This is a genomic window from Mycobacterium saskatchewanense, from assembly GCF_010729105.1.
GTDB classification, from domain to species: domain Bacteria; phylum Actinomycetota; class Actinomycetes; order Mycobacteriales; family Mycobacteriaceae; genus Mycobacterium; species Mycobacterium saskatchewanense.
The window spans coordinates 341,011-396,395 of the sequence record NZ_AP022573.1 but is presented as its reverse complement, the minus strand read 5'-3'; the positions used below and the strand labels follow the sequence as shown (position 1 = coordinate 396,395).

Below are 55,385 nucleotides of genomic sequence, written 5' to 3'. Positions count from 1 at the left end.
AGTCGGGCACCTTGTCGGTGAGGATGAGGATCGCGTCGACGATGCTCCAGACGAGACCGAATCCGCAGGTGAGCCAGCCGACCAGCAGCTGCGCGACACCGATGCCGATGTCACCGATGTAGAACCGGCCGATCCCGCCGATGCCGATCAGGCTCAGCAGCTGGAGCAGGCCCGCGATCGTCTTCGACTTGTCCGAATACGGCTGACCGGTCACGGGGTGACGGCCGAATGGGGCGGACGGGTCGTAGTAGCCGCCCGGAACCGGATACTGCGGATAGGGCGGCGGGTAGCCGGCGTGATAACCCGGCGGCGGGGGCGGCGGGGCGCCGAAACTCGCGGGGTCGGGCGACGACGGTTCGGTCACCGTGCCAGCATGACAGATCGGCCGCCGCGCGCCCTAAAAGATTTTCGACGCCCCGCTATCGGTTTCGGCGCAGGCTCCAGCGCCCGCGGGGCGCCTCGCCGTCGCCGGCGGCATCCGCTGCGCTTTCGCCGGGTTCGGGGTCGGCGCTGGTGGGCGACTCGGCCTCGCCCGCCTCGGGCGCTACTTCGGCTTCGGGCTCTCCGGCTTCGGGCTCTTCGGGCTCGGCGGCCGCGGCATCCGCGTCCGGCGACTCGGGCACATCTGCGGCGACCACCGGCTCCGGTTCCGGCGACACCTCGACGACGCCTTCGTTGCCACGCAGGCTCTCGGGATCCTCCCGACCCTTCGGCGCGACGATGAAATACACCACCGCCCCGATGAACACGAAAGTCGAGGTGAACGAGTTGATCCGGATGCCGGCAATGTGGGTCGCGGTGTCGTCGCGCAGCAGCTCGACACCGAAGCGCCCGATGCAGTAGCCGGCCACGTAGAGGGCGAACAGCCGCCCGTGTCCCAGCGTGAACCGCCGGTCCAAGTAGATCAGTGCGGCGAAAACCAGCACGTTCCAGATCAGTTCGTAGAGGAACGTGGGCTGCACGACGAGCGCCACCTGCCCCGTCGAGACGCCGTCGAGCGAATGCGGGTCGACGTAACCCGATGGGTCGCGGCGGTAGAAGATCTCCAGCCCCCACGGCAGCGTGGTCTCGCGGCCGTAGAGCTCCTGGTTGAAGTAGTTGCCCAGCCGCCCGATCGCCTGAGCCAGCACGATTCCCGGGGCGATCGCGTCGCCGAAGGCGGGCAACGGGATTCCCCGACGCCGGCAGGCGATCCACGCGCCCACGCCGCCGAGCGCCACCGCGCCCCAGATGCCCAGGCCGCCGTCCCAGATCCGCAGCGCCGCGCCGAACCCCGCGCCGCCGGGTCCCCAGTAGGTTCGCCAGTCGGTGGCCAGGTGGTAGAGCCGGCCGCCGATCAACCCGAACGGCACGGCCCACAGCGCCACGTCGTAGATCACGCCGCGCTGGCCGCCGCGGGCCTCCCAGCGCCGGTCACCGATGATGAGCGCGACCACGATGCCGGTGATGATGAACAGCGCGTAGGCGCGGATCGGCAACGGCCCGAGGTGCCACACGCCCTGCGGCGGGCTCGGGAAGTAGGTGGGCGCCAACGTCATGAGGCGGCGACCCCGTCGCGCACGCCGTGAGCGAGTTCCTCGGTCAGCGCCCGCAAGGCGGGCAGGCCACCGTCGCCCAGCGCCGACACCAACGCGGAGCCGACGATGACCCCGTCGGCGTAGCCGGCGATCTGCGCGGCCTGCTCGCGAGAACGCACCCCCAGGCCCACCCCGACGGGTATGTCAGACACCTCCCGCACCCGGGCCACCAGATCCGGCGCCGCCTGCGACACCGCGTCACGCGCCCCGGTCACTCCCATCGTGGAGGCAGCGTAGACGAACCCGCGCGAGGCCTCGACTGTCATCGCCAGCCGTTGCGGCGTCGACGACGGCGCTACGAGGAAGATGCGATCCAACCGATGCTCGTCGGATGCCGCCAGCCACCGGTCGGCCTCGTCCGGGATGAGATCGGGGGTGATCAGGCCCCGTCCGCCCGCCGCCGCGAGGTCGCGCGCGAAGGCGTCGACGCCGTACCGCAGCACCGGATTCCAGTACGTCATCACCACGGCGTCCCCACCGGCCGAACTGATGGCCTCGACGGCGGCGAGGGTGTCCCGCACCCGCACTCCCCCGTGCAGGGCGGCCTCGGTGGCCCTGGCGATGGTCGGGCCGTCCATCCCGGGGTCCGAATACGGCACCCCGACCTCGATGATGTCGCAGCCGGATTGGACGAGGGCGGTCATCGCGTCCATCGACGTGGCGACGTCGGGGTAGCCCGTCGGCAAGTACCCGATCAGCGCCGCACGGCCCTCCTTGCGGCACGACTCGAAGACCGGGGCCAGCCTGCTCGCCTGGCTTTGCTCCACCGTCATCGCCGGCCCGCATCGTCGGTGGGCGACATCAGCCCGAACCATTTGGCGGCCGTCTCGACGTCCTTGTCGCCGCGACCCGACAGGTTCACCACAATGATTGCGCCCCGGCCCAATTCGACGCCCAGCTGGAGAGCGCCGGCCACCGCGTGCGCGGATTCGATCGCCGGGATGATGCCTTCCGTGCGGCACAGCAGCCGGAACGCGTCCATCGCCTCGGTGTCGGTGATCGGCCGGTAGTCGGCGCGGCCGGTCTCCTTGAGGTAGGCGTGTTCGGGACCCACTCCCGGGTAATCCAAACCGGCCGAGATCGAATGGGATTCGATGGTTTGGCCGTCTTCGTCCTGCAGCAGGTAGGAGAACGAGCCCTGGAACGCCCCGGGGGAACCGCCCGCGAACGTCGCCGCATGCCGGCCCGTCTCGACGCCGTCGCCGGCCGCTTCGAACCCCACCAGCCGCACGTCGGGGTCGTCGATGAAGGCGTGGAAGATGCCGATGGCATTGGATCCGCCGCCCACGCAGGCGGTTACGGCGTCGGGCAACCGGCCCGCCTGCCGCTGGATCTGCACTCGGGCCTCCAGGCCGATGATGCGCTGGAAGTCCCGGACCATGGTCGGGAAGGGATGCGGACCCGCCGCCGTGCCGAAGCAGTAGTACGTGTTGTGCGCGTTGGTCACCCAGTCGCGGAACGCCTCGTTGATGGCGTCCTTCAGCGTCTGCGAGCCGGACTCGACGGAGACGACCTCGGCCCCCAGCAGCCGCATCCGCGCCACGTTGAGCGCCTGGCGCGCGGTGTCCACGGCGCCCATGTAGATCACACAGTCGAGGCCGAGCAGCGCGCACGCCGTGGCGGTTGCCACGCCGTGCTGGCCGGCCCCGGTCTCGGCGATCACCCGGGTCTTGCCCATCCTGCGGGCCAGCAACGCCTGGCCGAGGACGTTGTTGATCTTGTGAGAACCGGTGTGGTTCAGGTCTTCTCGTTTGAGGAAGATGCGCGCCCCGCCGGCGTGGTCACTGAGCCGGGTCGCCTCGTACAGCGGCGACGGCCTACCGGTGTAGTGGGTCTGCAAGTCATCCAGGATGTCGAGGAAATCCTGATTGACACGTTCCTTCTCGTAGGCGGTCGTGACCTCTTCGATCACCGCCATCAACGCCTCGGCGACGTAGCGACCACCCCAACCACCGGGGCCGCCGAAATGGCCGCCCGCGTCGGGGTCGTGGCTGGTGGGTTCGGCGATGGCCGCACTGGAACGCGGAAGATCCGAACCGGTCAGGTCGTCCATCACCAAGGCTCAACGCGGGGGCGGCTCATCGGATTCAACGTCTCAGTGCGCAACAACGTTCAGCGAGCCGGTTTCGGACAGGACGGGTGGGTGCCGGCGGTGACCAGATCGGCCACCGCGGCGCGTGGGTCACCGCTCTTGACCAGACCTTCACCGACCAGGACGGCGTCGGCGCCCGCACCGGCGTACGCCAACAGGTCTGCGGTGCCGCGCACGCCGGACTCGGCGATGCGGATCACGTTGCTGGGCAAGCCGGGTGCGATGCGCGCGAAGCAATCTCGGTCCACCGCCAGCGTCGTCAGGTCGCGGGCGTTGACGCCGATGACGTTGGCCCCGGCCTTGAGCGCGCGGTCGGCCTCCTCTTCGGTGTGCACCTCGACCAGTGCCGTCATGCCCAGCGATTCGGTGCGATCCAGCATCGACACCAGCGCCGATTGCTCGAGCGCGGCGACGATGAGCAACAGCATGTCCGCGCCGTGCGCTCGGGCCTCGTGGATCTGATACGGCTGGACCACAAAGTCCTTGCGCAGCACGGGGATCGACACCGCCGCACGCACCGCGTCGAGGTCATCGAGCGACCCGCGGAAGCGTCGCTCCTCGGTCAGCACGCTGATGATGCGGGCGCCGCCGTCCTCGTAGGCGCGGGACAGCTTCGCCGGGTCGGCGATGGTCGCCAGGGAACCCGCCGACGGGCTGGCGCGCTTGACTTCGGCGATGACGCCGATGCCGGGCTCACGCAAGGCGGCCATCACGTCGAGCGGCGGCGGCGCGGCCGCGGCCAACGCCTTGATCTCGGACAGGCTGACCAGGGCCTCGCGCGCGGAAACGTCGGCCCTGACTCCTTCGAGGATGGAGTCAAGCACGGATGCCGGACTCATGCCTTTCGGTTTCCTTCCGCCGTGCCCACGGTCACCCCGCCGTCGCCGCCTTCTGGACGATGTGAAGAAGGGTAGCGGCCTTTGGCTCGCGGCCCGTCACCGACCCTCGGTGTCGGCCTCACCGGGGCGCTCGGTCAGGTCCCGACCCTCATCAAGCGCATCCCAGATCATCCGTTCGGACATCTTCGGCTTCTCCGGCTCCTCAAGCATCACCCCATTTGCGCTTTCGCGCAGGGCTTTCGACCGACGGGTCGCCGGAGCCGCATATTTGGCGACGTCCGAGCCGTCCGAGCCGAGGATCGACGCCGAGCGCATCAACAACACGGCGGCGATCACGCTGCACCCGGCGGCGGCCACCGCGATGCCGGCTCCCCAACGGTGCCGCTCGCTGCCCACCAGCGTCATCAACGGAATGCGCGCCAGCTCGGCACCGCGCACGGCCACATCGGGGAGCACCCAGAGGCTGATGCCCAGATACCCGGCCGCGAGGCCGGCCACCGCCACCAGCACCGCCAGCACGCGCAGCGGCCAACCGCGCACGGCCAGGGCGGCCGCGGCCGCCGCGGCCAGGAGCAGGGCCAACGGGAGCAGGGCCGTGGACCACGCGGCGCCGGACAGCGTCACCGCCTTCGGCGGCCCCAGCCCGTCGAAGGACCGGACCACAACCCATGGCAGCCGCGACGCCGCCCACAACGCCCCCGCGGCGACCACCAGCAGGAACTGGGCCGGCACGATCGTGAACCGGCCCGGGCGGCGGTCAGCCATCGCGACCCGGCCGCGGGGCGGTCAGCGTCTCGGCCGCGGCGATCGCGTTGAGCACCGCGCGCGCCTTATTGGACGCCTCGGTGTATTCGTACGGGCCGTTGGAGTCGGCGACCACGCCGCCACCGGCCTGAACGTACGCGGTGCCGTCGCGCATCAGCGCGGTGCGGATGGCGATCGCGAAGTCGGCGTTGCCGGCGAAATCCAGGTAGCCGACCACGCCGCCGTAGAGGCCGCGGCGCGTCTTTTCGACCTCTTCGATGAGCTCCATGGCCCGCACCTTGGGGGCGCCCGACAGCGTTCCCGCCGGGAAGCATGCGGTCACCGCGTCCAGGGCGGTGCGGCCCTCACCGAGCATCCCGGTGACGGTCGACACCAGGTGCATCACGTGGCTGTAGCGCTCGATGTGGCTGTAGTCCTCGACGCGCACGCTGCCCGGCGTGCAGACCCGGCCCAGGTCGTTGCGGCCGAGGTCGACCAGCATCAGGTGCTCGGCGCGCTCCTTGGCGTCGGCCAGCAGGTCTTTTTCCAGCTGCTGGTCCTCTTCCTCGGTCTTGCCGCGCCACCGCGTTCCGGCGATCGGGTGCGTCGTCGCCCAGCCGTCGGCGACGGTGACCAACGCCTCCGGGCTGGATCCGACGATCGAGAAGTCCGTCGCGCCTTGCCCGTTCGGCACGTGCAGCAGGTACATGTAGGGGCTCGGGTTGGTCGCCCGCAGCATCCGGTACACGTCGATGGGGTCGACCGCGGTGTCCATCTCGAAGCGCTGCGAAGGCACCACCTGGAAGGCCTCGCCGGCCGCGATCTGCTCGACGAGGTAGTCGACGATCTTGGTGTACTCCTCGACCGTGCGCTGCGCGCGCTGCCGGGGCTCGGGGCGGCTGAACGTCGCGACCGTCGACGGCAGCGCCTGGCCCAGCGCCGTCGTCATCACGTCCAGCCGGGCGACGGCGTCGTCGTAGGCCTCGTCGACGCGCTCGTCGGTGCCGTTCCAGTTGACGGCGTTGGCGATCAGGGTGATGGTCCCCTCGTGATGGTCGACCGCCGCCAGGTCCGTCGCCAGCAGCAACAACATGTCCGGGAGGCGCAGGTCGTCGACAGCCAAGTCCGGCAGGCGTTCCAGGCGCCGCACCAGGTCGTAGGCGAAGAATCCGACCATCCCGCCCGACAGCGGGGGCAGGCCGGGCAGCGCGGCCGTGGCCAGCAGCTCGAGGGTGGCGCGCAGCGCCAGCAGGGGGTCCCCCCCGGTCGGGGCGTCCTGCGGCACGGCGCCCAGCCACACCGCTTCGCCGTCGCGCACCGTCAGCGCCGAGGGCGCGCCCGCGCCGATGAACGACCAACGCGACCAGGACCGGCCGTTCTCGGCGGACTCGAGCAGGAATGTGCCCGGGCGGTTGGCGGCCAGTTTGCGGTACGCCGACAGCGGCGTCTCGCTGTCGGCCAGCACCTTGCGGGTCACCGGCACCACGCGGTGCTCCGCCGCCAGCCGGCGGAAGTGCTCCCGTGAGGTGGTAGCGGCGAGGTGGTCGTGCACCGAACCATCCTCGCAGATCCACGCCCGGGGGCTCGCTGCCTGGGCGTAGCGTGACCGCCATGAAACCTGGTGACACCGTCGCGGACTTCGAACTTCCCGATCAGGCGGGCACGCCCCGCACGCTCAGCGGCCTGCTCGCCGACGGGCCCGTCGTCCTGTTCTTCTACCCCGCCGCGATGACGCCCGGCTGCACCAAGGAGGCCTGCCACTTCCGTGACCTCGCGGCCGAATTCGCCGCGGTGGGCGCCAGCCGGGTCGGCATCAGCACCGATCCCGTGCAGAAGCAGGCCAAGTTCGCCGAGACCCAGCACTTCGACTACCCGTTGCTGTCGGACGCCGACGGCGCGGTGGCCAAGCAGTTCGGGGTCAAGCGCGGCCTGCTCGGCAAGGTCATGCCGGTCAAGCGCACCACCTTTGTCATCGGCACCGACCGCAAGGTGCTCGACGTGATCGCCAGCGAATTCAGCATGGACACCCATGCCGACAAGGCGCTCGAGACCCTGCGCGCCCTGCCTACGGGTTGACCGCGAGAAAGATGTACGCGGCGAGCAGCACCAGGTGCAATTCGCCCTGCAGCCGGGTGGCCCGCCCCGGCACCACCGTCAGCATGCTGATCACGACGGTCAGCGCGAGCAGCACCAGCTGGACCGGACCGAGGCCGAGCACCAGCGGCCCCCTCAGCCAGATGCTTGCCAGCGCGATCGCCGGAATGGTCAGGCCGATGCTGGCCAGCGCCGAGCCGTAGGCCAGGTTCAGGCTGATCTGGATCCGGCCCCGTCGCGCCGCGCGTAGCGCCGCCAGGGTCTCCGGCAGCAGGACCAACGCCGCGATCACCACGCCGACGAACGTCTGCGGGAATCCGGCCGCGGTCACCGCCCGCTCGACCGCCGGCGACTCCTGCTCGGCGAGGCCCACCACGGCGAACAGCGCGACGACCAGCAGCGTGAGGCTGGTCAGCGCCGACCGGACGCTCGGCGGCTCGGCGTGGCTCTCATCCTCGAAGAGGCGCTTCTGGCCCCGCTGCGCGACCGGCAGGAAAAAGTCGCGATGCCGGAAGGTTTGGGTGAACACGAACAGCAGATACAGGCCCAGCGAGGCGACGGCGGCGAAGGCCAGCTGGCCGGGCGAAAATTCCCGGCCCACATGGCTTGTCGTGAACGCGGGCAGTACCAGGCTCAACGTCGCCAGCGTCGTGATCGTCGCCAGTGCCGCCCCGCTTCCCTCGGCGTTGAACAGCGTCACGCCGTACCGCCGCGACCCCATCAGCAGCGACAATCCGGCGATCCCGTTCGTGGTGATGATGACCGCGGCGAACACCGTGTCCCGGGCCAGCGTCGCGGTTTCGCTGCCGCCGGACGCCATCAGCTCGACGATCAGCGCAACCTCGATCACGGTGACGGCGGCGGCCAGGACCAGCGAGCCAAACGGTTCGCCCACCCGGGCCGCGACCACCTCGGCGTGATGGACCGCGGCCAGCACCGCGCCGACCAGGAGGGCGGCCGCCAGCGCGACGAGCAGCGGGCCGAGCTGAGTCCCCCAGATCAGTGCCAACACGACGAGGGCGAGCAGGGGCATGACCGCGGTCCACGTCACCGGTTTGATCATCGCCCGCCATTCTCACGGAAGGCCGGCGGCGGTGCGCCCTGAGGGGCGCCATCCAGGCGAATCACGGTTGCCGTGCGCACGGCCTCAGTAGCATGCTCACATGCCGCGAGTGGAAGGCCTCACCGAAGGGGAGGTGTTCGCCGGGTACACGATCGTGCGGCGCCTGGGCGCCGGCGGAATGGGCGAGATGTACCTGGCGCAGCACCCGCGGCTGCCCCGCACGGACGCCCTGAAGATCCTCCCCGCGACCTGACCGCGGACGACGAGTTCCGCCAGCGCTTCCTACGCGAAGCCGACCTCGCGGCCAGCCTCTACCAAATTGCCGCAGTGGGCGCGACCCGCGCCAAACCACCACCCACACCGCAATCTCGGTGGGGCGCCGGAGCTAACCTTCGGGCTCCAGGAGCACGTCGGCGTCGAAACAGCTGTGGTCGCCGGTGTGGCAGGCGCCGCCGACCTGGTCGACGGTCAGCAGCACCGCGTCGCCGTCGCAGTCGAGCCGCACCGAGTGGACGCGCTGCGTGTGGCCAGACGTCGCCCCCTTCACCCACTGCTCGCCACGCGACCGCGAATAGTACGTCCCCTCACGGGTTTCCAATGTCCGGGCCAGCGCGTCGTCGTCCATCCACGCGACCATCAGCACGTCGCCGCTGTCCCGCTCCTGCACGACGGCGGCGAACAGCCCGTCGGCATTGCGCTTGAGCCGCGCCGCGATCCGTGGGTCGAGCGTCATCGCACGGTGATCCCTTCGGCGGCCATGGCGGCCTTCACCTGGCCGATGGTCAGCTCGCGGAAGTGAAAGACGCTGGCCGCCAACACCGCATCGGCGCCGGCGGCGACGGCGGGCGCGAAGTGCGCCGCCGCTCCGGCACCCCCGCTGGCGATCACGGGCACCGTGACCGCGGCGCGGACCGCCCGCAGCATCGCCAGGTCGAACCCGGCCTTCGTGCCGTCGGCGTCCATCGAGTTGAGCAGGATCTCCCCCACCCCGAGCTCGGCGCCGCGCACCGCCCACTCGACGGCGTCGATCCCTGTGCCGCGCCGGCCGCCGTGGGTGGTGACCTCCCAGCCCGACGGGGTCGGGGCCGAGCCGGCCGGGACCGTGCGGGCGTCGACGGACAAGACGATGCACTGCGACCCGAACTGCCGCGCCATCTCGGCCAGCAAGTCGGGGCGCGCGATCGCGGCGGTGTTGACCGACACCTTGTCGGCCCCCGCGCGCAGCAGGACGTCGACGTCGGCCACCGTGCGCACTCCCCCGCCCACGGTCAGCGGGATGAACACCTGCTCGGCGGTGCGCCGCACGACGTCGAGCATGGTGCCGCGTTCCGACGACGAGGCGGTGACGTCGAGGAACGTCAGCTCGTCCGCCCCCTCGGCGTCGTAGGCGGCGGCCAGCTCGACGGGATCTCCCGCGTCGCGGAGGTTTTCGAAGTTGACGCCCTTGACCACCCGGCCGGCGTCGACGTCCAGGCAGGGAATCACCCGCACCGCGAGGCCGTTACTCGCGCACATCGTCAGTAGTCTCCCGGTTCGCCCGTGCTGCGCAGGATTTCGAGGATCTCGTCGTGCGCGCCCGGCGCCGCGGCGAGCGCGGACTCCGAATCGGGCGTCCACGCTTCGCCTGCCAGGTTCGTGACGACGCCACCCGCGGCCCGCACCAGCGCGACGCCCGCGGCATGGTCCCACACGTGTCCGCCGAAACTTATTGAGGCCGCCAGGATTCCGTCGGCAACATACGCCAGGTCCAGCCCCGTGGAGCCGTGCATGCGCAGCCGCGACGACACCCGGCTCAGGTTCTCCAGCAGCGCGACCCGATAGCGGCCGGGGAATCTGCCCCGGGCGTCCGCGCTGAACGAGCCGGCGCCGATGAGGGCGTCGGCCAGCTCGACCCGGCCCAGCGGTGGCTGGGGCTTACCGTTTTTCACCAAGGGCCCGCCGACGGTCGCGGTGTAACGCTGGCCGGTGAAGGGCAACCAGGTCAGTCCGACGACCGGCTCGCCGTCATGCAGCAACCCGAGCAGGATGCCGGCCATCGGCGAACCCGCCGCGTAGTTGAACGTGCCGTCTACGGGGTCGAGCACCCACACCCACTCCGCGTCGACGTCTTCGCCGCCGTATTCCTCGCCGTGCACACCGATTCCGGTGGTCTCGGTGAGGGCGGCGACGACCTGCCGCTCGATCGCCAGGTCGACGTCGGTGGCGAAGTCGTTGCCCTTCTTCTGCACGGCCGACTCGGCCCGGTGGCCGGCGAGAAAGGGCTCGGTCGCGTCGTCGAGGATCGCCGACGCCGTCTCGACCAGCGCGTCCAAGTCCATCGCGTCGCTCACCCCTGCACCGCGGCCAGGGCCTGCGGCAGGGTGAACCGCCCGGCGTAGAGGGCCTTGCCCACGATGGCCCCCTCGACCCCGCGGTCGGTGAGCGTGGCGATCGCACGCAGGTCGTCCAGGCTGGACACGCCGCCGGACGCGATCACCGGCGCCTCGGTGCGCTCGGCGACTCCGGCGAGCAACTCGAGATTGGGGCCGCCCAGGGTGCCGTCCTTGGTGACGTCGGTGACCACGAATCGCGAACACCCTTGGCTGTCAAGGCGTTCCAGCACCTCCCAGAGGTCACCGCCGTCGGTCTCCCAGCCACGGCCGCGCAGCCGGTGCTGGCCTTGGGGATGGGTCGGGTCGATCTGGACGTCCAGGCCGACGGCGACCTTGTCGCCATGCTCGCTGATCGCCCGCGCGCACCACTGCGGGTTCTCCAGGGCGGCCGTCCCGAGGTTGACCCGGGCGCAGCCCGTCGCCAGCGCCGCCGTCAGCGACTCGTCGTCGCGGATGCCGCCGGAGAGCTCGACCTGCACGTCGAGCTTGCCGACCACCTCGGCAAGCAGCTCGCGGTTGGAGCCGCGGCCGAAGGCGGCGTCGAGGTCCACCAGATGGATCCACTCGGCCCCGTCGCGCTGCCAGCCCAGGGCGGCGTCCAGCGCGGTCCCGTACTCGGTTTCGCTGCCGGCCTTGCCCTGCACCAGACGCACGGCCCGCCCGTCGACCACGTCGACCGCCGGCAAGAGAATCAATGGCATTACAGTCCCTCCACCCAGTTGCTAAGCACGGCCGCGCCGGCGTCTCCGCTCTTTTCCGGGTGGAATTGGGTGGCGGACAACGGCCCCTCCTCGACGGCGGCCAGGAACGGCACCTGGTGGGTGGCCCAGGTGAGCACCGCCGCCGGTGATCCCTCCCAACGCTGCGCGGCATAGGAATGCACGAAGTAGAACCGGGTGTCCTCGTCCAACCCCTTGAACAAGACCGTGTCCGCCCCGGCGTTGACGACGTTCCAACCCATGTGTGGGATCACCGGCGCGTCCAAACGGGTGACCGCCCCGGGCCACTGCCCGCAGCCGGTCGTCTCCACCCCGAATTCGACGCCACGGGCGAACAAGATCTGCATGCCGACGCACACCCCCAGGACCGGACGGCTTGCGGCGACGCGGTCGGCGATGATGCGGTCGCCCCCGATCTTCCGCAGCCCGGTCATGCAGGCCTCGTACGCGCCGACGCCCGGAACCACCAGCCCGTCGGCGGCGGCGGCCGCGTCCGCGTCGGCGGTCACCTCGACCGACGCACCCACCCGCTCCAGGGCGCGTTGCGCCGACCTCAGGTTGCCCGAACCGTAGTCGAGCACCACAATCGTCTTTTTAGGGGACACCGCTGTCACAGAACACCCTTGGTGGACGGCACGCCCGACACCCGCGGATCGGGCTCGACGGCCTGGCGCAAAGCACGGGCGACGGCCTTGTATTGGGCTTCGGTGATGTGGTGCGGGTCGCGCCCGTACAGCACGCGGACGTGCAGCGCGATGCGGGCGTTGGCGGCCAGCGACTCGAACACATGCCGGTTGATGACGGTGTGGTAGGGCACGGAGCTACCGGCAATGGTGGTGTGCTGCAGGTGATCCGGCTCCCCGGTGTGTACGCAGTAGGGCCGGCCGGAGACGTCGACGACGGCGTGGGCCAGCGTCTCGTCCATCGGGATGAACGCGTCCCCGAAGCGGCGGATGCCCTTCTTGTCGCCCAGGGCCTGCCCGAGCGCCTGGCCGAGCGCGATGGCGGTGTCCTCGATGGTGTGGTGCCCCTCGATCTCGACGTCGCCCTTGGTGCGCACGGTCAGGTCGAAACTGGCGTGGCTGCCCAGCGCCGTCAGCATGTGATCGTAGAACGGCACGCCGGTGTCGACATGCACCCGGCCGGTGCCGTCGAGGTCGAGCTCGATGACGATGTCGGATTCGCGTGTCGTCCGCTCGATCCGCGCGCGGCGCGTCGCTTTCGGTGTTTCGATGGCTGTCACGGTGCTCCTACGGCGGTGGCGGGGGCCAGTTCGGTGGCCGCGATCTGGGCGCTGGCCTTGAGGAACGCGTCGTTCTCGTCGCTTAATCCCGTCGTGGCGCGCAGGTAGCCGGGGATCCCGACGTCGCGGATCAGGATCCCGGCATCCAGGTAACGCTGCCACGCTGCCGGCGCGTCCGCGAACTCCCCGAACAGCACGAAGTTGGCGTCGCTCGGGATCACCCGAAATCCCATCCCGCTCAACGCCTTCGTGACGCGTTCGCGTTCGGCGATCAGCGCTGCCACGCTGCTCAGCGTGTCGTCGGCGTGCCGCAACGCGGCCCGGGCCGCGGCCTGGGTGACCGATGACAGGTGATACGGCAGCCGCACCAGCAGCATCGCGTCGATCACCGCCGGCGTGGCGACCAGGTAGCCGAGCCGGCCGCCGGCGAAGGCGAAAGCCTTGCTCATCGTGCGGGTGACGATCAGCTTGGCCGGGAACTGCTCGACCAGCGCCACCGCGCTCGGCTGCGAGGAAAACTCGCCGTAGGCCTCGTCGACGATCACGATGCCCGGCACCACGTCGAGCAGCCGTCGCAGATCCGGCAGCGGGATGCTCTGCCCGGACGGGTTGTTGGGGCTGGCGAGGAAGACGACGTCGGGGCGGCGGTCGGTGATCGCGGCGACGGCGGCGTCGACATCGAGGCTGAAGTCGTCGGCGCGGCCCGCCTGCAGCCACTCGGTGCGCGTGGCGTCGGAGATGATCGGGTGCATCGAGTACGACGGGACGAAACCCATCGCGGTACGGCCCGGGCCGCCGAAGGCCTGCAGCAATTGCTGCAGAATTTCGTTGGAACCGTTTGCAGCCCAGACGTTTTCGACGCTCAGCGGTGTCCCGGTTTGGGTGGTGAGGTAGGCGGCCAGGTCGGTGCGCAGTGCGACCGCGTCGCGGTCGGGATAGCGGTGCAGGTCGACTGCCGCCGCGCCGACCGAGCGGACGACGTCCTCGACCAGCGCTTGGCTCGGCGGGTGCGGGTTCTCGTTGGTGTTCAGCCGCACCGGCACCGCCAATTGCGGTGCGCCATAAGGGGTTTTCCCCCGCAGGTCGTCACGCAGCGGCAGGTCGTCGAGGGTGGGCTTTCCGGCTGCGCTCATCGTTCGAACCTCCGCCGGATCGCCTCGCCGTGCGCCGGCAGATCCTCGGCCTTCGACAGCGAAATGACATGGCCCGAGACGTCTTTCAGCGCGGCCTCGGTGTAGTCGACGACGTGGATGCCGCGCAGGAAGGTCTGCACCGACAGGCCGCTGGAGTGCCGCGCGGAGCCCGCGGTCGGCAGCACGTGATTGGACCCGGCGCAGTAGTCGCCGAGGCTCACCGGCGAGTACGGCCCGACGAAAATGGCGCCGGCCGAACGGATTCGGCCGGCGACCTCCGCGGCGTCGGCGGTCTGGATCTCCAGGTGTTCGGCGGCGTAGGCGTTGACCACCTCGATCCCGGCGTCCAGGTCGTCCACCAGGATGATCGCCGACTGGCGTCCCCCGAGCGCCGCGGTGACGCGTTCGCGGTGCACCGTCGTGCGCAGCTGGGCGGCCACTTCGGCGTCGGTGGCGGCGGCCAGGTCCTCGCTCGGGGTGACCAGCACGCTGCCCGCCATCTCGTCGTGCTCGGCCTGACTGATCAGGTCGGCGGCCACGTGGGCGGGGTCGGCAGTGTGGTCGGCGAGGATGGCGATCTCCGTCGGCCCGGCCTCGGCGTCGATGCCCACCCGGGAGCGGCACAGCCGCTTGGCGGCGGTGACGTAGATGTTGCCGGGCCCGGTGATCAGGTCCACGGGCATGAGTTCGCGACCATCGGTGTCGGTGCCGCCGTAGGCCAGGAGGGCCACGGCCTGCGCACCCCCTACGGCCCACACCTCCTCGACCCCCAGCAGGCGGGCGGCGGCCAGGATGGTCGGGTGCGGCAGCCCGTCATAGCGCGCCTGCGGCGGGCTGGCCACGACCAGCGAGCCGACACCGGCTACCTGCGCGGGCACCACGTTCATCACCACGCTCGACGGGTAGACCGCGTTGCCGCCCGGCACGTACAGCCCCACCCGCTCGACCGGCACCCACCGTTCGGTCACGGTCGCGCCGGGCCCCAGCGTGGTGGTGACGTCGGCGCGTCGCTGGTCGGCGTGCACCGCGCGGGCCCGTTCGATCATCACCCGCAGGGCCTCGGCGACGTCGGCGTCGAGGGCGTCCAGCGCCGCTCTGAGGGCCGCTTCGGGCACCCGGACGGTCGGCGGTCGCACGCCGTCGAAGGACGCCCCGAATTCCAGCGCCGCGTCGGCCCCGCGCTCGGCCACGGCCTCGATGATGGGCCGCACCTTCGGCAGCACGGCCTCCACATCGGCACCGCCACGCGGCAGTGCCGCCCGCAGTCGGGGCACCGTCAAGTCCACGCCCCGCAGGTCTATGCGGGCCAGCGGTGACGGTTGGCAGGTGTTCACGTTCCCCATTCTCCCAGAGCAGCTCAAGTACTTATCCGACCGGTACAGTGCCGGTGAGCAGGCCCACACCGCTTGGCAGAGGGAGCCGTCATGTCCGCGAAGGATCACCCCAACAACGCACCGGGCGTCCCGATGGTGTTCCCGCCTTGGTTCGAGCGCATTCAGATCAAATACATCAATTCGGCGATCAAGCCGATTGCCCGGTTCATGCCCGGCACCGCCACCATCAAGCACCGTGGTCGCGCGTCCGGCACGCCGTACGAGACCGTCATCACCCCGTACCGCAAGGGCAACGTCCTGGCCATCGCGCTGGGCCACGGGAAGACCAACTGGGTCAAGAACGTGCTGGCGGCCGGCGAGGCAGACGTGCAGTTCAGCCGCAATCGCGTGGTGCACATCACCAACCCGCGGGTGTTGTCGGCGGGCACCGAGGGGCCCGAGGCCGAGAAGCTGCCGCGGCTCGCACGCATGCAGCTGCGCCGGATAGGCGTCTTCGTCGGCGACATCGCCTGAGAGGCCTGCCTTGGGTGTGCGCTGAAGGCGTCGAGTGTGCACTAAGGGCGGAATCTCGACGAAATCACCGCCCAGACTTCACACCCAACGCCCACGATGCACACTCAACGCGCCCCGGCCGGCACCACCGAGCTACATGTCCAGGCCGACGTCCAGGGCGCGCACCGAGTGCGTCAGCGCGCCCACGGCCAGGTAGTCCACCCCGGTCGCCGCGTAGGTGGCGGCGTTGTCCAGGCTGAGCCCGCCGGAGGACTCGAGCAGGACGGCCGGCGCGCGCGAATCCCGGCGCTGCACGGCCATTTGCGTCTGCCACACCGGGAAGTTGTCCAGCAGCACCAGTTCGGGCTTTTCGGCCAGCACCTCGTCGAGCTGCTCGAGGGAGTCCACCTCCACCTCACAGGGCAGATCCGGGGCCGCGTCGCGCACCGCCCGCAGCGCGTCCACCACCGATCCGGCGGCCACCACATGGTTGTCCTTGATCAGCGCTGCGTCCCCCAGGCCCATCCGGTGGTTGACGCCCCCGCCCACCCGCACCGCGTATTTCTGCAGTGCACGCAGCCCGGGCAGGGTTTTGCGGGTGTCGCGGACCTTGGCCTTGGTGCCGTGCACGGCGTCGACCCAGGCCGCCGTCGTGGTGGCGATGCCCGACAGGTGGCAGACCAGATTGAGCATCGTCCGCTCGGCGGTCAGCAGGCCGCGGGTCTGGGCGGCCACCGTCAACAGCGGCTCCCCCGGCTGCAGCCGGGCACCGTCCTCGACCCGATGCAGCACCCGGTATCCGTCGGCGGTGAGCACCTCGTCCAGCACCAGCAGGGCGATGTCCACCCCGGCAATGACGCCGGGCTCCCGGGGCACCATCGATGCCGTGGCCACCGCGCCGGCGGGCACCGTCGCGAGCGTGGTGACGTCGGGCCCGTACCGCAGGTCCTCTTCGAGAGCGCGCCGGATCGTGTCCTGAGCGGCGTTGCGTTCGTCGGGCAGCATCATCCGCAGCCCACCGCCGCCAGCGTCTCCACCGCCACCGAGTTGCGGTCGTCGGCCAGCCGCAGCACGCTGCTGCGCACCTGATCCGGCGCGGGGCCGGGGTATTCGGCCCGGTGGTGGCAGCCCCGGCTCTCGTCGCGGGCCAGTGCCGCGGCCGTCACCGCGCGGGCGGCCACGGCCAACGCGACGTCTTCGAAATCGCGACGGCCGGCGATGGCGCGTACCGGCGCCCCCGACAGCGTGTCGGACAACCGGTTGAGCCCGGCGGCATCGCGCACCACCGAGGCGTCGCGGCTCATCGCGGCCTGCAATTGGCCACGCTCCGGGGCGGTGTGGGCGGACGGCTCACACTCCGACGCCACGACGCGGCCCGCCGCCGCCGCATGCGCGGAAGCGGCCTTACCGGCGCGGCCCCCGACCACCAGGCCCTCCAGCAGGCTGTTGGACGCCAGCCGGTTGGCGCCGTGCATGCCGGTGCGCGCCACCTCGCCGGCGGCGAAGAGCCCCGGGAGTTCGGTCTGCCCGTGCACGTCGGTGACGACGCCCCCGCAGCTGTAATGCGCTCCCGGCACGACCGGGATGGGTTGGCGGACGGGGTCGATGCCGGCGGCCCGGCAGGCGGCGGTCACGGTCGGGAACCGGGTGGCGAAGCCCTCGATGCCGCGCGCATCGAGGAAGACGCACGGGTCGCCGGTCGCCTTCAGCCGCGTGTCGATGGCGGCGGCGACGACGTCACGCGGCGCCAGGTCGCCCATCGGGTGAACGCCGGCGGTGACCGAATTGCCTTGCCGGTCAATCAGTATCGCGCCCTCACCGCGGATGGCCTCGGTGATCAGCGGGCGCCGGCCGCCGCCCCCTCCGAAGAGCATCGTCGGGTGGAACTGGATGAACTCGAGGTCGCTGACCGCGACACCGGCCCACAGCGCCAACGCGATGCCGTCGCCCGTGGAGCCCTCGGGATTGGTGGTCGCGCCGTAGAGGTGACCGAGGCCGCCGGAGGCCAGGATCACCGCGGGCGCGCTGATGATCCCGTAGCCGTCCGGGTTGCCAACGGACACACCGGTCACGGCCGTGCCGTCGTGCAGCACGCGCAGCGCGACGTGGCTGGTGCGGATGTCCAGCAGCCGGGCGGCGTGGTCGAGCGCGCGCTGCACCTCGGCGCCGGTGGCGTCGCCCCCGGCGTGCACGATCCGCCGCCGCGAATGTCCGCCTTCGCGCGTCACGTCCCAGCGTCCCGGGGCAGCCTCGTCGAATCGCGCTCCGCCACCGACCAATTCGGACACCGCCCGGAAGCCGTCGGCGACGATCGATGCCACCGCGTCGGGATCGCACAGCCCGGCGCCCGCGGCCACGGTGTCGGCCACGTGGGCCGCCACGGAGTCGTCGCCGTCGGGCAAGACCACCGCGATGCCGCCCTGGGCGTAGTGGGTCGCCGTCATCCGCGACTGCTCGGCCTTGCTCAGCACGACGACGCTGCGCCCGGCGCGGTGGGCGGCCAGCGCGGCGGCCAGTCCGGCCACCCCGGTGCCGATGACGACGACGTCGGCGCTGTCGGTCCAGGCCGGGCGGGCCATCATTCGCCGCCGCCCGGTTGGCCGATCTCGATCATGCGCTGCACGCTGCGCCGGCCGGCCGCGGCGACGTCGGGGTCGACGTGCACTTCGTCGGCGCCCTCGACCAGGCACCGCAACAGCGCCGCCGGGGTGATCATCTTCATGAACTTGCACGACGCGCGGTCATTGACCGCCTGGAAGTCGACTTGTGGGGCGGCTCGGCGCAGCTGATGCAGCATCCCGACCTCGGTGGCCACCAGCACCTTGCGGGCCCGGGTCTCGTGCGCGGCGTCGAGCATTCCGCCCGTGGACAGGATCTTCACCCGGTCCACCGGGAAGGCGCCCTCGCCGGCGAGGTACAACGCCGAAGTGGCACAACCGCATTCGGGGTGCACATACAACTCGGCGTCGGGGTTCGCGCGGGCCTGCTCGGACAGCTCGTCGCCGTTGATCCCGGCGTGGACGTGGCATTCGCCCGCCCACACGTGCAGGTTGGTGCGGCCGGTCACCCGGCGGACGTGGGCCCCGAGGAATTGGTCCGGGCAGAACAGGATCTCGCGGTCGGGGTCGATGGAGTTCACCACGTCGACGGCGTTGGACGACGTGCAGCAGATGTCGGTGAGCGCCTTCACCGCCGCCGTGGTGTTGACGTAAGAGACGACAACGGCGCCGGGGTGCTCGTCCTTCCAGGCGCGCAGCTCGTCGGCGTTGATCGAGTCGGCCAGCGAGCAGCCGGCCCGCTGGTCCGGGATGAGCACGGTCTTGTCCGGGCTGAGGATCTTCGCGGTCTCGGCCATGAAGTGCACGCCGCAGAACACGATGGTGTCCTCGGGCGCCTCGGCGGCGATCCGCGACAGGGCTAGCGAATCCCCCACGTGGTCGGCGACGTCCTGGATCGCGGGCAGCTGGTAGTTGTGCGCGAGCACGGTGGCGCCGCGCAGCTTGGCCAGGCGGCGGATCTCGGCGGCCCACTGCGCGTCGCCCTCAACGCCGGCGTAGCCGGTGGGTGAGTCGGTGACGTCGGCCATCATGTCTTCGGCGAGCAGGTCCATGCGATTCATAACCGTCACGGCGGCTCCTTTCAGCCCAAGAGGTTTTCGACTTATAATCGAAAACATGGGCCATACTAGCACTGAACACGAAGTGCTTGCCGTGGTGTTTCAGGTCCGCCAGGTAACGCCCGGCCCCCGAGCACAAAAACCGCAGCTGAACGTCCTGTTATGGCAACGTGCCCAGGATCCGCAGAAGGGCTCCTGGGCATTGCCGGGCGGGCGGCTGCGCACCGATGAGGACATGACCGCGTCGGTCCTGCGCCAGTTGGCCGAAAAGGTGGATCTCAAAGAGCTGGCGCATCTCGAGCAACTGGCGGTCTTCTCCGACCCGCACCGGGTGCCCGGCTCCCGGACGATCGCCTCGACCTTCCTCGGACTCGTGCCCTCCCCCGCCACCCCCGAGCTGCCCCCGGACACCCGCTGGCACCCGGTGAATTCGCTGCCGCCCATGGCGTTCGACCACGGCACCATGGTGGCCCACGCGCGCACCCGGCTGGTCGCCAAGCTGTCGTACACCAATCTCGGGTTCGCCTTGGCACCAAGGGAATTCGCGCTCTCCACGCTGCGCGACATCTACGGCGCCGCGCTGGGCTACCAGGTCGACGCGACGAACCTGCAGCGGGTGCTGGCGCGCCGCGGGGTGATCTCGCCGACGGGCACCGTCGCGCAGTCCGGGCGGAGCGGCGGCCGGCCCGCCGCGCTGTACCAGTTCACCGACTCACAACTGCGAGTCACCGACGAATTCGCCGCGCTGCGGCCCCCGGGGCAGCCCTGACCACGCCGCGAACGCCCCTCTCGTGACGGGTCTGACCTGCCCGCCGTCGGCCAGAACTAGCTCACAGTGCGGCGATTACGTTTTGGCTACCGCACGTTCATGCGCGACAATGCCGGTTGGCCCTGAAGGGAGCCCGAATGGTTGAGCTCGGCAATCTGGCGGACACCCGTGGCGCGCAGTGGATCGGTCAGCCGCCGCACGAGGAGCTGCAGCGCAAGGTGCGCCCGCTGCTGCCATCGGACGACCCGTTCTACCAGCCACCTCTCGGCTACCAGCACGCGGAACCGGGCACGGTCCTTCGGTCGCGCGACGTCGAGCTCGCGTTCCTGGGCCTGATCCCGCAGCCCGTCAAGGCCGTGCAGCTGCTCTACCGGACGATGGACATGAACGGCGAGCCCGAGGCGACCGTCACCACGGTCATCGTGCCGGCGCAGCTGGCCCCGGAACGCCCGTGCCCGCTGCTGTCGTACCAGTGCGCGATCGACGCCATGTCGTCGCGCTGCTTCCCGTCGTACGCGCTGCGGCGGCGGGCAAAGGCGCTCGGGTCGATGGGGCAGCTGGAGCTGTTGCTGATCACCGCGGCGGTCGCCGAGGGGTGGGCCGTGTCGGTGCCCGACCACGAGGGCCTGCGGGGCATCTGGGGCGCACCTTACGAACCCGGATATCGCACACTCGACGGGATCCGGGCCGCGCTGGGCTCCGAACGGCTCGGGCTGTCCCCGTCGGCGCCGATCGGCCTGTGGGGCTACTCCGGCGGCGGGCTGGCCAGCGCCTGGGCGGCCGAGATGTGCGGGGCCTACGCGCCCGAGCTGGACATCGTCGGCGCGGTGCTGGGCTCGCCCGTGGGCGACCTCGGCCACACCTTCCGCCGCCTCAACGGCAGCTTCCTGGCGGGCCTGCCCGCCCTGGTGGTGGCCGCGCTCGCCCACGCCTACCCCGACCTGGACCGGGTGATCAAGCAACACACCAACGAGGAGGGTCGCGCCCTGCTCGAGTCACTGGAGGACATGACGACGGTGCAGGCCGTCGTGCGGATGGCGGGCAAGGACATGGGCGACTACCTCGACGAGCCGCTCGAGGAGATCCTGTCGACGCCCGAGGTCACCTACGTCTTCGATCACATCAAGCTCGGCGCCGCGGTACCGACGCCGCCGGTGTTGATCGTGCAGGCCGTGCACGACTACCTGATCAGCGTCGACGACATCGACGAGCTCGCCGACGCCTATTCGGCCGGCGGCGCCAGGGTCACCTACCACCGGGACGCGTTCAACGAGCACATACTCCTGCACCCGCTGTCCGCCCCGATGACGCTGCGCTGGCTCACCGACCGCTTCGACCGCCGCCCGCTGACCGAGCACCTCATCAGGACGACCTGGCCGACGATGTTCAACCCGATGACCTACGTCGGCATGGCGCGGCTGGTCAAGATCGCGGCCAAGGTCATCACCGGCCGGAGGATCGACCGCCGACCGCTATGAGACGGCTATGAGACGGCGGCTTCGGGCTCCATGGGCCCGGGCTGAGCGTGCACCGGAAGGGCTCCCAGGTCGTCACGCACGTCCGAGGCCGCCAGCACGGCGTAGACCAGGGCCGCGATAGCGACCGGCCAGACGAGGGTCGCCGCCGCCTGCAGCGGCTGATCCGAGAAGAACACCGGCGGCGCCTCGATGACGTAGGCCACCGCCGGTTTGCCCACCAGCGGCACCGCATCGAAGTCCAGGGTTCCATAGCTGAGCCGGACCAGCACGGCCCCGACCGCCGACGCGGCGGCCGCCGCGACCAGCATGCCGACCGACAGGCCGACGACCATGCCCGGGCCGCGGTGGTCGCGCCACTGCCACACCAGGACCGCCCCCACCACCGCGAGCACGGTCAGCAGGCCGAGCATCAGGCAGGGCGCGTCGAAGAAATGCTCGGACTCGTTGCCCAGGTAGTCGTGAACGCGCTCGCCCGCGCGGGTGATCGCCACCACCGCGTGGATGGGCGGGGCGATCCACGCCCACACCCCGCCGAGCACCGCGCCGACCACCGACAGGCCCAGGCCGGCGAGCACGATCGCGCGCGCCCGCGGCGGGCGGGTCACCGCCGGCGGCGTCGGCTGTTCGGTCATCGCTGCGCCTCCAGATCGGCCGAGTCGACCTGGCCGTGCCGCGAGCATTGTGCATGCCACCCGTCGGGCCGGACCTGCACCACCATCCGGCGCCCGCACTGCGCGCAGAACCGGGGCGGTTCCAGGCCCAGCTGGGCGGCCGTGGGCATCGCCGTCCCCCCCAGTTCCCCGGTGTAGACGTTGTACACACCGGCGCTGACCGCAGCGCCCAACTCGTGACCCACGGTTCCCAGTCTCTTACAGGGTGGCGTTGAGGGCCTTGATCGGCATCTGCAGGTCGTCGAGCAGTCCCAGGTCGGCCTCGGCGGGCCGGCCGAGCGTGGTCAGGTAGTTGCCGACGATCACGGCGTTGATGCCGCCTAGGATGCCCTGCTTCGCGCCGAGGTCACCCAGCGTGATCTCGCGGCCCCCGGCAAATCGCAGGATGGTCCGCGGCAACGCGAGCCGGAAGGCGGCCACCGACTTCAGCGCCTCGGTGGCCGGCATGACCTCGAGGTCGCCGAACGGCGTTCCGGGCCGGGGATTGAGGAAGTTGAGCGGCACCTCGTCCGGGCCGAGCTCGGCCAGTTCCGCCGCGAATTCGGCGCGCTGCTCCAGCGTCTCCCCCATGCCGAGGATGCCGCCGCAGCAGACCTCCATGCCGGCGTCGCGCACCATCGACAGCGTTTCCCAGCGCTCTTCCCAGGTGTGGGTCGTGACGACGTTGGTGAAGAACGAGCGCGCGGTCTCCAGGTTGTGGTTGTAGCGGTGCACGCCCATCGCGGCGAGCCGCTCCACCTGCTCGGCGGTGAGCATCCCCAGCGAGCAGGCCACGTTGATCTCGACCTCGTTGCGGATCGCCTCGATACCGGCGGCGACCTGGGCCATCAGCCGCTCGTCGGGGCCGCGCACCGCGGCGACGATGCAGAACTCCGTGGCGCCCGACTTGGCGGTCTGCTTGGCGGCCTCCACCAGGCTGGGGATGTCCAACCGGGCGCTGCGCACCGGCGAGGCGAACAGCCCCGACTGGGAGCAGAAGTGGCAGTCCTCGGGGCAGCCCCCGGTCTTGAGGCTGATGATGCCCTCGACCTCCACCTCGGGCCCGCACCAGCGCATCCGCACCTCGTGGGCCAGCGCCAGCAGCTCGTCGAGCCGGTCGTCGGGCAACCGGAGTACCTGCAGCACCTGCTCCCGGCTCAGCCCCTCGCCGCGCTCGAGTACCTGCTGCCGGGCTTCGGCCAGGATGTCCGTGCCGTCGGCGCCGGTTGTCGGTCGAGTTGCCGCTTGAGTCACCAGGTACTCCCCTGCATCTTGTTCGTCGGCACGCGGCCGCACCCGCCACCTGGTCGTGGCAGCGTGAATAAAACGGTTCAAAGTAGGGTAACGGCCGCTGAACATGGGGCCCCTGGGGGTATGCCAGCAGGATGACCGACCCGCACGTCACGCTCGTGGCGCACCACATGATCCTGCTGGCGATCCCCGCCTTCCTGCCGGCGATCATCGTCGTCGCCGTGATCCTGTATGTCGCGCTGCGGGATCGCCGCGGTGACCGGCCTCCGCCGGCGTTGCGGGCCGTCGACCAGCCCACCGAGGCGGCGCCGCGGGCTCCCGGTGGCAAACCGCGCGAGCCTGGGCAGCGAACCGGTGGGACCGAACAAAAGGGTGATTGACCGGCCTCCAATCCGGGCATTCCGGTTCCTGCAAGCTGGATCACATCTCCCCGGATCGAACCGGCGCGACTGGGAGGGGCCAAACAAATGGGATCGACGGAGCTCACGTTTGTCGCGGAGCCATCGGCGCGCGGCGCCGGACTGAACCAGGTGATCGGGCTGTCGATCGCCGCGGTCGTGGTCACCCTGCTGATGCTGTGGGTGGGCCACGCGCATCGCACCCGCCGCATCGAGTGGCTGACGCGGATCGCCGACAGAACGGGCGAGAAGTTCCACCGCCCCAACTGGGTAGCGCTGCCCGTGCTGATCTTCACGACGTCGATCATCTGCGCGCTGTTCGGGTTCATCTGGGACGTCAGCTGGCACATCGGCAACGGCCGCGACCCTGGCCCGTTGGCGAACCCCGCGCACTACTTCATCATCATCGGGCTGTTCGGTGTGTTCCTGGCGGGGATGGTGGCGATCGTCCTGCCGTTCGACAAGCCCGGACCGGCGGCCGTGCGCATCACACGTGACTGGCATGCGCCGGTCGGCGGCGTGCTGATGGCCGGGTGCGGGCTCTACGCGCTGCTCGGCTTCCCCCTCGATGACATCTGGCACCGCACCTTCGGCCAGGACGTGACGCTATGGGGCCCAACGCATTTGATGATGATTGGCGGTGCCGGATTCTCCCTGTTCGCGGTGCTGATGCTCGAGCGGGAGGGCGAGCGGGAACAGCCCATCGAGGCGGCACACGGCGCGTTCATCACCTTCCTGCAATACCTGTCCTTCGGCGGCATGTTCATCGGGCTGTCGGTCTACCAGATCGAGTACGACTTCGGCGTCGAGCAATTCCGGCTGGTGCTGCAGCCGATGATGATCGCGGCGGCGGCCGCGCTGGCCGCGGTCGCAGCTCGCATCACCCTGGGGCGCGGGGCGGCGATCATCGCGGCCCTGTTCGCGATCGCGCTGCGCGGCGCGGTGGCACTGATCGTCGGGCCCATCCTGGGCGCCCCGATCAACTGGTTCCCGCTGTATCTGGGCCCCGCCCTGATGGTCGAGCTGGTCGCCTTGACCCCGCTGTTCAGGCGGCCCGTCGCGTTCGGTGCCGTCAGCGGCCTCGCGGTGGGGACCGTCGGGCTCTGGCTCGAGTCGCTGTGGATCGGCGCCGTCTACCACTACCCCTGGCGGATGCGGATGTGGGGCGAGGCGCTGGCCATGTCGGTGCCGGTCGCGGTCATGACCGGCGTCTGCGGCGCTCTGTTCGGCATGGTGCTCACCGGCCAGCGCCTGCCGGGCCGCCGGGTCGGCATCTCCGCGGTGGTGCTTACGGTGCTGGTGATCGGCGGCGCGGTGGCCAACGGGCTACACATCGTGGTGCCCCGCCAGGACACCGCCGCGGTCACCTTGACCGAAGTGCCGAGCCCCCCGGGCCAGCGCATGGTCAACGCCGACGTGCAGCTGACGCCGTCGACCATGGTCAGCGATCAGCCGGACTGGCTGACGATCCTCTCCTGGCAGGGACGCATGGACAATCACCGCGGCCTGGTCATCGACCGGCTGGACAAGGTGGGACCAGGCCACTACCGGTCCACCCAACCGGTCCCGGTGTGGGGATCCTGGAAAACCCTGCTGCGGGTTCAGGACGGCTACACGATGACGGCCGTGCCCATCTTCGAGCCGGCCGATGACGCGATTCCGGCGGCCGAGGTGCCCGCCTTGGCGTCCAGCACGCGGCCGTTCGTGCAGGAGATCACGATCCTTCAGCGGGAGCGCGACCAGAATGCGCCACTGTGGCTGTTCACCGCCGGCTCGATACTGGTGCTGATCTTCACGCTCATGGTGATCGCCGGCCTGACTTGGGGCGCCGGCCGGCTCAACCGGGCGGTCGTCGAGCCCGAGCCGGTTGAGCCGAAGCAGCCGCTGCCGCGGGCGGCGTGAGCCATGGCGATGCGTAACACCCTGGCCGCGGCGTGGGTGGCGGCCCTGGCGTGCGGGCTGGTCGCCTGCGGCGGCTCGCAGACCAAGTCGCAGCGCCCGTCTCCGGACCTGGACGTGACCGTCACCATCGCCAAGGGGCAGGTCGCGCCGACCAACGCCACGCTGCAGGCCAAGGTGCACCAGCCCATCACGCTGACCGTCACCAGCGACGCCACCGACGAGCTGCACGTGCACTCGGTGCCCGATCACAGGTTCGAGGTCGCCGCGGCGCGCGACCAGAAATTCCAGTTCAGCGTCGATGTGCCCGGCACCGTCGAGGTCGAGCTGCACCACCTGGACCGCACGATCGCGACCATCCAAGTCCAGCCGTGAGCGCCGGCGGCGCGACAGCGATACTCGCGCACGGTCTGGGCGGCTCCGGTGATCTCCCGGTGCCGTACATGTACGCGATGGTCGGCGCGGCGTGGGCGCTGACGTTCACGTTCGCGCTGGTGGCGTTCGCGTGGCGGCGGCCACGATTCGACCCGCGCAAGCCCGGCCGGGCCCTGCCGGCCGCGGTCACCCGCTTCGTCGACGCCCGCGCGACCCGCTGGGCGGCGGCGGGCGCGGCGCTCGTCTTCGCGGTCTGGGTCGTGCTGGCCGGCGTGTGGGGCCCGCAATCCCAGACCAACGCCCTGCTCGGGGTGTTCTACGTGCTGCTCTGGGTGGGTTTGGTGGCGCTGTCGCTGGTGCTCGGGCCCGTCTGGCGGGTGCTCTCCCCGATGCGCACGGTGTACCTGCTGACCCGGCGCCTCGTCCCGGGGCGGCCCCGCCTCGCCTACCCCGAGGGCTGGGGCTATCGCCCCGCGGCGCTGGGCCTGTTCGCATTCGTGTGGATGGAGCTGGCGAGCCCGAACTCGGCGTCACTGCCCCTGGTCGAGGGGTGGCTGCTGCTCTATGCCGTGGCGATGCTGGGCGGCGCGTGGCTGTGCGGGCAGCGGTGGCTGGCCCGCGCCGACCCCTTCGGCGTGTACAGCATGACGGTGTCCCGGCTCTCACCGTTTCGGCGGAACCCGGAGACCGGGAACATCGTGATGGGCAACCCGCTCGACCACCTGCCGTCGCTGCCCGTGCGACCGGGCGTCGTCGCGATCCTGGCGGTGCTGCTCGGGTCGACGGCGTTCGACAGTTTCTCGTCGTCGCCGACGTGGCGGGGGTTCGGGGACAGCACGTCGCGCGTCGTCCGCCTCGGTCCGACGGTGTCGTCGTCGGTCCTGCGGACCGCCGGGCTGATCGTATTCATTTCCGTTGTGGCGGTGACGTTTTCGCTCGCGGCGCGCGCGACGGGCGGCGTCGACCAGGAGCAACGCCGGGCGCTGCCCGGCCAGCTTGCGCACTCGCTGATCCCGATCGTGGTGGGCTACATCTTCGCGCACTACCTGTCCTACCTCGTCGAGCGCGGGCAGCAGGCCGTCATCAGCCTGGCCGACCCGTTCGGCCGGGGGTGGAACCCGCTCGGGCTTGCGCACCAGCAGGTGGCCTACGTGCTGTCAACGCACCCGCCGGTGCTGGCCGCGATCAAGGTGACGTGCGTCGTCGTCGGGCACATCGTCGCGGTGGTCGCCGCGCACGACAAGGCGCTGCGCGTGCTGCCGGCCGGCCATCAGCTGACCGGCCAGCTGACGATGATGCTGGTCATGGTCGGCTACACCTTCACCGGCTTGTACCTGCTCTTCGGCGGTTAGCCCGCGGGCGCCCCGCCGGCCGGGCGTTCGCGCTCTACCGCCCGGCTGGCCGGGCGCTCGGGCTCTATGGGCGCTCGGGCTAGATCAGGTATTCGACCTTCTCGTCGCCGTTCCAGCGTCGCAGCGCGGCGAAGCAGCCCGCGATCTCCTGCGGGCGTCCCCCGACGGCGAGCGCCCGCCCCAGCGCCGGCCCCTCGACGCGGCGGGCCAGGGTGACGTGCGGGGTCCACCGGCCGGGCAGGCTGTTGGGCGCCGGCTCGGGCTCCAGCTCGCCACGGCAGGCGCCGTGCACCTGAGCGTGCAGATCGAGCAGCGCCGGCGTCGGGACGACCAGCCGCGCCAGGATCGCGCTGGACCGCCCCAGCAGCAGCGGGGCGCCGACGGTGCACGGGAGCGGGAGGCGCCCGGCCAGCGGCCGCAGCAGCGCGTCGGCGCCCTCACCGATGTGGTCGGCGACGGCCAGGGTCATGTGCGGGCGCCCGGGTGGTGTGCGGACGGAGAGGCCCAGCTGGCTCAGGGCGGCCAGGCCGTCCCAGATCTGGCGGATCGCCGCCTCGGTGTCGGGGTCGAAGAGCAGTTCGATCGAGTGCACCATCAGCGGACCAACGCGGTCACCCAGTCGAGGCCGAACGCCGTCGCGCTCATCGTCGCGAATTGCTCTTGGTCCATTGCCGCGGCCCCGGCGGGCAGCGCGGCCCGCACGGCCGCGAGGCGCTCCAGCGCCGACCGATTCGAGGTCTCCACCGCCCCGGGCCGCGCGGGCCAGCTCCCGATGACCAAACCGGCGCACGGAACGTCTCGCGCCGCAAGGGCTTCCAGGGTCAACGCGGTGTGGTTGAGGGTGCCCAGTCCGGCGCCGGCCACCACCAGCGCCACGGCGCCCAGGTCCTCGGCAAGGTCGCGCAAAGTGACGCCAGAGGCTCCCAACTCGACCAGCAGGCCGCCAGCGCCCTCGACCAGGGTCAGCCGTCCCGGGCGGTCCAGCCCGGCGATGAGCCGCAGCAGCTCGTCGCGGGTGGGCAGGGGCAGGCCGGCCCGCTCGGCCGCGGCGGCCGGCGCCATGGGCTCGGGGTACCTGGCCAGACCGGCCAGCTCGGTCACGCCGGACAGCCGGCCCACCTCGGCCAGGTCGTCGTCGCCGGAGTCCGTGCCGGTCTGGACCGGCTTGCACACGGCCACGTCGACGCCGGCCCGACGGGCGCACGAGGCCAGCGCCGCGGTGACGATGGTCTTGCCGACCCCGGTGCCGGTGCCGGTGATGACCAGAACGGTCAACGGCGCGTCGCGAGCACGTCGGTCAGCACCCTGCGCGCGATCTCCAGGTCCGCATCGTCCAGCGACGCCCGCGCGGTCAGCCGCAGGCGCGAGGTCCCGACCGGCACGGTCGGGGGCCGGAAGCAACCGACCTTCACGCCGGCGTCCAGGCACGCGGCGGCGGCGGCCACGGCCACCTCCGGGTCGCCCAGAATCACCGACACCACCGCCGACCGCGGCACCTCGGCCACGCCGCAGATCCCGGCCAGCTCGCCGGCGCGGCGCAGCACCGCGTCCGGGCGCCACGGCTGGGCCAGCAGCACGCCGAGCGCAGCCCGCGCGGCACCGACCGCCGCCGGGGCCAGGCCGGTGTCGAAGATGAACGTCCGGGCCGCGTCGATCAGGTGCGCACGCACCGCCGACGGTCCCAGCACCGCGCCGCCCTGGCTGCCCAGCGCCTTGGACAGCGTCGTCGTCATGACCACGTCCGGCGCACCGGCCAGGCCGACCTCGTGCAGCAGCCCGCGGCCGCCGCCCCGGACACCCAGGCCGTGCGCCTCGTCGACCAGCAGCACCGCGCGGTGGCGGCGGCAGACCTCGTGCAGCTCCCGCAGGGGCGCGAGCGCGCCGTCGGCGCTGAACACCGATTCGGTGATGACGAGGGCGCGGTCCTCCGCGCGGGAGGCCAGGGCGGCTTCCACCGCCGCGACGTCGCGGTGCGGGGTGACGGCCAGCCGGGCCCGCGACAGCCGGCAGGCGTCGATGAGCGACGCGTGCGCATATTGGTCGGACACCAGCAGCGAGCCGGGGCCGGACAGGCCGACCACGGCCCCCATGTTGGCGGTGTATCCCGAGGAGAACAGCAGAGCCGAAGCGGCGCCCACGAACTCGGCGAGCTCGCTCTCGAACCGCTCGTGCAGTTCGGTGTCGCCGGTGACCAGGCGGGAGCCGGTGGCGCCGGCGCCCCATACCCGCAACGCGGCGACGCCGCCCTCGATGACGTCGGGGTGCTGGGACAGGCCGAGGTAGTCATTCGACGCCAGGTCCAGCTCGGTGGCGACGGCGGGACGCGGCCGGAGCGACCGGCGCAGTCCGGCCTCGCGGCGCTGCCTCTCCACAGCCTCCAGCCAGGCCAGCGGGGATACCTCGAGCGGTGGCTTCATCGACGCTCAGCCTACGAGGCACGCGACGTCGACCATCGCCGAGGTGATCCGCGCGATCTCGTCGCCGGAGCAGATGTAGGGCGGCATCGCGTAGACGAGGTTGCGGAACGGGCGCAGCCAGACACCGCGGTCCAGCGCGGCCGGGGTCGCAACGGCGAGGTTGACGGGGCGCTCGCATTCGATGACGCCGATGGCGCCGCAGACGCGGACGTCGGTCACGCCGGGGAGTGCCCGCGCGGGCTCGAGCCCCTCGGTCAGGCCGGCGCCGATCTCGTCCACCCGCGAACGCCAGTCCTGGCCGAGCAGGACCTCGACGCTGGCGACGGAGACCGCGCAGGCCAGCGGATTGGCCATGAACGTCGGGCCGTGCATGAGCGCGCCGGCCTCGCCGGCGCTGATGGTGTGCGCGATCTCGGTGGTGCACAGGGTGGCGGCCAGGGTGACGTATCCGCCGGTGAGTGCTTTGCCGACGCACATGATGTCCGGGCTGACCCCGGCGTGGTCGGCGGCGAACAGTTCGCCGGTGCGGCCGAACCCGGTGGCGATCTCGTCGAAGATCAGCAGCACGTCGTGCCGTCGGCACATATCGCGGAGGTCGCGAAGGTAGCGGGGGTCGTGGAAGCGCATTCCGCCCGCCCCCTGCACGACGGGCTCGACGATCACGGCCGCCAGTTCCCCGGCGTGCCTTTCCAGCTGTGCCTCGAACGCCGCGCTGTAGGCGGGGTCGTGATCGCGCGGCACCTGCGGGGCGAACACCTGGCGCACCAGAACGTCCGTCCAGAGGGCGTGCATGCCGCCGTCGGGGTCGCAGACGCTCATCGGGGTGAAGGTGTCGCCGTGGTAGCCGCCGCGCCACGTCATCAGGCGGCTCTTGCCGGGCCGGCCGCGGCTGCGCCAGTACTGCAGCGCCATCTTGACCGCGACCTCCACGGACACCGACCCGGAGTCGCTGAAGAACACGGTCTCCAGACCCGCGGGGGTGATCTCGACCAGCAGCTGCGCCAGCCGGGCCGCGGGCTCGTGGGTGAGCCCGCCGAACATGACGTGGTTCATCACCCCGAGCTGAGCGGTCAGCGCGGCGTCCAGGACGGGGTGGCCGTGCCCGTGGATCGCCGTCCACCACGAGCTCATCGCGTCGAGCGCTTCGGCGGGCCCACCGTCCCGGATCAGCGTCAGCCGGGCGCCGCGGGCGGCGACCGCGACCACCGGCGCCATGGACTCGGCGCCGATGGTGCTGTAGGGATGCCACAGGTGCGCGGCGTCGATCGCGCTGATCTGCTCGGGCGTCAACCCGGCCTTCGCCGCGGGCATAGTGATCGAGGGTAAACAGCCGGGTCGCACAAATCCCAACCATCGGGGAGCATGGGACCCCATGGCCTGGCCGCATCAGCCCGAAATCCCCTACCCCGACGACACCGAAGAGCCACCGGTGCCGAAGACTCCCCTCGTCGCGCGGCCGTCGGACGAGGTGAAGCCTCGGGTGCTGCGGCTGCGGGTGGCGGCCTGGGACGTGATCTGCACCGTCGCGCTGCTGGCCCTGCTGATCACCCTCGCCACGGCGACGACCTGGCCGACCCGGCTCTACGGCTTCCTCGACAATGTGTGCGAAGGGGAAACCTGCGGTCCCGTCCCCTACGGCGTGGATTACTACATTCATCCCGTCGTGTGGGGCGGCATCGGTGCCGCGATCGCGGCCGCCGTCGTCGGCCCGTTCGTCTCCCTCCTGAAGGGCTGGTACATGTCCTTCTGGCCGGTGCTTTCCCTCGCCGTCATCATGGTCAGCTCGGTGGCCGGTTCGATCCTCACCACGTTCAGCGAGCGGTACTGGATCTGAGCCTCGGCGGGGCCACCGACTGAGACCGAAATCACAACGGCGCGCAGGCGATTCGCCGCCCCAGTCACCGTCCGGTCACGGTTGCGATAAAAATCCCCCGCGCGCCTCACCAGGCATTTTCCCGTGGGAACTTCTGTTGTAAAAGTGTCTCTAGTGACTGATGTGAAAACTGTGGATCGCTTTCCACGGATACATATCAAGCTCATGCAGCAGCGGCGGGCCCCGACGAGGAGGCGTCCGACGCCCGCCGCAGTAGCGGCCGACGCGCGCAGTCACCGCGCCGAGGCCCGAGGAAGGAACCCACAATGAAACGCATCCACGCCCTCGCGATAGGCCTGGCGATGCTGGCGGCGCCGTTGCTCGGCCTCGGCATCGCCGCGGCCGACCCGGGCACCAGGCCAATGGATTACCAACAAGCCACCGACGTGGTCATCATGCGGGGCCTCTCCCAGCGCGGTGTGCCGTTTGCGTGGGCCGGCGGCGGTCCCACCGGACCCACGCGCGGCAAGGGCTCCGGCGCCATGACCGTCGGCTTCGACGCGTCCGGGCTCATGCAGTACGCCTACGCCGGCGCCGGCATCAGGCTCCCCCGCTCGTCCGGCGAGATGTATCGCTCCGGACAGAAGATCCTGCCGCAGCAGGCCCACCGGGGTGACCTGATCTTCTACGGTCCCGAAGGGACGCAGAGCGTCGCGATGTACCTCGGCAACAACCAGATGCTCGAAGTGGGCGACGTCGTCCAGGTGTCGCCCGTGCGCAGCACCGGCATGACGCCGTACCTGGTCCGCGTCCTCGGCACGCAGGGGATCCCCGCCCAGCAAGCCCCGCTGCAGCAGCTGCCGGCCCAGCAGGCGCCCGTCCAGCAGGCGCCGACGCAACAGGCACCGCTGCAGCAACAGCAGGCACCGCTGCAGCAGGCGCCCGTCCAGCAGGCGCCGACGCAACAGCTGCCGGCCCAGCAGGCGCCGACGCAACAGCTGCCGGCCCAGCAGGCGCCCGTCCAGCAGGCGCCGCTGCAGCAGATGCCGTTGCAGGTGCCGGCGCAACAGGCACCCGTGCAGCAGGCCCCCATCAACACGGCGCGGTAAACCGCCCCGGCGTTCGAAGCCGCCACCCGCTCCCGCGCCTCCGGCGCGCTCAACAGGGAGCGAGTGGCGGTTTTCGGTAAATTAGCGGTCGATCATGGTTACCCTGTCGCCGCCTGCCCCACCGCTCGCCACCGCGCAGCCGGTCGACATGGGAACGCGGTCTGCGGGCTTCTATCGCCACGACCTCGACGGCTTGCGCGGCGTCGCCATCGCCCTGGTCGCCATGTTCCACGTCTGGTTCGGGCGCGTCTCCGGCGGCGTGGACGTCTTCCTGGCCCTGTCCGGCTTCTTCTTCGGCGGCAAGATCCTGCGCGCGGCGCTGAACCCCGCGGTCCGGCTGTCGCCGCCGGCGGAAGCCCTCCGGTTGGTTCGCCGCCTGGTTCCCGCCCTGGTCGTCGTGCTCGCAGGCGGCGCGGCCCTGACGATCCTGATCCAGCCGCAGACCCGGTGGGAGACGTTCGCCGATCAAAGCCTGGCCAGCCTCGGCTACTACCAGAACTGGGAGCTGGCCAGCACCGCATCGGACTACCTGCGGGCCGGTGAGGCCGTCAGCCCGCTGCAGCACATCTGGTCCATGTCGGTCCAGGGCCAGTTCTACATCGGCTTCCTGCTGCTGATCGCCGGGTGCACCATGTTCCGGCGGTTCCTGCACGGCCACCTGCGGACGCTGTTCCTGGTGCTGTTGAGCGCCCTGACGGTGGCGTCGTTCGTCTACGCGATCTTCGCCCACCAGGATGACCAGATGACGGCGTACTACAACAGCTTCGCGCGCGCCTGGGAGTTGCTGCTCGGCGCGCTCGTCGGCGCGGTGGTGCCGCACGTGTGCTGGCCGGGGTGGCTGCGCACGCTGGCCGCCACCGTGGGCCTCGGCGCGGTCCTGCTGTGCGGGGCCCTGATCGACGGCGTCAAGGAGTTTCCCGGCCCGTGGGCGCTGGTCCCGGTCGGCGCCACCATGCTGATGATCCTCGCCGGGGCGAACCTGCGCCCCGGCGAGGACCGGCCGCTGCCCAACCGGCTGCTGGCCGCCCGGCCGCTGGTGGCGCTCGGCGCGATGGCGTACTCCCTGTACCTGTGGCACTGGCCGCTGCTCATCTTCTGGTTGTCCTACACGGGGCACCGGCACGCCAACTTCGTCGAGGGCGCCGCGGTGCTGCTCGTGTCCGGGGCGCTGGCCTACCTGACCACCCGGCTCGTCGAGGACCCGCTGCGCTATCAGTCCGGCGAGGCGGCCGTGACGATTCCGTGGCTGGCGCGCCTGCGCCGACCGACGATGGCGCTCGGATCGGCGGTGGTGCTGCTGGGCGTCACCCTGACCGCGACGTCGTTCACCTGGCGCCAGCACGTCACGGTCCTGCGGGCCGCGGGCAAGGAGCTGAGCGTGCTCAACGCGCAGGACTACCCCGGCGCGCGGGCCCTGACCGAGCACGTGCGGGTGCCCGCGCTGCCGATGCGGCCCACGGTGCTGGAGGTCAAGCAGGACCTGCCGCGCTCGACGCGCGACGGGTGCATCAGCGACTTCGTCAACCCCGCCGTGGTGGTCTGCACCTACGGGGACCCGGCCGCGAGCCGGACCATCGCCCTGGCCGGCGGGTCGCACGCCGAACACTGGCTGCCGGCGCTGGAGCTGCTCGGCGCCGTACACCACTTCAAGGTGGTGACCTACCTCAAGATGGGCTGCCCATTGTCCACCGAAGAGGTCCCGCTGATCATGGGCAACAACGCGCCGTACCCGCAGTGCCGGGAGTGGGTGCAGCGCACGATGGACAAGCTGGTCGCCGACCGCCCCGACTACGTGTTCACCACCTCCACCCGCCCGTGGAACATCAGGCCGGGCGACGTGATGCCGGCCACCTACATCGGCATCTGGCAGACGTTGTCCGACAACAACATTCCGATCCTGGCCATGCGTGATACGCCGTGGCTGGTCAAGAACGGCAAACCGCTCGATCCCGCGGACTGCCTGGCCAAGGGCGGAAACCCCCAGTCGTGCGGCGTCAAGCGCTCCGAGGTGCTGGCCGACCACAACCCGACCCTCGACTTCGTCGCACAATTCCCGCTGCTCAAGCCGCTCGACATGTCCGACGCGATCTGCCGCCCGGACATGTGCCGGGCGGTCGAGGGAAACGTGCTGATCTACCACGGCGCCCACCACCTGTCGCCCACCTACGTGCGAACCATGACGGACGAGCTGGGCCGGCAAATCGGCGCCAGCACGGGCTGGTGGTGAGGGCGCTCCCCGCCACCCGGGCGCGGATAAGGTCGACAGATGCCGACCAAGAATCCCGCTTCAGAAACAGGCGCTGCTGGTAACCACCGACCCAGGCTGGCCACCGTCTGGCCGGGAAACCCCTACCCGCTCGGCGCTTCCTATGACGGCGCCGGAACCAACTTTTCGCTGTTCTCCGAGATCGCCCAGAGGGTCGAGCTGTGCCTGATCGACGACAAGGGCGCCGAGACGCGGATCCCCCTGGAAGAGGTCGACGGCTACGTCTGGCATGCCTATCTGCCGAACATCATCCCGGGTCAGCGCTACGGCTATCGGGTGCACGGACCGTGGGGACCGGAGGCCGGGCACCGCTGCGACCCGAGCAAGCTGCTCCTGGATCCCTACGGCAAGGCGTTCCACGGCGACTTTCGATTCGGCCAGGCGCTGTATTCCTACGACCTGAAGGCTGTCCAGGGCGACAATTCCTCCGGGGTCGACCCCGGCACTCCCCCCATGATCGACTCGCTCGGCCACACCATGACCAGCGTGGTCAGCAACCCGTTCTTCGACTGGGGCTCCGACCGGTCGCCGCTCACCCCGTACCACGAAACGGTCATCTACGAAGCACACGTCAAGGGGATGACGCAGACCCATCCGGGCATCCCCGAGGAACTCCGCGGCACCTACGCCGGGCTGGCCCATCCGGTGGTCATCGACCACCTCAAGGCGCTCAACGTCACGGCCCTGGAGCTGATGCCCGTGCACCAGTTCATGCACGACTCCCGGCTGCTGGATCTGGGCCTGCGAAACTACTGGGGATACAACACCTTTGGCTTCTTCGCCCCGCACAACCAGTACGCGGCGAACCGCACGGCCAGCGTCGCCGAATTCAAGTCGATGGTGCGCACCCTGCACGAGGCCGGCATCGAGGTGATCCTGGACGTCGTCTACAACCACACCGCCGAGGGCAACCACCTCGGCCCCACCATCAACTTTCGCGGGATCGACAATGCCGCGTACTACCGGCTGGTCGACACGGACCTGCGGCTGTACAAGGACTACACGGGCACGGGCAACAGCCTCAACGCCCGTCACCCGCACGTTTTGCAGCTCATCATGGACTCGCTGCGCTACTGGGTCCTCGAGATGCACGTCGACGGCTTCCGCTTCGACCTGGCCGCCACCCTGGCCCGCGAGCTGCACGACGTCGACCGGCTGAGCGCGTTTTTCGATCTGGTCCAGCAGGATCCGATCATCAGTCAGGTCAAATTGATCGCCGAGCCGTGGGACGTCGGCGAGGGCGGCTACCAGGTCGGAAATTTCCCGGGTTTGTGGACCGAGTGGAACGGGAAGTATCGCGATACTGTGCGCGACTACTGGCGGGGCGAACCCGCAACCCTGGGCGAGTTCGCTTCCCGGCTGACCGGGTCGTCGGACCTGTATGAGGCGACTGGCCGACGGCCGAGCGCCAGCATCAATTTCGTGACCGCGCACGACGGGTTCACCCTCAACGACCTGGTCACCTACAACGAGAAACACAATATGGCCAACGGCGAGGACAACCGTGACGGCGAGAGCCACAACCGGTCGTGGAACTGCGGCGTCGAAGGGCCCACCGACGACCCCGACATCCTCGCGCTGCGCGGCCGCCAGATGCGCAACTTCTGGGCCACCCTGATGGTCAGCCAGGGCACGCCGATGATCGCCCACGGCGACGAGTTCGGGCGCACCCAGAACGGCAACAACAACGTCTACTGCCAGGACTCCGAATTGTCCTGGATGGACTGGTCGTTGGTCGACAAGAACGCAGACCTGCTGGCCTTCGCCCGCAGGGCGACCGCGCTGCGCAAGGGCCATCCGGTGTTTCGCCGGCGCAGGTTCTTCGAGGGCGAACCGCTCCGAACCGGCGACGAGGTTCGCGACATCGCCTGGCTGACCCCCGGCGCCCAGGAAATGACCCACGACGACTGGGGAACGGGTTTCCACAAGTGTGTGGCGGTGTTTCTCAACGGCGAGGCCATTACCGCACCGAACGCCCGCGGCGAGCGGGTGGCCGATGATTCATTTCTGTTGTGCTTCAACGCCCATGAGGAACCAGTGGAGTTTATTATGCCGCACGCCGACTATGCGTACGAGTGGACCGTGGAGCTCGACACGAACGATCCGGTCGGCCGTGCCGATCGGGTGGTGAAGGCCGAGGAAACGATTTCGTTGCCGTCCCATTCGCTGCTCGTGCTTCGTAAGACGCAGTGACGCATGGCATTGCCAATTCTGTCCACCTACCGGTTGCAGCTGCGTGGTGAATCGAGCGGATTCGCGTTCACGTTCGACGACGCTCTGAACGTGCTGGACTACCTGGACGACCTCGGGATCTCGCACGTCTACCTGTCGCCGATCATGACCGCGACGACCGGTTCCAATCACGGCTACGACGTCACCGATCCGACAACGGTGTCGCCCGAATTGGGCGGTGCCGACGGGTTGGCGCGGCTGTCGGCGGCGGCCCGCGAGCGCGGCATCGGCCTGATCGTGGACATCGTGCCCAACCACGTGGGAATCGACCAGCCCCGGGAGAACGCATGGTGGTGGGACGTGCTGCGGCACGGCCGCTCCTCCTCCTACGCAACGTATTTCGACATCGACTGGGACCTCGACGAGGACGGCCGGATCGTGGTGCCGGTGCTGGGCTCCGACGGGGACGTCGCCGACCTGAAGGTCGACGGTGATCTGCTTCGGCTGGGCGACCTGGCGTTTCCCATCGCGCCGGGCACCGCGGACGGCGCCCACTCGGCGGACGGCGCTCGAGTCCACGATCTCCAGCATTACCGGCTGGTGGGCTGGCGCAACGGCGTATGCGGCTACCGCCGCTTCTTCTCGATCACGTCGCTGGCCGGGCTGCGCCAGGAAGATCGCGCGGTGTTCGACGCGACGCACGCCGAGGTCGCGCGGTGGTTCGCCGAGGGACTGGTCGACGGCGTGCGCATCGACCACCCGGACGGTTTGTCCGATCCCTGCGGGTATCTGGCGTGGCTGCGCGAGGTGGTCGGTCCCGACGGCTGGATCGTGATCGAGAAGATCCTGGCCGTCGACGAGGCGCTGGAGCCCACACTGCCCGTCGACGGCACCACCGGCTACGACGTGCTGCGCGAAGTCGGCGGCGTCTTCGTCGATCCCGCCGGTGCCCCCGCGCTCACCGCGCTCGTCGAGTCGGCCGGGGTCGATTACGGCGCGATGCCCCAGATGCTGGCCGACCTCAAGGTCCGCTCGGCGACGGACACGTTGGCGAGCGAACTGCGCAGGCTGCGGCGCAGCATCGTCGCGGCGGCCGGCAGCGACCATCCGGGCATCCCCCAGGCGGTGGCCGCCCTGCTCACCCACATCGGCGTCTACCGCTGCGACTACCCGGGGCTGGCCGCGATCATGCCCACCGCACTCGCCGAAACGCAGGCGGCCGCACCGGAATTGGACCCCGCCCTGCAGGTCGTCGCCGCCGCCCTCGCCCGCGGGGGCGAGCCGGTCACCCGGTTACAGCAGCTGTGCGGGGCGGTGACGGCCAAGTCTGTTGAGGACTGCTACTTCTATCGCGACGCCCGGCTCGTGTCGCTCAACGAGGTGGGCGGCGAACCGCACCGCTTCGGCGTCGGCGCGGCGGAGTTCCATGACAGCGCCGCCATCCGCGCCCGGACGTGGCCGCAGACCATGACGACGCTGACCACCCACGACACGAAGCGCGGCGAGGACGTCCGGGCCCGCATCGGCGTGCTGTCGCAGGTCCCGTCGCTCTGGACGGAGTTCCTCGCCCGCTGGGAGGTCCGGGCGCCCTCCCCCGACCCGGCGACCGGACAATTCCTGTGGCAGAACATCTTCGGCGTGTGGCCGGTCAGCGGCCTGGAAAACCCCGCGGTTACCGAGGCGCTGCGCGACCGGTTGCACGCCTACACCGAGAAAGCGATCCGGGAAGCGGCCTGGCACACCACGTGGAACGAGCCGGACGCGGATTTCGAGGGCGCGGTGCACCGTTGGCTGGACACCGTGCTCGACGGACCGGTCGCCGGACAGCTGACCGAGCTTGTCGTGCAGCTCAATCCGCACGCGGCCAGCGACGCGCTGGGCCAGAAGCTGCTCGCGCTGACCGTGCCGGGGATTCCGGACGTCTACCAGGGCACCGAGCTGTGGGACGACAGCCTGGTCGACCCGGACAACCGCCGGCCGGTCGACTACACCGCCCGGCGCGCGGCGCTGAACGCGTTGGAACACCCCAAGATCCGGGTCGTCACGACGGCGCTGAAGCTGCGGCGGTCCCGTCCGGACAGCTTCCTGCGTGGCGACTACACGCCTGTCCTGGCCAGCGGCGAGGCCGCCGATCACGTGGTGGCGTTCCTGCGGGGTGGCGACATCCTGGTGGCGGTGACCCGCTGGACGGTGCGCCTCAAGGAGCGGGGCTGGGGCAACACCGTCATCCCCGTTCCCGAGGGGCGCTGGACCGACGCTCTGACCGGCGCGATGGCGAGCGGCCCGACGGCGGCCGCGCAATTGTTCGGCGAGCTGCCGGTCGTCTTGCTGGAGCGCAGCCATGACTGAATTCCGGGTCTGGGCCCCTAAACCCGAGCGGGTGCGCCTCGACGTCGACGGCCACGTGCACCCGATGACCCGCTCCGACGACGGCTGGTGGCATGCCAACGTCGACGCGGCGCCGGACGCCCGCTACGGCTTCCTGCTCGATGACGACCCGACGGTGCTCCCCGATCCGCGGTCACCGCGGCAGCCCGAGGGCGTGCACGAGCGCTCGCAGTTGTGGGATCCAGCGCCGGCGGCATGGACCGATGGCGACTGGGCCGGCCGGCCGGTCGGCGGCGCGGTGATCTACGAGCTGCACGTCGGCACCTTCACCGCGGCTGGCACGTTCGATTCGGCGATCGAGAAGCTGGATTACCTGGTCGATCTCGGCGTCGACTTCGTCGAGGTGATGCCCGTCAACTCGTTCGCCGGCACGCACGGCTGGGGATACGACGGCGTGCTGTGGTACAGCGTCCACGAACCCTACGGCGGCCCGGACGGCCTCGTCCGGTTCGTCGACGCCTGCCACGCGCGGGGCCTCGGTGTGCTGATCGACGCGGTGTTCAACCACCTCGGCCCGTCCGGCAACTACCTGCCGAAGTTCGGGCCCTACCTGTCCTCGGCGAGCAATCCGTGGGGCGAGGGGATCAACATCGCCGACGCCGACTCGGACGAGGTGCGGCGTTACATCATCGGGTGCGCGCTGCGCTGGATGCGCGATTTCCACGCCGACGGCCTGCGCCTCGACGCGGTGCACGCGTTGGTGGACACCACCGCCATCCACATTCTCGAGGAGATGGCGGCCGAAACCGACTGGCTGTCAAGGGATTTGGGCCGTCCGCTGTCGCTGGTTGCCGAGAGCGACCTCAACGATCCGCGGCTCATCACCCCCCGCGACCGAGGCGGGTACGGGGTGACGGCGCAGTGGGCCGACGACATCCATCACGCCATCCACACCGCGGTGTCCGGCGAGCGGCAGGGTTACTACGCCGACTTCGGTTCGCTGGCGACGCTCGCGCATACATTGCGGCGCGGCTTCTTCCACGCGGCCACGTACTCGTCGTTCCGGCGCCGCCGCCACGGGCGCCCACTGGACACCACCGAGGGCACGGGCATTCCAGGGACCCGGCTGGTCGCCTACACTTGCACCCACGACCAGGTCGGCAACCGGGCCCTCGGCGACCGCCCGTCGCAGAACCTGACGGCCGGACAGTGTGCGGTCAAGGCCGCCCTTGCGCTCGGAACACCTTATACCGCAATGCTTTTCATGGGTGAAGAATACGGTGCGTCCACCCCGTTCCAGTTCTTCAGCTCGCACCCCGAGCCGGAATTGGCGAAGGCGACCGCGGAGGGGCGCAAGGCGGAATTCGCCGGGCACGGCTGGGACGCCGACGACATCCCCGACCCCCAGGACCCCGAGACGTTCCGGCGGTCCAAGCTCAAGTGGGACGAGATCGACTCGGGCGACCACGCCCGGCTGCTGCGCGTGTACCGCGAGCTCATCGCGCTGCGATACGACGATCCCGACATGGCCGACCCGTGGCTGGACCACCTCGCGGTCGACTTCGACGAGGATCAGCGCTGGATCGTCGTCTCCCACGGGCGGTTGCGTATCGCATGCAACCTCGGCGCCGAGCCGGTGAAGGTTCCGGTGACGGGCGAGACGGTGCTGGCCTGGGGCCGGCCCGGCGTCGACGGCGACAGCACGCTGCTCGACGGGCATTCGTTCGCGGTGCTGCGCGCGGCCGGCTGAGCTCCACGCGGCCCCGCGCGAACGGGGGTACAGTGGGGAAGTCACTTAAATGAGCTAACTAACGCGCACTCGCGCGGAAAGGGGTTCGTGGATGGCCCGCACCGAGAACGACACCTGGGATCTGGCGTCCAGCGTGGGCGCCACCGCGACGGCCGTCGCCGCGTCGCGGGCGATGGCGTCGCAGGGGCCGGATCCGCTGCTCGACGACCCGTGGGCCGACCCACTGGTACGTGCGGTGGGCATGGACACCTTCGTCAAGCTGATCGACGGTGAGCTCGGGCCCCGCGAGGACGATCCCCTGCTGAATCGCAGGGCGATGAACGAGCAGATCACCGTGCGCACCCGGTTTTTCGACGACTTCTTCCTGCAGGCGACGGGCGCGGGCATCCGGCAGGCCGTGATCCTGGCCTCGGGCCTGGACACGCGCGCCTACCGGCTGGCGTGGCCGGCGGGCACCGTGGTCTACGAGATCGACCAGCCCGACGTGATCGAATTCAAGACGCGGACCCTGGCCGGTCTCGGCGCCGAGCCCAGCGCCGAGCGCCGCACCGTCGCCATCGACCTGCGCGACGACTGGCCGTCGGCGTTGCGGCAGGCCGGATTCGACACCGGACAGCCGACCGCGTGGAGCGCCGAGGGGCTGCTGGTCTACCTGCCACCCGAGGCGCAGGATCGCCTGTTCGACAACATCGCCGCCCTGTCGGCGCCGGGGAGCCGCATCGCGACCGAACACATGGACATGCGCAACATCCCCGCGGACTGGGCGGAGCGGCTGACCGAGCGGTCGCGGCGCATCGGCTCCAACATCAACCTGGCCGAGCTGTTCTACACCGGCGAGCGCAACACGGCGGCCGAGTACCTCGCCGCGCACGGGTGGCGGACGGACATCCAGACGACCGAGCGGGCCTACGGCGCCAACGGATTCGAGCTGCCTGCCGACGAGTTGGCCTTGTTCGGTGGCGCCTCCGGCTACCTCACCGCCACCCTCGAGCAACGGCCGGGCTAAGGCCCGCCGCGCCAGTGCTCGATGCGGTGATGGTCAGGGGTGAACCCGTGGCTGACGCCCCAGAGCACGGCCTGGGTTCGGCTTTCGACACCGAGCTTGCGGTACACCGTGCGGATGTATGACTTCACGGTGTTCGGGCTCAGGTAGGTCAGCCGCGCAATGTCGGCGTTGCTCTTGCCCTGGGTGATGAGGGCCAGGAGCTCCGCCTCGCGGTCGCTGAGCCCCTCGCCGCGACCCGGCCAGTCCAGCCCGGGCGCGCTGCGGGCGCGCGATGACACCTCGCTGATCACCTGCTCGCCGGAGTGCACGGCCTCCAGCGCGGCGACGAGTTCTCGGGCCGGCAGGGTCTTGGACAGGTAGCCGTGTGCGCCCTGCCGCCGCGCGCTGTCGACGAGGTCGGGGTGAAAATTCCAGGTGTACACCACGACTCGGTGCGCCCGGGGATTGGCCACGAGGACGGCGATCTCCTCGTGGTCGGACTCGGGTTGGGCGAACGAGTCGTATAGCACGATGTCGACGGTGTCCTCGACCGGCATGGTGGAGTCGAGCTCGGCGATCACGACGCGGTCGCGGTAGGGATCGAGCATGTTGGCCACACCCTTGACGACGACGTCGTAGTCGTCGACGAGAGCGACCGTGATCGGCGAGGGCGACATGCCTGGAACATTACCTACTTAGGGGTGTATTGCTCCCCCCTTTGGGGTGGTCGACTGAGAGCGTCAGTCACTCGAACAAGGGGAAAGGCTTGTCATGATCATTCTCGGAATCATTCTGCTCATAGCGGGATTCGTGCTCAAGATCTCGATCCTGTGGACCCTCGGGATCATCCTGCTCGTCATCGGCGCCGTCCTCGCGGTCCTCGGCAGCACCGGACGCGCCGTCGGCGGCCGCCGGCACTATTTCTGACGCTCGCTGGCCCGACGCGGGCCGCGCACCTGGCGCCCGGCCGCCCACCCCACGACACATAAACCACGCACGCGACACGCCGAAAAGGGCAGCAGCCGTTTATATCTCGTCGTGCGGGAATCCCCCGTCCCGACTGTTCGGTTCAGCCCCGCACGATGGGCCGTCACCGCACGACCGCCGGCGACGGGTATCATCGGCGTCCGCTATGGCCGAGGTCCGATTCACCCGCGACGAACTGAAGCGGTTCCGCGGCAGCACCCTGCCCGACCTCATCTCCGACCACGTCAAGTTGCTGTTCGTCGGGATCAACCCGGGCCTGAGAACCGCCGCGGTGCAGGCGCATTTCGCGCCGCGCGGCAATCGGTTCTGGCCCGCGCTGCATCAAGCCGGCATCACCGATCACCTGATCGACGCCTCGTCAGGGTTTACCCCGGCCGACCGAAAGTACTTGTTGCGAAGCGGAATCGGCATCACGAACCTGGTCGGCAGGGCGACCGCGGGCGCGGACGAACTCACACCCGCCGAACTGCTGGCTGGCCGGCGGAAGCTGGAGCGGACCGTCGCGAAGTACTCCCCCGCCGTCGTCGCGGTCCTCGGCATCACCGCCTACCGGGAAGCCTTCGGCGATCGGCTGGCGAAGCCGGGCAGGCAGGTGTCGCCGTTCCCCGCCACCGAACTGTGGGTGGTCCCGAATCCCAGTGGCCGCAACGCCCACGCGTCGCTCGCGAGCCTCGCGAGCGCCTACGGCGAGGTCGCCCGGGCCGCCGGCATCCTCACACGCTCCGACGCCCGGTAGCGAGCACCGCCGCGGCGATCGCGTCGGCGAGCGGGTTGATCTCGTCGGCGCTCAGGTCGGCTACCGTGACGCGGATTCCGGGCGGCGTTCCGATCCGGAAGCGCGTCCCGGGCGCGGCGGCCCACCCGGCGGCGATCAGCCGGGTGATCGCGACGGTCTCGTCGGGCACCGGGACCCACACGTTGAGCCCGGAGCGGCCGTGGGCGTCGACGCCGCGCGCGGCGAGCGCGTCGCACAGCCCGGTACGCCGCGTGCGGTAGCGCGCCTCGGCGTCGTGCACCAGGCGTGTCGCCGAGGCGTCGCTCCACAACCGCACCGCCAGGTCTTGCAGCAGGTGGCTCACCCATCCCGGGCCGAGCCGCAGGCGTCCGTGCACGCGTTCGACGGTGCGGCGGTCCCCGGCGAGGACGGCCACCCGCAGGTCCGGCCCGTAGGCCTTGGACGCCGATCGCACGAACACCCAACGGTCGGTCGATCCGGCCAGGGTGTGCAGCGGGGCGCCGGAGATGCCCGCGCAGTGATCGTCCTCGACCATTAATACGTCATGACCGGCGACCAAGCCGCGCAGTTCGTCCGCGCGTGCCGCGGATAGCGCTGCACCCGTTGGGTTTTGCGCCCGACCGGTGACGACGAGCGCCCTTGCGCCGCGGCTGAGCGCGCGCCCCACGTCACCGGGCAACGGCCCGTCGTCGTCGACCCGCACCGGCTCGACGGAAAGACCCAGTGCCGCAACCAAATCCAACAGGTTGGCCCAACCCGGGTCCTCGACCGCGATGCGGTCGCCGGGTCGCAGCTCGGCGGCGAGGGCGCGCTCGATGCCGTCCAATGCCCCGCTGGTCACGGCGAGGTGGTCGGCCGGCACGCCGTCCGCGGCCAGCGCGCGACGGCTGAAGTCGACCAGTTCGGGCGACATGGCCGGCCCGCCGTAGAGCAGCGGCCGGCCCCGTGGGACCTCGACGGAGCCGATGGGCAACAGCGCCGGGTCGGGGTTGCCCGTCGACAGGTCGCGGACGCCCGTGGGGACGTCGAGCCCCAGCAGGGAGCGCGGCGTGCTGGCCGGTCGGTGCCGCACCCGGGTGCCGCGCCGGCCAGCGGTTTCCACGACCCCGCGATCGCGCAGCAGCCGGTAGGCGGCGGCCACCGTGTTCGCGTTCACGCCGAGCCGGCCGGCCAGCTCGCGGACTGGCGGCAGCGCCTCCCCGGGCTCGAGGTCTCCCGCCGAGACCGCACGTTCGACGTCGGCGGCAATCGAGTCGGCACCCGCCCCCGCGATACGATATTGTACTGGCACGGAAATAATTATGTACTAGAACAAAAATGAGGGCAATCGAGTGGACACCGGCTACCGACCGACACCCCGCACCACCCCCACCCGCCACCGCGAGCGCGCGCACTACGACCGCGCAACCGTGCACGCCATCCTCGACGAGGCGCTGATCTGCCACCTGGGGTACCTCAGCGGCGATCGCCCGGTCGTCTTGCCGATGACGCACGCCCGCCTCGGCGAGATCCTCTACCTGCACGGATCCTCCGGCGGCGGCCCGATGTTGGCGGCCAAGCCGGCGGGCGGCCTGACCGTATGCGTCACCGCCACGCTCGTCGACGGGCTGGTGTTCGCCCGCGCCGCGATGCACCATTCCGTGAACTTCCGCTCCGCGGTGGTGCACGGCACCGCCCGGGTGGTCGATGGGGAGGCCGAGAAGCGACGGGCCCTCGATCGCCTGCTCGACCACGTCGCGCCCGGTCGCGCCGCGGACTGCCGGAGACCCGACGCGCGCGAGCTCGCGGCCACGGGCGTGCTGGCGCTCGACCTGCTCGAAGTCTCGGCCAAGGTGCGCGCCGGTGCTCCCGTCGACGATCCGGAGGATCGCGCGCTGCCCCACTGGGCGGGCGTGGTGCCCCTGCGCCTGACCGCCGGCACGCCCGTCGCCGCAACCGATCTGGATCCCGCGACGCCCCTGCCGTCCTACCTGCGCTAGCCGCCGAACGTCGACTTGTTTGCGCGGTTTACCCGCGAGTACCGCCACAAGTCGACGGTCGACGCCGCACGCGGCCTACAGCAGGTAGCGGTAGGCCGCCGATCCCGGCTCCAGCGCCTCGATGTGCAGGTCGGTGGCCCGCATCCGGGTGAGCAGGCCGTCGAAATCGGCCGACGATCCCAGCTGGATGCCGACCAGAGCCTCGCCGGTCTCGCGGTTGTTGCGCTTGACGTACTCGAACAGGGTGATGTCGTCGTTGGGCCCGAGCACCTCGTCGAGGAACCGGCGCAACGCGCCCGGCTCCTGGGGGAAGTCGACGAGGAAGTAGTGCTTGAGCCCCAGGTGGACCAGCGAGCGCTCCAGCACCTCGCCGTAGCGCGAGACGTCGTTGTTGCCGCCCGAGATCAGGCACACCACGCTTGCGCCCGGCTCGATGTCGGCTTCCAGCAGACCCGCCACCGACAGCGCACCCGCCGGCTCGGCGATGATCCCCTCGTTCTGGTACAGGTCGAGCATCGCGGTGCACACCGCGCCCTCGTCGACGGTGGTGATCGAGACCATGTCGCCGGCCGCGGCCAGGGCGGCGTAGGTGAGCGCCCCGGCCTGGCGGACGGCGGCGCCATCGACGAATTGGTCGACGTGGTCCAGCGTCACCGGCTCCCCGGCCGCCAGCGCGGCCATCATCGCCGCGGCGCCGGCCGGCTCGACGCCCAGGACCGCCGTGTTGGCGGTCCGCTCGGCGAGATACGTGGTGATGCCCGCGATGCAGCCGCCGCCGCCCACGGGAACCACCACGAGGTCGGGCTCCGCGTCGAGTTGGGCGAGCAGTTCGACCGCGATCGTGCCCTGGCCGGCCATGGTGCGCGGGTCGTCGTACGGCGGCACCAGGGTGGCGCCGGTGCGCGCGACGTCGGCCAGCGCCGCCTCGGCGGCGAGGTCGTAGGTCGCCCCGCCCACGATCAGCTCGATGAAGTCGCCCCCGTGGTAGCGGATCCGGTCACGCTTCTGCTTGGGCGTCTTGGCCGGGACGTAGACGCGCCCGTGCACACCCAGCGTCCGGCACGCGTACGCGAACCCCTGCGCGTGGTTGCCCGCCGACGAGCACACCACGCCGGAGGCCAGCTCCTCGTCGGACAGCTGCACCAGCAGGTTGTAAGCGCCGCGCAGCTTGTAGGAGCGCACGATCTGCAGGTCCTCGCGCTTGAGGTATACCTGCGCGCCAGTGATCGCCGAGAGCCGATCGCTGAACTGCAGCGGGGTCGGCGACACCACCGAGGCGATCCGCTTCGCCGCGCCGTCGATGTCCGCCGCGGTCAGCGGCGCAGGGATCGGCGAGCTCGGGTGGTGGCTCAGTTCGGCGGACACCGATCAATGGTGCCATGCCGACCGGCTCCGGAAGTCAGTCGACCGCCGTCAGGACGAACACCGGGATCTGGCGGTCGGTCTTCTTCTGGTACTCGGCGTAGTCCGGCCAGGCCTCGACGGCGCGCTCCCACCAGACCGCCTTCTCTTCGCCGAACACCTCGCGGGCGTCGTAGTCCCGGGTGACCGCGCCGTCCTGCAGCTCGACCCGCGGGTTCTTCTTGATGTTGAAGTACCAGACGGGGTGCTTGGGCGCCCCACCAAGCGAGGCCACGACGGCGTACCGTCCGTCGTGCTCAACGCGCATCAGCGGCGTCTTGCGCAGCTTGCCGGTCTTCGCCCCGACGGTGGTCAGCAGGATGATGGGCTTGCCCTTCATGTCCGCGGCCTCGGTTCCCCCGGACTCGGCGTACTTGTCGGCCTATTCGCGAGCCCAATCCCACGGTGACGGTTCGTATTCCCCTGAAAGTGGCATGTCCATGACTCTAGGCCGGGCGGCGGTGTTCCACCCCGCTACGGCGCCGGACCCGTCAGGTAGCGCGCCAGCACCGGCCGCAGCCACTCGGTGAGCGTCGCGTCGGCCATGCCGGTCAGCGACGGCACGCCCACCACATTGCGCGCCATCGCGATTCCGATGACCTGCGAGCCCACCAGCGCGGCGCGCTCGGCCGCGCGGTCGGGGGCGATGGCCGCCAGCGCCGGAGCGACCTGCTCGACGAAGACCCGCAGCAGCGCGTCGGCGGCCGCCCGGTTGGTCGCGGCCGCCCGCAACAGCGGCAGGAACGAGCCCCCGGGGTTCCACACCTCGATGAACAGCGGCACCAGCACGTCCGCGAGTCGATCGGGGGCGACGCCGGACAGATCGGGAAAGTCGATCTCCAGCCGCGACACCGCCGCGAACAGGTCGGCCTTGCTGCCGAAGTAATGCATGACGAGCGCGGGGTCGACGCCCGCCGCGGCCGCGATAGAGCGGATGGTGCTGCGCTCGAAGCCATGCGCCGAAAACTGGGCACGCGCGGCGCCCAGGATCGTCTCGCGGGTGACCTTTCCGTCGCGCGGCTTCGCGGGCATGCCGGAGAGTGTATTCAACAACTGTTGACACGCCAACCACCGAATGCCTACCGTTGACTTCAACAACTGTTGAACTCAAGCGGAGGAGATCTCGGGCATGCCAGTGACCGTCATACAGATCGGGCTCGACCCCGCCGTGATCGACTACTCCGGCCCCGATTTCGCCCAGTTCCCCGGGTTGTCCGAGGACACGCTGCGGGCCGCCAACCGCGACAACGTCGAGGCGCTCCGGGCCGCCGGATATCAGGTCGACAACTGCCTGGTCGACTTCGGCGCGGCGGGTGCCGACAAGGCCCGCCGGTGGCTGGAGGCCAAGCGCTACGACGCGGTGCTGATCGGCGCCGGGATCAGGCTGGTCGCGAGGAACACGCTGCTGTTCGAGGCGATCGTCAACGCCGCGCATGCGACGCAGCCCGACTGCCGCTTCGTCTTCAACCGCGCGGCGGAGTCCACGCCGGGCGACGTCCGCCGGTGGTACCCCGAACCGGAAGGGGCGACGCGATGAACGACGTCGACGTTCTCGTGGTGGGTGCGGGCCCGACGGGGCTGACGGCCGCCGGCGACCTCGCCCGCGCCGGCCGATCGGTGGCCGTCTTGGAACGCTGGCCGTCGGAAAACCCGTCGAGCCGCGCGTTCGCCACCATGGCCCGCACGCTCGAGGTCCTCGATGCCCGCGGCCTGGCCGACGACCTGCTGGCGCTCGGGCACCACGCGCCGGGGGTGCGGCTGTTCGCCGGTGCCCGCCTCGACCTGACGCACCTGGACTCCCCCTACCGGTTCGTATTGGTCACGCCGCAGGCCAATGTCGATGCCGCGCTTGGTCGCTACGCGACCACGCAGGGCGCCGACATCCGCCGCGGCGTCGAGGTGGTCGCACTCGACCAGGACGCCGATGGCGTGACCCTGACCGCCCGACCCAAGGACGACGGCAATCCGGCGCACCGGCAGGTCTGGCGGGCGCGCTACGTGATCGGCGCCGACGGGGCCCACAGCACCGTCCGAGAATTGGTGGGCGCCGACTTCCCCGGCAAGACGCTGCTCACGTCCCTCGTGCTGGCTGACGTGAAGCTGGCCCGCGAGCCCTCGGGCGAGGGGCTGCGCATGGGCTCGACCCGCGACGCGCTGGGCTTCCTCGCGCCCTACGGGCGCCGCGACGCGGACGGCTCCTGGTATCGCGCCATGGTGTGGGATCGCAACCACCAGGTGCCCGACAGCGAGCCCGTCGACGACCATGAGGTGATCGCCGTCCTGGCGCGCGCCATGCGCGTGGACTTCGGCGTGACCGAGATCAGCTGGAAGTCCCGGTTCCATTGCGACGAAAGGCAGGTCCGCCAGTACCGGCACGGCCGGGTTTTCCTCGCCGGCGACGCCGCACACGTGCACTCCCCCATGGGCGGCCAGGGCATGAACACCGGAATCCAGGACGCCGCCAACCTGGCCTGGAAGATCGACGCGGCGCTCGCCGGTGCCGACGACAGCCTGCTGGACACCTACCACGCCGAGCGTCACCCGATCGGCAAACGGGTGCTCCTGCAGTCCGGGCTGATTGCCCGCGCGGTCACCCTGCATCCGCGGCCGGCGCGGCTGCTGCGAAACCTGTTGGCGCCCAACCTGCTTCGGATACCAGCGGTGCGCGACCTGGTGGCGGGCAGTTTTTCGGGCTCGGCCCTGCGCTACGGCCGGCGCGGGCCGGTCGGCACCCGGGCGACCCAGATACCGCTGGCCCAGGGGTGCGTCACCGCGCTGCAACGCGCCGGAGGCTACCTGCTGGTGCGCGAACGGGGCACCGCGCCGATCGAGGCCCCCGGCATCGCCCAGGCGGAGCGGACCGACGACGGCCCCGCGGTCCTGGTGCGCCCCGACGGGTACATCGCGTGGACCGGCGCGTCGGCCGACGCCCCCGTTCGGGTCGCCAGCACAGTCAGCCCCTGACGAGCCGCCGCTACTGGGCGCACCGGAACAACTGTCCTGCGCCTGCAAGCAAGTGAGCGCACTCGGTGGCCGTCACAGTGGAGTCGAATCGACGACCGACGAACACATGCGGCAAGGCGGATGGGCGGGGGATCATGACGGGAAAGTTCAGCGGCAAGGTTGCATTCATCACCGGGGCCGCCCGGGGGCAGGGGCGCACCCACGCGGTGCGGTTCGCCGAGGAGGGCGCCGACATCATCGCGGTCGACATCTGCGAGCAGATCGACAGCGTGGCATACCCGATGGCCCGGCGCGAAGACCTCGACGAGACGGTCAACCTCGTTGAGAAGACCGGGCGCCGCATCGTCGCCGAACAAGCCGACGTCCGGGACTTCTCGCGGCTGCAATCCGTCGTCGCCGACGGGGTCGCCGAACTCGGTCGCCTGGACTTCGTGCTGGCCAATGCCGGCATAGCGCCGGGCGCCGGTCTCCCACAGCCGACCATGTCCGCGTACCGGGACGCGATCGACGTCATGCTCAACGGCGTCTACTTCACGATCGAGGCGGCCTTGCCCGCGATGCTGGGGCGGGATGAAGGCGGTGCGATCGTCATCACCAGTTCCGCGGCCGGTCTGAAATCGATCGGCCTCAGCTTCGACAGCCGCGAACATGGGCTGGCCGGGTATACCGCCGCCAAGCACGGGGTGGTGGGACTGATGAGGTACTACGCGACTTCCCTCGCCGAGAAGAAGATTCGGGTCAATTCGGTGCACCCGACCGGTGTCGCGACCCCAATGATCCAGAACGAGGCGTTCGGGCGTTACTCCGCCGACCATCAAGCATTCGCGACCGCTTTCGTCAACCTGCTCCCGGTGCCGTTGATCGAACCCGAGGACGTCACCGAGGCGATGGTCTACCTGTGCGGTGAATCCGGACGCTACATCACCGGCATCACGTTGCCGCTCGACGCCGGGCTCCTCGTCAAGTGAGCACGTTTCGCACGTGCGGACGTGTGGGATGCCAATCAACGGAGTAACCCAGATGACTGAGATTGCCGACATCCGCCGCGACCACAACGTGGTTCCGCTGAGCCTTTCCGCCTCCGCACACTTGACCACAACCCGCAGCGTGCGCAAGCGTCTCGTTCTCGGCAGACCGGTGCCCCGCAGTGGTTGACCGGGGAGACAGCACGCCGGCAGACGAGCGCAACCCTGATTGGCCGGAAGAACCGACGGCCGCATCGACCCCGCCGGGCACTCGCACCGCCGACGCCGCCAGGGACAGCGTCCTGGCGGCGGGCCGTGAAATCTTCGCCACAATCGGGTATTCCGACGCCACCGACTTGCAGATCTGCAAGCGGGCGCGCGCCACCCGCGGCGCTCTACAGCACCACTTCGGCAGCAAATTCGGCTTATTCGTGGCGGTTGTCGAACACCTGCAACGCGACCTGTGCACGCGGATGTCCGAAGCGATCAATCTGCAGCACGATCCGTTGGGGCAAGCACGTGCCGGCATCGCCACATTCCTCGACGGTTGCGGCCAGGCCACGTATCACAGCGTCGTGCTGGAACAGGGTCCGGCCGTCCTGGGGTGGGACGGCTGGCGAGAGCTCGACGACAAGTACTACGCGCCCCCGATCAGCGCGCTCACCGATATGCTGCTCCCCCCGCGACACGGTGGTTACACGGCGGCTATGGGCGCGGTCGCCATTCGGGGCGCAATGACCGCCTTGACCTTTGAGATCGCACGAGCACGGGACACGGCCTTGGCGCGGACCGAGGCGCTGGCCGTTGTGGACCACCTACTGATCAGTCTGCAGGGTATGCCATCGAGCGCCGACCCTGCCCCCGCACGGATCGGCATCGGCCAACTGCGTGCGACCACAAGCGCTTACCTGGACCGAGTCGAGGCGGGGGAAATCTTCGATGTGCTGCGCCGCGGCCGCGTGGTGGCCCGCATCCAGCGATGCCCACCCAGGATTGACCCGCAGTGAGGTGCGACGGTTGAAAGTCATCCCTGCCGCGTTGCGGGCCCCTGGCAGTCGACGGCACGCCCCCTCAAGCGGCGAATACACCGATCTCCCGGCCCCGGTAGTCGCGCGGACACATCCCGTATGCCGACTTGAAGAGCCGGGAAAAGTGCGGCTGGTCGACGAGACCCCAGTTGGCGGCGATCGACCCGATCGAGTGTGCTGCAAGATCGGGGTTGGCGAGGTCCCTGCGACAGTGCTCGAGGCGTTGAGCCCGAATCCACCCGGTCACCGTGTCGCCCTGCTCTTCGAAAAGTTTCTGCAAGTAACGGACCGAAATGTAGTGCGACCGGGCGATGCTCGCGACGTTGAGGTGTGGGTCGGCGAGCCGGCTCTCGATATGAGCGCGGACTCGGTTCAGCAGGCCCGCTCTGCCGTTGTCGGATTCCGTCGGGGCCCTGGATGCCGACGCCAGCTCCTCGACGAACAGCGCCGCCAGCAAGTCCACCAACGCATCGGCGAGATGACAAGACGCCGGATGCAACCCGGCGTCGAGTTGCCGATTAAGGCCGCGGAGATATTGCGACACCAGCAATCCCAGACCCTGCCGGCAACTAATCGGCCGCAGCGGCAACTGCTCCAATTGCGCTGGGGACAGCCGCAGCGCCCCGCGGGACAACATCACCGTCTGCATGCGGAACGACGCGGCCGTGCTGATCTGGTACGGACGGCTGGTGTCGTACAAGACGATGTCTCCGGGCCTCAACTCGGCCTCTCGACTGCCCTGGGATATCCCGGCGACCCCGGAGAGTTGCAGGCCGACCTTGAGGTACTCCGGGCAGCCGGCCGTGATGAGCTGCACGGTACGGCGAGCGACGAAGGGACCACGGGCCCACAAATCGGATAGCCGGACATCCCCCAGACTCACCGAGCGTGCCCGGGCCCGGAAGCCCTCGGTGTCGTCGGTTGACAACCGCATTGGGACCAGTCGCTCGGAGATGAACCGGTCAAAGGCTTCGAACTGCCCTGCGGCGGCAGTTGGGGGACCATCGGCGACATCGACTTCCAGGCGTCGGGTCGCAAGTTCATGACCTTTTCGAACGCGGTCTTCTCGGCTCATCCGGAAATTCTCCTCGTTTCAAGTGGCCTGTCCCGATGGCCGACCGACTTCCGATCGCAATCCGCACACCGCGCAAAACGCAACGGGTGACGAACATGACACGACCTACGTCCGGCATTGGTTCGTCCGGCGGGTGAACAAGTCGCGCTACGCGGCGCAGAGGTGGATGCCTGCCGCTGTCGGGAACTGTCTCGGTGTGGGGGCGTGCAATCCGGAGGGGAGGCAGGTGATGGGGCGGTGGTTCCCGCCCCTGCTACTGGTCCCCCGAGAATCGGGTCCCCTACGGTCTCTGACCCACCCTTACCGGATCAGTTGCGGCCGTGTTTCATCGCGGGGCTCGCCCAAAGGCGGGGACGTCGTCGAGTGGTCGGTAGGACCGATTCGCGAGACATTGTTCTTCCATCCGCAGGATGTGGGGACGATCCTGTCAGCGAACGGGCCGTGTGCCCCGGCCTCGCTGGTTCACGCCTGTTGGCGGACCGATGACGCATACATCGGCGCAGATTGCTGTAGCAATCAGCACGTGCGCGCAAGCTCGGCAATGGTGTTGACCCGCCGGATCGCCGTGGCGATCTCGTCGGCGAACTCACGCCGCCTCGTCGCCATGCCGGCATCGCCGAAGCCGTCGACCAGTTCGCGGTGCCGCGCCAGGCGCAGCGCGGTCTTGAACAGTTCCATCGACCTCGACTCGGCGTTGGCGATCCGGTGCTGCAGTTCCCACTGCTTGCCGACTTGCAGGCATTCGGCCAGAAAGCCGTCCTCGTCGAACGACTCGTCCTCATAGGCGGCCAGCCGGTCGGCGACGATGTGGTAGGCGTCCAGGAACGGCCGCAAGACCAGGTGGGCGAGCAGCAGGTCCGCCTCCTCCAGCAGCCGGCGCACGGAGGACGCGCTCGCGGCGCTGCTGGTGTCGACCAGGGGGTCCGCGGGCCCGATCAGTCGCACCTCGTCGGCCAGGTCCTTCTCGAACTGCGCCCGGGCCGAGAACAGGAACTCGAACTTCAGCAGTTCCCGCAGAGCCAGCGCCTCGTCGCGCACGGCGACCGGCAACACCGAGCCATCCGTTGAGGATTCGGCGGCCGCAAGCAGCGCCGTCTCGGCGATGGCGCGATCGACCAGGATGTGGATGGCGGTGTTGCGGTAGAACGCCGCAACCAGGTGCTGATCCGGGCAGATACCCCAGACCGCCTCGGTGCCGGCGTCATACACGCTCACCACGCCCGAGGCGACCAGCTGGTGCAGCGTCCAGCGGATCGTCGAGCGATTCGTCAGGTCCGCCGCCCCGGCCACCGCCCAGTTGCGCGCGGCGATGTAGCTCGCCAGCGGCCGCACGGTGGCCAGCACCTCGGTGATGGACAGCGACCGGTCCGCCCCCAGCAGCGCCAGGCTGACCACCGCGGTGGGGGTGACCGGCGTGGCGCGGTTGATCCGGTGCTCCACGTCCAGGGCGATGCGCTCGATCTCGGTGCCCGTCCCGGACTCCTCGGCTCGCAGCTCCTCCAGCCGCTTGCGCAGCGGCAGCGGTTCGCCGAAGTCCAGGTACGCCCGCCCCAGTCGCTCGCCCTGCTGGCGCGCGAGCCGGATCAGGAAGCGGAAGTCCTCGGGGCGCTTGGCGGCGCCGTAGGCCTCGTTGGTCATGGCCTCGACCTCGTGCAGCTGGTCGTACACGATGGACGTCGGCACCAGATACACTTCGGGCCCGTCGATTTCGTCGACGGCGTCGGTGATGTAGCGCAGGATTCCGAACACCGGCGGCCGCAGCTTCCCGGTCCGGGTTCTGCCACCCTCGATCGACCAGGTCAGGTTGGCATGATTCAGCACCAGCTGCGCGGCGTAGGCGCGCAGCGCAAACCGGTAGACGGGAATGTCTTTGGTCTGCCGCCGGATGAAGATCGCGCCGGTGCGCTTGGCCCACAGCCC

General features: G+C 70.1%; 54 protein-coding genes and 2 pseudogenes (2 of these 56 only partly in view). 23 read left to right on the top strand and 33 right to left on the bottom strand.

Annotated features, from left to right (window positions below):
- The 7 genes from G6N56_RS01875 to G6N56_RS01845 form a co-directional block, all read right to left on the bottom strand.
- Positions 1-364 carry the 5' portion of a TM2 domain-containing protein gene (locus G6N56_RS01875; RefSeq protein ID WP_085253769.1) on the bottom strand. It extends 32 nt beyond the left edge of the window, so the window shows 364 of its 396 coding nt (coding positions 1-364); it begins with the start codon at positions 362-364; its stop codon lies beyond the left edge, outside the window.
- Positions 365-419: 55 nt separating this feature from the next.
- Positions 420-1,538 carry a prolipoprotein diacylglyceryl transferase gene (locus G6N56_RS01870; RefSeq protein WP_085253768.1) on the bottom strand — a complete coding sequence of 373 codons (1,119 nt, stop codon included), beginning with the start codon at positions 1,536-1,538 and terminating at the stop codon, positions 420-422.
- Positions 1,535-2,350, bottom strand: a complete 816-nt coding sequence (trpA, locus tag G6N56_RS01865) for a tryptophan synthase subunit alpha (RefSeq protein WP_085253767.1) — start codon at positions 2,348-2,350, stop codon at positions 1,535-1,537. Before trpA ends, G6N56_RS01870 begins: the two co-directional genes overlap by 4 nt.
- A complete protein-coding gene (gene trpB, locus G6N56_RS01860) occupies positions 2,347-3,630 on the bottom strand; it encodes a tryptophan synthase subunit beta (protein ID WP_085253766.1) in 1,284 nt (427 codons plus the stop codon). The genes trpA and trpB overlap by 4 nt, the downstream gene beginning before the upstream one ends.
- 59 nt (positions 3,631-3,689) lie before the next feature.
- On the bottom strand, positions 3,690-4,508 hold the full coding sequence (trpC, locus tag G6N56_RS01855; RefSeq protein ID WP_085253765.1) for an indole-3-glycerol phosphate synthase TrpC: 819 nt from the start codon (positions 4,506-4,508) through the stop codon (positions 3,690-3,692).
- A gap of 96 nt (positions 4,509-4,604) precedes the next feature.
- A complete protein-coding gene (locus G6N56_RS01850) occupies positions 4,605-5,273 on the bottom strand; it encodes a TIGR02234 family membrane protein (protein WP_085253764.1) in 669 nt (222 codons plus the stop codon).
- Positions 5,266-6,804, bottom strand: a complete 1,539-nt coding sequence (locus G6N56_RS01845) for an anthranilate synthase component I (RefSeq protein WP_085253763.1) — start codon at positions 6,802-6,804, stop codon at positions 5,266-5,268. The genes G6N56_RS01850 and G6N56_RS01845 overlap by 8 nt, the downstream gene beginning before the upstream one ends.
- Before the next feature lie 59 nt (positions 6,805-6,863).
- Here G6N56_RS01845 and G6N56_RS01840 point away from each other — a divergent pair, with 59 nt between their 5' ends.
- A complete protein-coding gene (locus G6N56_RS01840) occupies positions 6,864-7,328 on the top strand; it encodes a peroxiredoxin (protein WP_085253817.1) in 465 nt (154 codons plus the stop codon).
- On the opposite strand, the gene G6N56_RS01835 is transcribed toward G6N56_RS01840, so the two are convergent.
- Entirely contained in the window at positions 7,318-8,409 is a 1,092-nt protein-coding gene (locus tag G6N56_RS01835) for a calcium:cation antiporter (protein WP_085253762.1), read from the bottom strand. The genes G6N56_RS01840 and G6N56_RS01835 overlap by 11 nt on opposite strands.
- 100 nt (positions 8,410-8,509) lie before the next feature.
- Here G6N56_RS01835 and G6N56_RS01830 point away from each other — a divergent pair.
- Positions 8,510-8,742, top strand: a pseudogene (locus G6N56_RS01830) (serine/threonine-protein kinase); the annotation flags it as partial.
- Positions 8,743-8,794: 52 nt separating this feature from the next.
- Here G6N56_RS01830 and hisI read toward each other — a convergent pair.
- Genes hisI through hisD form a run of 8 tightly spaced genes read right to left on the bottom strand, consistent with a single transcriptional unit; the run spans position 8,795 to position 15,186 of the window.
- Positions 8,795-9,142 (bottom strand): phosphoribosyl-AMP cyclohydrolase, encoded by a 348-nt coding sequence (gene hisI, locus G6N56_RS01825; RefSeq protein WP_085253761.1) that lies wholly within the window; start codon positions 9,140-9,142, stop codon positions 8,795-8,797.
- Positions 9,139-9,924: an imidazole glycerol phosphate synthase subunit HisF gene (hisF, locus tag G6N56_RS01820; RefSeq protein WP_085253760.1), complete on the bottom strand. Its 786-nt coding sequence runs from the start codon at positions 9,922-9,924 to the stop codon at positions 9,139-9,141. The genes hisI and hisF overlap by 4 nt, the downstream gene beginning before the upstream one ends.
- A 2-nt stretch (positions 9,925-9,926) precedes the next feature.
- Positions 9,927-10,727 (bottom strand): inositol monophosphatase family protein, encoded by an 801-nt coding sequence (locus G6N56_RS01815; protein WP_085253759.1) that lies wholly within the window; start codon positions 10,725-10,727, stop codon positions 9,927-9,929.
- An 8-nt stretch (positions 10,728-10,735) separates the two neighbouring features.
- Complete coding sequence (priA, locus tag G6N56_RS01810; protein WP_085253758.1) at positions 10,736-11,482, bottom strand: bifunctional 1-(5-phosphoribosyl)-5-((5-phosphoribosylamino)methylideneamino)imidazole-4-carboxamide isomerase/phosphoribosylanthranilate isomerase PriA; 747 nt, start codon at positions 11,480-11,482, stop codon at positions 10,736-10,738.
- Positions 11,482-12,105, bottom strand: coding sequence for an imidazole glycerol phosphate synthase subunit HisH (hisH, locus tag G6N56_RS01805; protein ID WP_085253757.1), 624 nt, complete (start codon positions 12,103-12,105; stop codon positions 11,482-11,484). The genes priA and hisH overlap by 1 nt, the downstream gene beginning before the upstream one ends.
- Before the next feature lie 5 nt (positions 12,106-12,110).
- A complete protein-coding gene (hisB, locus tag G6N56_RS01800; protein WP_085253756.1) occupies positions 12,111-12,743 on the bottom strand; it encodes an imidazoleglycerol-phosphate dehydratase HisB in 633 nt (210 codons plus the stop codon).
- Positions 12,740-13,876, bottom strand: coding sequence for a histidinol-phosphate transaminase (locus G6N56_RS01795; protein ID WP_085253755.1), 1,137 nt, complete (start codon positions 13,874-13,876; stop codon positions 12,740-12,742). The genes hisB and G6N56_RS01795 overlap by 4 nt, the downstream gene beginning before the upstream one ends.
- Positions 13,873-15,186 carry a histidinol dehydrogenase gene (hisD, locus tag G6N56_RS01790; RefSeq protein WP_408632680.1) on the bottom strand — a complete coding sequence of 438 codons (1,314 nt, stop codon included), beginning with the start codon at positions 15,184-15,186 and terminating at the stop codon, positions 13,873-13,875. The genes G6N56_RS01795 and hisD overlap by 4 nt, the downstream gene beginning before the upstream one ends.
- A gap of 114 nt (positions 15,187-15,300) precedes the next feature.
- Between hisD and G6N56_RS01785 the strand changes: the two genes are divergently transcribed.
- Positions 15,301-15,723: a nitroreductase family deazaflavin-dependent oxidoreductase gene (locus tag G6N56_RS01785; protein ID WP_085253753.1), complete on the top strand. Its 423-nt coding sequence runs from the start codon at positions 15,301-15,303 to the stop codon at positions 15,721-15,723.
- 132 nt (positions 15,724-15,855) lie between these two features.
- Here G6N56_RS01785 and nadC read toward each other — a convergent pair whose 3' ends face one another.
- The 3 genes from nadC to nadA are packed head-to-tail and all read right to left on the bottom strand — an operon-like array spanning position 15,856 to position 19,330.
- Positions 15,856-16,710 (bottom strand): carboxylating nicotinate-nucleotide diphosphorylase, encoded by an 855-nt coding sequence (nadC, locus tag G6N56_RS01780; RefSeq protein ID WP_085253752.1) that lies wholly within the window; start codon positions 16,708-16,710, stop codon positions 15,856-15,858.
- A complete protein-coding gene (locus G6N56_RS01775) occupies positions 16,707-18,281 on the bottom strand; it encodes an L-aspartate oxidase (protein ID WP_142280405.1) in 1,575 nt (524 codons plus the stop codon). Before G6N56_RS01775 ends, nadC begins: the two co-directional genes overlap by 4 nt.
- Positions 18,281-19,330, bottom strand: coding sequence for a quinolinate synthase NadA (nadA, locus tag G6N56_RS01770; RefSeq protein WP_085253750.1), 1,050 nt, complete (start codon positions 19,328-19,330; stop codon positions 18,281-18,283). The genes G6N56_RS01775 and nadA overlap by 1 nt, the downstream gene beginning before the upstream one ends.
- A 46-nt stretch (positions 19,331-19,376) precedes the next feature.
- On the opposite strand from nadA, the gene G6N56_RS01765 reads away from it, so the two are divergent.
- Both G6N56_RS01765 and G6N56_RS01760 read left to right on the top strand, forming a co-directional pair.
- Positions 19,377-20,087, top strand: coding sequence for an NUDIX hydrolase (locus G6N56_RS01765; protein ID WP_085253749.1), 711 nt, complete (start codon positions 19,377-19,379; stop codon positions 20,085-20,087).
- 137 nt (positions 20,088-20,224) lie between these two features.
- On the top strand, positions 20,225-21,565 hold the full coding sequence (locus G6N56_RS01760) for a lipase family protein (RefSeq protein ID WP_085253748.1): 1,341 nt from the start codon (positions 20,225-20,227) through the stop codon (positions 21,563-21,565).
- A gap of 5 nt (positions 21,566-21,570) precedes the next feature.
- On the opposite strand, the gene G6N56_RS01755 is transcribed toward G6N56_RS01760, so the two are convergent.
- The 3 genes from G6N56_RS01755 to bioB are packed head-to-tail and all read right to left on the bottom strand — an operon-like array spanning position 21,571 to position 23,469.
- On the bottom strand, positions 21,571-22,197 hold the full coding sequence (locus G6N56_RS01755; protein WP_085253747.1) for a DUF2567 domain-containing protein: 627 nt from the start codon (positions 22,195-22,197) through the stop codon (positions 21,571-21,573).
- Entirely contained in the window at positions 22,194-22,430 is a 237-nt protein-coding gene (gene bsaP, locus G6N56_RS01750; protein ID WP_085253746.1) for a biotin synthase auxiliary protein BsaP, read from the bottom strand. Before bsaP ends, G6N56_RS01755 begins: the two co-directional genes overlap by 4 nt.
- Before the next feature lie 4 nt (positions 22,431-22,434).
- Positions 22,435-23,469, bottom strand: a complete 1,035-nt coding sequence (gene bioB, locus G6N56_RS01745; protein ID WP_085253816.1) for a biotin synthase BioB — start codon at positions 23,467-23,469, stop codon at positions 22,435-22,437.
- Between the two features lie 131 nt (positions 23,470-23,600).
- Between bioB and G6N56_RS01740 the strand changes: the two genes are divergently transcribed.
- The 4 genes from G6N56_RS01740 to G6N56_RS01725 all read left to right on the top strand — a co-directional run bounded on the left by G6N56_RS01740 (position 23,601) and on the right by G6N56_RS01725 (position 27,490).
- On the top strand, positions 23,601-23,846 hold the full coding sequence (locus G6N56_RS01740; RefSeq protein WP_085253745.1) for a hypothetical protein: 246 nt from the start codon (positions 23,601-23,603) through the stop codon (positions 23,844-23,846).
- Between the two features lie 87 nt (positions 23,847-23,933).
- Positions 23,934-25,766: a hypothetical protein gene (locus tag G6N56_RS01735; protein WP_085253744.1), complete on the top strand. Its 1,833-nt coding sequence runs from the start codon at positions 23,934-23,936 to the stop codon at positions 25,764-25,766.
- 3 nt (positions 25,767-25,769) lie between these two features.
- A complete protein-coding gene (locus G6N56_RS01730; RefSeq protein WP_085253743.1) occupies positions 25,770-26,138 on the top strand; it encodes a hypothetical protein in 369 nt (122 codons plus the stop codon).
- A gap of 68 nt (positions 26,139-26,206) precedes the next feature.
- A complete protein-coding gene (locus G6N56_RS01725) occupies positions 26,207-27,490 on the top strand; it encodes a hypothetical protein (RefSeq protein WP_408632679.1) in 1,284 nt (427 codons plus the stop codon).
- A 79-nt stretch (positions 27,491-27,569) separates the two neighbouring features.
- On the opposite strand, the gene G6N56_RS01720 is transcribed toward G6N56_RS01725, so the two are convergent.
- The 4 genes from G6N56_RS01720 to G6N56_RS01705 are packed head-to-tail and all read right to left on the bottom strand — an operon-like array spanning position 27,570 to position 31,218.
- Complete coding sequence (locus G6N56_RS01720; protein WP_085253741.1) at positions 27,570-28,085, bottom strand: 2'-5' RNA ligase family protein; 516 nt, start codon at positions 28,083-28,085, stop codon at positions 27,570-27,572.
- Positions 28,085-28,765: a dethiobiotin synthase gene (bioD, locus tag G6N56_RS01715; RefSeq protein ID WP_085253740.1), complete on the bottom strand. Its 681-nt coding sequence runs from the start codon at positions 28,763-28,765 to the stop codon at positions 28,085-28,087. The genes G6N56_RS01720 and bioD overlap by 1 nt, the downstream gene beginning before the upstream one ends.
- Positions 28,762-29,907 (bottom strand): 8-amino-7-oxononanoate synthase, encoded by a 1,146-nt coding sequence (locus G6N56_RS01710; protein WP_085253739.1) that lies wholly within the window; start codon positions 29,905-29,907, stop codon positions 28,762-28,764. The genes bioD and G6N56_RS01710 overlap by 4 nt, the downstream gene beginning before the upstream one ends.
- A gap of 6 nt (positions 29,908-29,913) precedes the next feature.
- Positions 29,914-31,218 carry an adenosylmethionine--8-amino-7-oxononanoate transaminase gene (locus tag G6N56_RS01705; protein WP_085253738.1) on the bottom strand — a complete coding sequence of 435 codons (1,305 nt, stop codon included), beginning with the start codon at positions 31,216-31,218 and terminating at the stop codon, positions 29,914-29,916.
- Between the two features lie 61 nt (positions 31,219-31,279).
- On the opposite strand from G6N56_RS01705, the gene G6N56_RS01700 reads away from it, so the two are divergent.
- The 7 genes from G6N56_RS01700 to G6N56_RS01670 all read left to right on the top strand — a co-directional run bounded on the left by G6N56_RS01700 (position 31,280) and on the right by G6N56_RS01670 (position 42,351).
- Entirely contained in the window at positions 31,280-31,741 is a 462-nt protein-coding gene (locus tag G6N56_RS01700; protein WP_085253737.1) for a hypothetical protein, read from the top strand.
- Positions 31,742-32,046: 305 nt separating this feature from the next.
- A complete protein-coding gene (ripD, locus tag G6N56_RS01695; protein ID WP_085253736.1) occupies positions 32,047-32,829 on the top strand; it encodes an NlpC/P60 family peptidoglycan-binding protein RipD in 783 nt (260 codons plus the stop codon).
- Positions 32,830-32,923: 94 nt separating this feature from the next.
- On the top strand, positions 32,924-35,056 hold the full coding sequence (locus G6N56_RS01690; protein ID WP_085253735.1) for an acetyltransferase SucT: 2,133 nt from the start codon (positions 32,924-32,926) through the stop codon (positions 35,054-35,056).
- 39 nt (positions 35,057-35,095) lie between these two features.
- The gene (gene glgX, locus G6N56_RS01685) at positions 35,096-37,288 is read left to right on the top strand and encodes a glycogen debranching protein GlgX (protein WP_085253734.1); all 2,193 of its coding nucleotides are present in this window, start codon (positions 35,096-35,098) and stop codon (positions 37,286-37,288) included.
- A 3-nt stretch (positions 37,289-37,291) separates the two neighbouring features.
- A complete protein-coding gene (treY, locus tag G6N56_RS01680; protein ID WP_085253733.1) occupies positions 37,292-39,616 on the top strand; it encodes a malto-oligosyltrehalose synthase in 2,325 nt (774 codons plus the stop codon).
- Positions 39,609-41,345, top strand: a complete 1,737-nt coding sequence (gene treZ / locus G6N56_RS01675) for a malto-oligosyltrehalose trehalohydrolase (RefSeq protein WP_085253732.1) — start codon at positions 39,609-39,611, stop codon at positions 41,343-41,345. The genes treY and treZ overlap by 8 nt, the downstream gene beginning before the upstream one ends.
- A 91-nt stretch (positions 41,346-41,436) precedes the next feature.
- Positions 41,437-42,351, top strand: a complete 915-nt coding sequence (locus tag G6N56_RS01670) for a class I SAM-dependent methyltransferase (RefSeq protein WP_085253731.1) — start codon at positions 41,437-41,439, stop codon at positions 42,349-42,351.
- Here the strand turns inward: G6N56_RS01670 and G6N56_RS01665 are convergent.
- Positions 42,348-43,007, bottom strand: coding sequence for a LuxR C-terminal-related transcriptional regulator (locus G6N56_RS01665; protein WP_085253730.1), 660 nt, complete (start codon positions 43,005-43,007; stop codon positions 42,348-42,350). The two genes, G6N56_RS01670 and G6N56_RS01665, sit on opposite strands and share 4 nt — an antisense overlap.
- Positions 43,008-43,101: 94 nt before the next feature.
- Between G6N56_RS01665 and G6N56_RS28375 the strand changes: the two genes are divergently transcribed.
- On the top strand, positions 43,102-43,257 hold the full coding sequence (locus tag G6N56_RS28375) for a DUF6131 family protein (RefSeq protein WP_169717507.1): 156 nt from the start codon (positions 43,102-43,104) through the stop codon (positions 43,255-43,257).
- 205 nt (positions 43,258-43,462) lie between these two features.
- Positions 43,463-44,053 carry a mismatch-specific DNA-glycosylase gene (locus G6N56_RS01660; protein ID WP_085253729.1) on the top strand — a complete coding sequence of 197 codons (591 nt, stop codon included), beginning with the start codon at positions 43,463-43,465 and terminating at the stop codon, positions 44,051-44,053.
- Here G6N56_RS01660 and G6N56_RS01655 read toward each other — a convergent pair.
- Positions 44,031-45,344, bottom strand: a complete 1,314-nt coding sequence (locus G6N56_RS01655) for an aminotransferase class I/II-fold pyridoxal phosphate-dependent enzyme (protein WP_085253728.1) — start codon at positions 45,342-45,344, stop codon at positions 44,031-44,033. The two genes, G6N56_RS01660 and G6N56_RS01655, sit on opposite strands and share 23 nt — an antisense overlap.
- A gap of 40 nt (positions 45,345-45,384) precedes the next feature.
- On the opposite strand from G6N56_RS01655, the gene G6N56_RS01650 reads away from it, so the two are divergent.
- Positions 45,385-46,032 (top strand): pyridoxamine 5'-phosphate oxidase family protein, encoded by a 648-nt coding sequence (locus G6N56_RS01650; RefSeq protein WP_085253727.1) that lies wholly within the window; start codon positions 45,385-45,387, stop codon positions 46,030-46,032.
- Positions 46,033-46,107: 75 nt separating this feature from the next.
- On the opposite strand, the gene ilvA is transcribed toward G6N56_RS01650, so the two are convergent.
- The 3 genes and pseudogenes from ilvA to G6N56_RS01635 all read right to left on the bottom strand — a co-directional run bounded on the left by ilvA (position 46,108) and on the right by G6N56_RS01635 (position 48,465).
- Entirely contained in the window at positions 46,108-47,397 is a 1,290-nt protein-coding gene (gene ilvA / locus G6N56_RS01645; RefSeq protein WP_085253726.1) for a threonine ammonia-lyase, read from the bottom strand.
- A 34-nt stretch (positions 47,398-47,431) separates the two neighbouring features.
- A pseudogene (locus G6N56_RS01640) lies at positions 47,432-47,869 on the bottom strand (nitroreductase family deazaflavin-dependent oxidoreductase).
- Between the two features lie 38 nt (positions 47,870-47,907).
- Positions 47,908-48,465, bottom strand: coding sequence for a TetR/AcrR family transcriptional regulator (locus G6N56_RS01635; RefSeq protein WP_085253725.1), 558 nt, complete (start codon positions 48,463-48,465; stop codon positions 47,908-47,910).
- A 97-nt stretch (positions 48,466-48,562) separates the two neighbouring features.
- Here G6N56_RS01635 and G6N56_RS01630 point away from each other — a divergent pair, with 97 nt between their 5' ends.
- The 4 genes from G6N56_RS01630 to G6N56_RS01615 all read left to right on the top strand — a co-directional run bounded on the left by G6N56_RS01630 (position 48,563) and on the right by G6N56_RS01615 (position 52,369).
- Positions 48,563-48,970 carry a hypothetical protein gene (locus tag G6N56_RS01630; RefSeq protein WP_085253724.1) on the top strand — a complete coding sequence of 136 codons (408 nt, stop codon included), beginning with the start codon at positions 48,563-48,565 and terminating at the stop codon, positions 48,968-48,970.
- On the top strand, positions 48,967-50,397 hold the full coding sequence (locus G6N56_RS01625) for an FAD-dependent oxidoreductase (RefSeq protein ID WP_085253723.1): 1,431 nt from the start codon (positions 48,967-48,969) through the stop codon (positions 50,395-50,397). Before G6N56_RS01630 ends, G6N56_RS01625 begins: the two co-directional genes overlap by 4 nt.
- A gap of 134 nt (positions 50,398-50,531) precedes the next feature.
- On the top strand, positions 50,532-51,365 hold the full coding sequence (locus G6N56_RS01620) for a mycofactocin-coupled SDR family oxidoreductase (protein WP_085253722.1): 834 nt from the start codon (positions 50,532-50,534) through the stop codon (positions 51,363-51,365).
- Positions 51,366-51,544: 179 nt separating this feature from the next.
- The gene (locus G6N56_RS01615) at positions 51,545-52,369 is read left to right on the top strand and encodes a TetR family transcriptional regulator (RefSeq protein WP_085253721.1); all 825 of its coding nucleotides are present in this window, start codon (positions 51,545-51,547) and stop codon (positions 52,367-52,369) included.
- A 64-nt stretch (positions 52,370-52,433) separates the two neighbouring features.
- Here the strand turns inward: G6N56_RS01615 and G6N56_RS01610 are convergent, their stop codons facing one another.
- Complete coding sequence (locus G6N56_RS01610) at positions 52,434-53,465, bottom strand: AraC-like ligand-binding domain-containing protein (RefSeq protein ID WP_085253720.1); 1,032 nt, start codon at positions 53,463-53,465, stop codon at positions 52,434-52,436.
- Between the two features lie 516 nt (positions 53,466-53,981).
- Positions 53,982-55,385, bottom strand: partial view of a lysophospholipid acyltransferase gene (locus G6N56_RS01605; protein ID WP_085253719.1) — the 3' portion only. Its footprint extends 489 nt past the window's final position; only the last 1,404 of its 1,893 coding nucleotides appear in the window; its start codon lies off the right edge, out of view; it ends in the stop codon at positions 53,982-53,984.

Coding starts and splice junctions, on each gene's coding strand:
- G6N56_RS01755 (WP_085253747.1), bottom strand. CDS start 22,197: ATGACCGAACAGCCGACGCCGCCGGCGGTGACCCGCCCGCCGCGGGCG.
- treY (WP_085253733.1), top strand. CDS start 37,292: ATGGCATTGCCAATTCTGTCCACCTACCGGTTGCAGCTGCGTGGTGAA.
- G6N56_RS28375 (WP_169717507.1), top strand. CDS start 43,102: ATGATCATTCTCGGAATCATTCTGCTCATAGCGGGATTCGTGCTCAAG.
- G6N56_RS01720 (WP_085253741.1), bottom strand. CDS start 28,085: ATGGTGCACTCGATCGAACTGCTCTTCGACCCCGACACCGAGGCGGCG.
- G6N56_RS01795 (WP_085253755.1), bottom strand. CDS start 13,876: ATGAGCGCAGCCGGAAAGCCCACCCTCGACGACCTGCCGCTGCGTGAC.
- G6N56_RS01690 (WP_085253735.1), top strand. CDS start 32,924: ATGGTTACCCTGTCGCCGCCTGCCCCACCGCTCGCCACCGCGCAGCCG.
- G6N56_RS01735 (WP_085253744.1), top strand. CDS start 23,934: ATGGGATCGACGGAGCTCACGTTTGTCGCGGAGCCATCGGCGCGCGGC.
- G6N56_RS01625 (WP_085253723.1), top strand. CDS start 48,967: ATGAACGACGTCGACGTTCTCGTGGTGGGTGCGGGCCCGACGGGGCTG.
- nadC (WP_085253752.1), bottom strand. CDS start 16,710: ATGATGCTGCCCGACGAACGCAACGCCGCTCAGGACACGATCCGGCGC.
- hisI (WP_085253761.1), bottom strand. CDS start 9,142: ATGACGCTCGACCCACGGATCGCGGCGCGGCTCAAGCGCAATGCCGAC.
- G6N56_RS01785 (WP_085253753.1), top strand. CDS start 15,301: ATGTCCGCGAAGGATCACCCCAACAACGCACCGGGCGTCCCGATGGTG.
- G6N56_RS01760 (WP_085253748.1), top strand. CDS start 20,225: ATGGTTGAGCTCGGCAATCTGGCGGACACCCGTGGCGCGCAGTGGATC.
- G6N56_RS01700 (WP_085253737.1), top strand. CDS start 31,280: ATGGCCTGGCCGCATCAGCCCGAAATCCCCTACCCCGACGACACCGAA.
- G6N56_RS01670 (WP_085253731.1), top strand. CDS start 41,437: ATGGCCCGCACCGAGAACGACACCTGGGATCTGGCGTCCAGCGTGGGC.
- G6N56_RS01665 (WP_085253730.1), bottom strand. CDS start 43,007: ATGTCGCCCTCGCCGATCACGGTCGCTCTCGTCGACGACTACGACGTC.
- G6N56_RS01725 (WP_408632679.1), top strand. CDS start 26,207: ATGTACGCGATGGTCGGCGCGGCGTGGGCGCTGACGTTCACGTTCGCG.
- trpC (WP_085253765.1), bottom strand. CDS start 4,508: ATGAGTCCGGCATCCGTGCTTGACTCCATCCTCGAAGGAGTCAGGGCC.
- G6N56_RS01630 (WP_085253724.1), top strand. CDS start 48,563: ATGCCAGTGACCGTCATACAGATCGGGCTCGACCCCGCCGTGATCGAC.
- G6N56_RS01850 (WP_085253764.1), bottom strand. CDS start 5,273: ATGGCTGACCGCCGCCCGGGCCGGTTCACGATCGTGCCGGCCCAGTTC.
- ripD (WP_085253736.1), top strand. CDS start 32,047: ATGAAACGCATCCACGCCCTCGCGATAGGCCTGGCGATGCTGGCGGCG.
- G6N56_RS01660 (WP_085253729.1), top strand. CDS start 43,463: ATGGCCGAGGTCCGATTCACCCGCGACGAACTGAAGCGGTTCCGCGGC.
- G6N56_RS01635 (WP_085253725.1), bottom strand. CDS start 48,465: ATGCCCGCGAAGCCGCGCGACGGAAAGGTCACCCGCGAGACGATCCTG.
- G6N56_RS01835 (WP_085253762.1), bottom strand. CDS start 8,409: ATGATCAAACCGGTGACGTGGACCGCGGTCATGCCCCTGCTCGCCCTC.
- G6N56_RS01775 (WP_142280405.1), bottom strand. CDS start 18,281: ATGGCCCGCCCGGCCTGGACCGACAGCGCCGACGTCGTCGTCATCGGC.
- priA (WP_085253758.1), bottom strand. CDS start 11,482: ATGCCATTGATTCTCTTGCCGGCGGTCGACGTGGTCGACGGGCGGGCC.
- G6N56_RS01870 (WP_085253768.1), bottom strand. CDS start 1,538: ATGACGTTGGCGCCCACCTACTTCCCGAGCCCGCCGCAGGGCGTGTGG.
- hisF (WP_085253760.1), bottom strand. CDS start 9,924: ATGTGCGCGAGTAACGGCCTCGCGGTGCGGGTGATTCCCTGCCTGGAC.
- treZ (WP_085253732.1), top strand. CDS start 39,609: ATGACTGAATTCCGGGTCTGGGCCCCTAAACCCGAGCGGGTGCGCCTC.
- G6N56_RS01840 (WP_085253817.1), top strand. CDS start 6,864: ATGAAACCTGGTGACACCGTCGCGGACTTCGAACTTCCCGATCAGGCG.
- G6N56_RS01730 (WP_085253743.1), top strand. CDS start 25,770: ATGGCGATGCGTAACACCCTGGCCGCGGCGTGGGTGGCGGCCCTGGCG.
- G6N56_RS01815 (WP_085253759.1), bottom strand. CDS start 10,727: ATGGACTTGGACGCGCTGGTCGAGACGGCGTCGGCGATCCTCGACGAC.
- G6N56_RS01710 (WP_085253739.1), bottom strand. CDS start 29,907: ATGAAGCCACCGCTCGAGGTATCCCCGCTGGCCTGGCTGGAGGCTGTG.
- G6N56_RS01765 (WP_085253749.1), top strand. CDS start 19,377: ATGGGCCATACTAGCACTGAACACGAAGTGCTTGCCGTGGTGTTTCAG.
- G6N56_RS01740 (WP_085253745.1), top strand. CDS start 23,601: ATGACCGACCCGCACGTCACGCTCGTGGCGCACCACATGATCCTGCTG.
- G6N56_RS01705 (WP_085253738.1), bottom strand. CDS start 31,218: ATGCCCGCGGCGAAGGCCGGGTTGACGCCCGAGCAGATCAGCGCGATC.
- G6N56_RS01620 (WP_085253722.1), top strand. CDS start 50,532: ATGACGGGAAAGTTCAGCGGCAAGGTTGCATTCATCACCGGGGCCGCC.
- G6N56_RS01610 (WP_085253720.1), bottom strand. CDS start 53,465: ATGAGCCGAGAAGACCGCGTTCGAAAAGGTCATGAACTTGCGACCCGA.
- trpB (WP_085253766.1), bottom strand. CDS start 3,630: ATGGACGACCTGACCGGTTCGGATCTTCCGCGTTCCAGTGCGGCCATC.
- glgX (WP_085253734.1), top strand. CDS start 35,096: ATGCCGACCAAGAATCCCGCTTCAGAAACAGGCGCTGCTGGTAACCAC.
- trpA (WP_085253767.1), bottom strand. CDS start 2,350: ATGACGGTGGAGCAAAGCCAGGCGAGCAGGCTGGCCCCGGTCTTCGAG.